The 51,187-nt window shown below is 69.2% G+C and carries 36 protein-coding genes (1 of these 36 running past the window's edge); 11 read left to right on the top strand and 25 right to left on the bottom strand.

Annotation, left to right across the window (positions count from 1 at the left end; all coding sequences use genetic code 11):
• On the top strand, positions 1–1,798 hold a 1,798-nt coding region (locus E8A74_RS33440), incomplete at its 5' end, for a PEGA domain-containing protein (RefSeq protein WP_170229565.1).
• Between the two features lie 372 nt (positions 1,799–2,170).
• Here the strand turns inward: E8A74_RS33440 and E8A74_RS33435 are convergent.
• From E8A74_RS33435 to E8A74_RS33370, 14 genes are all read right to left on the bottom strand, one after another.
• A complete protein-coding gene (locus E8A74_RS33435) occupies positions 2,171–3,097 on the bottom strand; it encodes a hypothetical protein (protein ID WP_136933174.1) in 927 nt (308 codons plus the stop codon).
• Positions 3,097–3,591: a hypothetical protein gene (locus E8A74_RS33430; RefSeq protein ID WP_136933173.1), complete on the bottom strand. Its 495-nt coding sequence runs from the start codon at positions 3,589–3,591 to the stop codon at positions 3,097–3,099. Before E8A74_RS33430 ends, E8A74_RS33435 begins: the two co-directional genes overlap by 1 nt.
• Before the next feature lie 180 nt (positions 3,592–3,771).
• The gene (locus E8A74_RS55660; protein ID WP_136933172.1) at positions 3,772–4,401 is read right to left on the bottom strand and encodes a type IV pilin protein; all 630 of its coding nucleotides are present in this window, start codon (positions 4,399–4,401) and stop codon (positions 3,772–3,774) included.
• A gap of 150 nt (positions 4,402–4,551) precedes the next feature.
• The gene (locus E8A74_RS55655; protein WP_269749909.1) at positions 4,552–5,136 is read right to left on the bottom strand and encodes a type IV pilin protein; all 585 of its coding nucleotides are present in this window, start codon (positions 5,134–5,136) and stop codon (positions 4,552–4,554) included.
• Positions 5,137–5,301: 165 nt separating this feature from the next.
• Positions 5,302–6,810, bottom strand: a complete 1,509-nt coding sequence (locus E8A74_RS33415; RefSeq protein ID WP_136933170.1) for a sigma-54-dependent transcriptional regulator — start codon at positions 6,808–6,810, stop codon at positions 5,302–5,304.
• 133 nt (positions 6,811–6,943) lie between these two features.
• Positions 6,944–7,324: a hypothetical protein gene (locus E8A74_RS33410; RefSeq protein ID WP_136933169.1), complete on the bottom strand. Its 381-nt coding sequence runs from the start codon at positions 7,322–7,324 to the stop codon at positions 6,944–6,946.
• Between the two features lie 99 nt (positions 7,325–7,423).
• Positions 7,424–8,857, bottom strand: a complete 1,434-nt coding sequence (gene rimO / locus E8A74_RS33405) for a 30S ribosomal protein S12 methylthiotransferase RimO (RefSeq protein WP_136933168.1) — start codon at positions 8,855–8,857, stop codon at positions 7,424–7,426.
• Between the two features lie 248 nt (positions 8,858–9,105).
• Entirely contained in the window at positions 9,106–10,233 is a 1,128-nt protein-coding gene (carA, locus tag E8A74_RS33400) for a glutamine-hydrolyzing carbamoyl-phosphate synthase small subunit (RefSeq protein ID WP_136933167.1), read from the bottom strand.
• The gene (locus tag E8A74_RS33395; RefSeq protein WP_136933182.1) at positions 10,230–11,546 is read right to left on the bottom strand and encodes a dihydroorotase; all 1,317 of its coding nucleotides are present in this window, start codon (positions 11,544–11,546) and stop codon (positions 10,230–10,232) included. Before E8A74_RS33395 ends, carA begins: the two co-directional genes overlap by 4 nt.
• 189 nt (positions 11,547–11,735) lie before the next feature.
• Positions 11,736–12,614 carry a S8 family serine peptidase gene (locus tag E8A74_RS33390; protein WP_136933166.1) on the bottom strand — a complete coding sequence of 293 codons (879 nt, stop codon included), beginning with the start codon at positions 12,612–12,614 and terminating at the stop codon, positions 11,736–11,738.
• 367 nt (positions 12,615–12,981) lie between these two features.
• A complete protein-coding gene (locus E8A74_RS33385; protein ID WP_136933165.1) occupies positions 12,982–15,249 on the bottom strand; it encodes a DUF4340 domain-containing protein in 2,268 nt (755 codons plus the stop codon).
• A complete protein-coding gene (locus tag E8A74_RS33380) occupies positions 15,246–16,919 on the bottom strand; it encodes a GldG family protein (protein ID WP_136933164.1) in 1,674 nt (557 codons plus the stop codon). The genes E8A74_RS33385 and E8A74_RS33380 overlap by 4 nt, the downstream gene beginning before the upstream one ends.
• Positions 16,916–17,665 carry an ABC transporter permease gene (locus tag E8A74_RS33375; RefSeq protein WP_136933163.1) on the bottom strand — a complete coding sequence of 250 codons (750 nt, stop codon included), beginning with the start codon at positions 17,663–17,665 and terminating at the stop codon, positions 16,916–16,918. Before E8A74_RS33375 ends, E8A74_RS33380 begins: the two co-directional genes overlap by 4 nt.
• Positions 17,662–18,633, bottom strand: a complete 972-nt coding sequence (locus tag E8A74_RS33370; protein WP_136933162.1) for an ABC transporter ATP-binding protein — start codon at positions 18,631–18,633, stop codon at positions 17,662–17,664. Before E8A74_RS33370 ends, E8A74_RS33375 begins: the two co-directional genes overlap by 4 nt.
• Before the next feature lie 142 nt (positions 18,634–18,775).
• Here E8A74_RS33370 and E8A74_RS33365 point away from each other — a divergent pair, with 142 nt between their 5' ends.
• Positions 18,776–19,246, top strand: coding sequence for a DUF3293 domain-containing protein (locus E8A74_RS33365; protein ID WP_136933161.1), 471 nt, complete (start codon positions 18,776–18,778; stop codon positions 19,244–19,246).
• A 71-nt stretch (positions 19,247–19,317) separates the two neighbouring features.
• The gene (locus E8A74_RS33360) at positions 19,318–19,758 is read left to right on the top strand and encodes a hypothetical protein (RefSeq protein ID WP_136933160.1); all 441 of its coding nucleotides are present in this window, start codon (positions 19,318–19,320) and stop codon (positions 19,756–19,758) included.
• Between the two features lie 468 nt (positions 19,759–20,226).
• On the opposite strand, the gene E8A74_RS33355 is transcribed toward E8A74_RS33360, so the two are convergent.
• Positions 20,227–20,937: a response regulator transcription factor gene (locus E8A74_RS33355; RefSeq protein ID WP_136933159.1), complete on the bottom strand. Its 711-nt coding sequence runs from the start codon at positions 20,935–20,937 to the stop codon at positions 20,227–20,229.
• A gap of 47 nt (positions 20,938–20,984) precedes the next feature.
• Entirely contained in the window at positions 20,985–21,944 is a 960-nt protein-coding gene (locus tag E8A74_RS33350) for a sensor histidine kinase (RefSeq protein ID WP_136933158.1), read from the bottom strand.
• Between the two features lie 90 nt (positions 21,945–22,034).
• Here E8A74_RS33350 and E8A74_RS33345 point away from each other — a divergent pair, with 90 nt between their 5' ends.
• The gene (locus E8A74_RS33345) at positions 22,035–23,342 is read left to right on the top strand and encodes a thymidine phosphorylase (protein WP_136933157.1); all 1,308 of its coding nucleotides are present in this window, start codon (positions 22,035–22,037) and stop codon (positions 23,340–23,342) included.
• On the opposite strand, the gene E8A74_RS33340 is transcribed toward E8A74_RS33345, so the two are convergent.
• Positions 23,310–25,151: a hypothetical protein gene (locus E8A74_RS33340; protein ID WP_136933156.1), complete on the bottom strand. Its 1,842-nt coding sequence runs from the start codon at positions 25,149–25,151 to the stop codon at positions 23,310–23,312. The genes E8A74_RS33345 and E8A74_RS33340 overlap by 33 nt on opposite strands.
• Positions 25,152–25,300: 149 nt before the next feature.
• Between E8A74_RS33340 and E8A74_RS55075 the strand changes: the two genes are divergently transcribed.
• Positions 25,301–25,909, top strand: coding sequence for a hypothetical protein (locus tag E8A74_RS55075; RefSeq protein ID WP_232379870.1), 609 nt, complete (start codon positions 25,301–25,303; stop codon positions 25,907–25,909).
• A 94-nt stretch (positions 25,910–26,003) separates the two neighbouring features.
• On the opposite strand, the gene E8A74_RS33325 is transcribed toward E8A74_RS55075, so the two are convergent.
• The 3 genes from E8A74_RS33325 to E8A74_RS33315 all read right to left on the bottom strand — a co-directional run bounded on the left by E8A74_RS33325 (position 26,004) and on the right by E8A74_RS33315 (position 37,280).
• Positions 26,004–28,781: a MopE-related protein gene (locus E8A74_RS33325; RefSeq protein WP_170229564.1), complete on the bottom strand. Its 2,778-nt coding sequence runs from the start codon at positions 28,779–28,781 to the stop codon at positions 26,004–26,006.
• Positions 28,781–32,782: a MopE-related protein gene (locus tag E8A74_RS33320; RefSeq protein ID WP_136933152.1), complete on the bottom strand. Its 4,002-nt coding sequence runs from the start codon at positions 32,780–32,782 to the stop codon at positions 28,781–28,783. The genes E8A74_RS33325 and E8A74_RS33320 overlap by 1 nt, the downstream gene beginning before the upstream one ends.
• A gap of 556 nt (positions 32,783–33,338) precedes the next feature.
• Positions 33,339–37,280: a MopE-related protein gene (locus E8A74_RS33315; protein WP_136933151.1), complete on the bottom strand. Its 3,942-nt coding sequence runs from the start codon at positions 37,278–37,280 to the stop codon at positions 33,339–33,341.
• Positions 37,281–37,624: 344 nt separating this feature from the next.
• Between E8A74_RS33315 and E8A74_RS33310 the strand changes: the two genes are divergently transcribed.
• Positions 37,625–38,842: a helix-turn-helix transcriptional regulator gene (locus tag E8A74_RS33310; protein WP_170229563.1), complete on the top strand. Its 1,218-nt coding sequence runs from the start codon at positions 37,625–37,627 to the stop codon at positions 38,840–38,842.
• A gap of 61 nt (positions 38,843–38,903) precedes the next feature.
• Here E8A74_RS33310 and E8A74_RS33305 read toward each other — a convergent pair whose 3' ends face one another.
• The 4 genes from E8A74_RS33305 to gltX form a co-directional block, all read right to left on the bottom strand.
• A complete protein-coding gene (locus tag E8A74_RS33305; RefSeq protein ID WP_136933149.1) occupies positions 38,904–40,286 on the bottom strand; it encodes a KamA family radical SAM protein in 1,383 nt (460 codons plus the stop codon).
• Positions 40,287–40,487: 201 nt separating this feature from the next.
• Complete coding sequence (locus E8A74_RS33300) at positions 40,488–41,174, bottom strand: transglycosylase SLT domain-containing protein (protein ID WP_232379869.1); 687 nt, start codon at positions 41,172–41,174, stop codon at positions 40,488–40,490.
• A gap of 81 nt (positions 41,175–41,255) precedes the next feature.
• Complete coding sequence (locus tag E8A74_RS33295) at positions 41,256–42,209, bottom strand: CPBP family glutamic-type intramembrane protease (RefSeq protein ID WP_136933147.1); 954 nt, start codon at positions 42,207–42,209, stop codon at positions 41,256–41,258.
• Positions 42,210–42,215: 6 nt separating this feature from the next.
• Positions 42,216–43,676 carry a glutamate--tRNA ligase gene (gene gltX, locus E8A74_RS33290; RefSeq protein ID WP_136933146.1) on the bottom strand — a complete coding sequence of 487 codons (1,461 nt, stop codon included), beginning with the start codon at positions 43,674–43,676 and terminating at the stop codon, positions 42,216–42,218.
• 103 nt (positions 43,677–43,779) lie between these two features.
• Between gltX and E8A74_RS33285 the strand changes: the two genes are divergently transcribed.
• Positions 43,780–44,460, top strand: coding sequence for a heme exporter protein CcmB (locus E8A74_RS33285; RefSeq protein WP_232379867.1), 681 nt, complete (start codon positions 43,780–43,782; stop codon positions 44,458–44,460).
• A 42-nt stretch (positions 44,461–44,502) separates the two neighbouring features.
• Here E8A74_RS33285 and E8A74_RS33280 read toward each other — a convergent pair whose 3' ends face one another.
• A complete protein-coding gene (locus E8A74_RS33280) occupies positions 44,503–45,741 on the bottom strand; it encodes a 2Fe-2S iron-sulfur cluster-binding protein (protein WP_136933145.1) in 1,239 nt (412 codons plus the stop codon).
• A gap of 91 nt (positions 45,742–45,832) precedes the next feature.
• Here E8A74_RS33280 and E8A74_RS33275 point away from each other — a divergent pair, with 91 nt between their 5' ends.
• The 4 genes from E8A74_RS33275 to E8A74_RS55070 all read left to right on the top strand — a co-directional run.
• Positions 45,833–46,471, top strand: coding sequence for a hypothetical protein (locus tag E8A74_RS33275; protein ID WP_136933144.1), 639 nt, complete (start codon positions 45,833–45,835; stop codon positions 46,469–46,471).
• Entirely contained in the window at positions 46,452–47,054 is a 603-nt protein-coding gene (gene nadD / locus E8A74_RS33270; RefSeq protein WP_136933143.1) for a nicotinate (nicotinamide) nucleotide adenylyltransferase, read from the top strand. The genes E8A74_RS33275 and nadD overlap by 20 nt, the downstream gene beginning before the upstream one ends.
• Positions 47,054–47,893, top strand: coding sequence for a DUF2520 domain-containing protein (locus tag E8A74_RS33265; RefSeq protein WP_136933142.1), 840 nt, complete (start codon positions 47,054–47,056; stop codon positions 47,891–47,893). Before nadD ends, E8A74_RS33265 begins: the two co-directional genes overlap by 1 nt.
• Before the next feature lie 162 nt (positions 47,894–48,055).
• Positions 48,056–51,187, top strand: partial view of a sigma-54-dependent transcriptional regulator gene (locus E8A74_RS55070; RefSeq protein ID WP_136933141.1) — the 5' portion only. It continues 465 nt past the right edge of the window; only the first 3,132 of its 3,597 coding nucleotides appear in the window; its start codon is at positions 48,056–48,058; its stop codon lies off the right edge, out of view.

Below are 51,187 nucleotides of genomic sequence, written 5' to 3'. Positions count from 1 at the left end.
GTCGGTGCCACTGCCGCCGCCGCCCGGAGCCGCCGCTACGTCGGTGCCGCTTCCGCCGCCGCCCGGAGCCGCCGCCACGGCCGTGCCGCTTCCGCCGCCGCCCGGAGCTGCCGCCACGGCCGTGCCGCTTCCGCCGCCGCCCGGCGCGCCGCCCGGTGAAGCCCCCGCGAAGGTGGGCCCCGGCGGCAAGGCCGTCAATATGGACTGGGACGACGAAGAAGAGTCGACCCACGTCTTCGACGCGAGCAAAGGCGCCCCCGAGGTCCCGACGGGCCCGCGTCCCGCAGCAGGCATGGCTCCCATGAGCAGCGCGGCCGCGGCCCTGGTCTCCGGCTCCGGTGGCGCCGCGCGCCCCGCGCCGCTGCCCCCGCCCATGTCGGTTCAGCCGCTCGGCACCTTGCCGCCCGGCGCCGCGATGCCGCCGCCGCAGGCGCCCGGCGTGTCCACGACGCTCGCCTCCGCAGGCGTGGTGCCGCTGCCCTCGATGCCGCCCTCGCAGATGCCGATGACGGCGCGCTCCGAAGCGACGGCGATCCGCCCGCGTCCCGATCTGCCGCCCGGGATCGTGACCGCGCAGCCCGCGTCCTCGTCCGGCGGCAGCAAGATCGGCATCATCTTCGGCGCGGTCGCGCTCATCGCGGTCATCGGACTCGGGGTCTTCATGCTCCTGCCCAAGAAGGGCTCGCTGAAGATCGACATCCAGGCAAAGGGCGGATCGATCAGCAAGGCCGAGATCTTCGTCGACGGCCAGAAGAAGTGCGACACGACGCCCTGCGTGGTCGCCGAGCTCGGGCCCGGCGAAAAGACGGTGCGCGTGATCGTCTCGGACCTGGGCAAGGACGAGAAGGTGACGGCGACCGTCGAGGCCGGCAAAGAGACGCCGGTGATGGTCACACTCGATACCAGCGGCGCAGCGCCTGCGTCGTCGTCATCGGCCACAGCCAACGCGAACGTGACGGGCCTGAAGATCCTCGCCGCGACGCCGAACACGAAGGTGTGGGTCGACGGGACGGAGAAGGGCGTGCTCCCGGTCGAGCTGAAGGACATCACGGCCGGCTCGCACAAGCTCAAGTTCGAGGCCGGCGACCGCTACGACCGGATGGAGCAGACGGTCGACATCGAGGCCGGCAAGCTGAAGGAGATCGGCCCGATCAAGCTGAAGGTGCTGCGCGGCCAGATCGTCCTGGAGCTCGCGACCGAAGGCGCAGCCGTCAAGCTCGTCAACGCGAAGAAGGAAGAGAAGAAGATCCCCGAGAAGGAGTGGAAGAACCAGCCCGTCAAGATCGAGCTGGATCCCACGGCCGGCTGGAAGCTCGTCGCGACGAAGAAGGGTCTCGACGACTTCACGAAGGATCTCGCCTTCGACGATGGCCTCGCCGAGAAGCCGATCCGCATCGAGCTGTTCGAGCCGGGCAAGGCGCCGACGAACGACGCCGTGGCGAGCGGTTCGGTGAGCGGCTCGGCGAGCGGCTCCGCGTCGGAGACGGGCTCCGCGACGACAGGCTCGGCCTCGACCGGCTCGACGTCGAGCGGCACGTCCTCGACCGCGTCGACGTCGACGGGCGGCGACAAAGCACCGCCGCCGGCCACGGGCAACGGCACGCTCAACATCAACTCGATCCCCGTCTCGAAGGTCGTGCTCGACGGTCGTCCGCTCGGCAGCACGCCGAAGGTCGGCGTCAGCGTGCCCGCCGGTACGCACACCGTGACGTTCATCCACCCCGACAAGGGCAAGCAGACGGTGAGCGTGACCGTGAAGGCCGGCGAGACGAAGACGGCCGCCGTCAAGTTCAAGTGAACCCGCTCTACGGCTGAGGCGTCGCGCTGGGGCTTTGCCCCAGGCCCCACCCGGGGCTGTCCGCCCCGGGACCCGGACCAGCGAGGCGCTGGACCCAGGTCGAGGAACTGCGCGGTGCGCAGTTCCTCGAACAGCCAGGGTCAAGACCCACGACGATCCTGCCCACCAAGACCACCGCGCTGCTGGTTCAGCCGGCAGCGCGCCCGTCGCCCGCTTGGAACCCACCTCCATGGTCTTGCCACGGGCCCGTTGGAAGAACTGCGCATCGCGCAGTTCTTCCACCCCCGGTCCAGGCCGTGCCTGGTCCGGGGTCGAGGGGGCGGACAGCCCCCCGCGGGGTCCGGGGCAGCGCCCCGGCGCCCCGGCTCCCCCTCAGCGCGGCTCGTCCGAACCTGTTGCTGCCCACGCTTTCCACGTGAGTGCGCAACGCCGATCGTCTGCGTGTGCGCCGCCGGCGCAGTAGGCGGGGTCGAATGGCGGGCCGAGCACGAAGAGCGTCGACTTGCTGACGAATGGCAAGTCTCGCCGCGCCAGGTCGAGCATCTCTGTTTGGCGTCGTCGATAGGCGTCGAGTTTTGCCTCGCCGATGTGCTTTGCGAGCTCTCGCTGGAGCCGCTCGCGTAGCTCCTCGTCGTCTGTCACGGCGAGTGTGCGCTGGATCAAACGGATGGCTGCGTCGCGCTCTCCTTGCCGTGAGAGGATTCCTGCGCCTGCGACGGCGGCCCACCCCATCTGCCCTGCGTCGCCGCCGAGCTCCGCTGCGCGTGCGAGCATGCGCGCGCCGTCGGCCTTCCATGCTGCGCGCTCTTCGGCATCCGTCAGGTACGTGCCGGGCGCGATGAACGCGATGAACTGACCTGCGGTCCTCCAGATTTCGGGATCGAGCGGCCGGTTGCGTGTCCCGCGCTCCAGGATCGCGCGTGTTCGAACGACGTCTGCGCGTTGCGATTCTCCGAACTGGATCGTGATCAGCGCGTCCGACATCAGGTACGGATCGCGAAACTCTGGATCGAGCTCGTTGATCGTGTCGATGAGATCCGCGACGTTCTCGAAGCGCCGGCGCTCGAACGTGTGCAGCCCCTGCGAGACGAGCACGTGGGCCCACAGCACGTCTGCGAGTGCTGCGCGATAGCCGAACGAGAGGGTAACGACCTCCTTCGGCGGCGGCAGGAGATGCACGTCGCTCGTCTCCTTCACGCGTGCGTGTTGCTCTGCGACGCGCCCTTGCACCGCGCCGATGCACAGCGCCGAGATGCCCACCACGATCGCGGTCCGGACCAGGTCGCTGCGGGCTGGCATCACTCCACCTCGCGATCCACGAACATGCCGGGCAGGACGCGCGGGGGTTGTCCCGGCGCGCGCTCGCCGCGCACCTGGAACGTCGAGAGCTTGCCGTCTCCGTCGAGATCTCCGTGTGCTGTTGCCACGAATCGCATCACGCGCGTGACGGGATCGAGCTCGCTTTCGAACTGGAACGAGAACGCGTGGGGCTCCTCGATGCGGAAATCGAGCGAGCGCCACGTGAGGTGCTCCCAGATCTCGGGAGGATCGGTCACGCGCACGCCGCGCGGGACGTCGGCTGGCGTGAGCGGCGCGGCCGGCGGGAAGCTGATCTCTTGCGGCTTGTTCTCTGCGTAGGCGACGGCGTGTGTGACGAGCCGATCGAGGTTGTCGAGGGGCTCGCTCAGCTTGGAGGCGTGCAGGTTGCGGATGAACGCGGGCACCGCCACCGCGAGGACGCTGCCTCCGATCGCAAAGGCCACGCTGAGCTCGAGCGCGCTCCATCGCGACATGCCCCCCTTCTAGCGCGCCGCCGCGGCGTTTTCCACCCGAGATGCGCGAGGCGCTGCGGCCGGGAAAACCTGCCGTCTGCGCGAGGATGCTCGATAAAAAGCGAAACCCGGACCGATGGGCGGCCCGGGTTTCGGAGGCGAGGTCCGTTCCGCGCGCCCGAGGCGCGCTTCAGGTTGGGATCACTCGTACTCGTTCGAGATGAAGACCTGCGTCGCGCGGACGAGCTGCTTCGTGGTGTTGTCGACCTGGCCGGTCAGCGTGAAGATGCCGAACTCGCTGCCGTCGCCGTCGAGATCACCCTTCGCTGCGGCCTCGAAGCTCTCGGTGCCGTTGACGGCGGGGCCGGCGGGCGTCGCGGTCGCGCCGACGGGCGCGCTGCCCTTGGTGTACGAGTACTGGTAGTAGATCGGGTCGCTGATCTCGAAGCGCAGGCACTTCCAGCCGTTCGTCGAGTCGCCACCGGCGAAATCGGTCGTGCCGCTGTTGTTCGGCTGGTACTTCTTGGCGGCCGGGGGGCTCGCGCCGAGGGGCACGGGCGACGTGGACGAGCCGCAGAGCGAGTGCGTCGGGACGGTCGACTCCGTGCCGACGGCCAGGATCTGCGACGTCGTGTTTTCGCGCTCGTACGACTCGGCGGCGGCGCGGGCGATGCGGCCGACCGAGTTCTTCGCTTCGCTCGTCTTGGCGCTCTTCAGGTACCGGTTCACGCCGAAGATCGCGAGCGCCGCGAGGACGCCGATGATGGCGACGACGATCATGAGCTCGACGAGGGTAAAACCACGCTTGTCGTAACGCTTGAATGCACGCATGACGGACCTCCTCCTCTGACAGACGAAATGTTCTCGGACGGAAAACCCCGCCCCGAATCTATCGATCCCATCTCGACGAGTCAAAACATGCTCGTCGGATCCTGGGATGTGTACACGAAATCGAATCGCCGACGTTCTATCGATGCTTCGTCACTCGTCGTCGCCGTTCGCCGGATCGATGCAGAGCTCGCCCGTGAGCGAGGATGACGCGAAGAGCGAGAAGTCGTTGTCGTTATCCTGGTTTCCCGCAGCTTGCACGACGAACCACGGACCATTCACGGTCGCGTGCGCCGTCTCCCAGCCTTGGCAATACGCCACATTGGTGACTCCGGTCTGAGGCGCGATCCCCGCGACCACCGCATACCCGAAGCGCACGGGGCCGTCGGTCGTCACGTTGAGCTGCATGAAGCAGTCGTGGACGGGGTTTCCCACTTTCCCATTGTCCCAGTTGCGCTTCTTGTCATTCGGCTTGTCCGGATACCACTCCGTGAAGCCCTCAGTACACCCGAGGTACTGAAACGTCTCGGCCTTGTAGGCCTCCTCCGCGATACGAATCCCGGAGACGACCGCCTTGACCTCCGACGCCGCAGCGCCTCGAATGTATCGGCGATACCCGACCATCGCGAGCGCCGCGAGCACGCCGATCATCGCCACCACGATCATCAGCTCGGCGAGCGTGAACCCACGGCGCTTTGCGTAGCTCCTGGGTCGTTCACCGAACTGCATCGTGACCATCGTTAAAGCATGGCCCGTGCCACCCGCGATCCGCGCCCCCCGGCCCTCCCGGAGAACCGAACGATCCACCTCGAATCTGCGGCTTTCTCCGGTGTTTTCGTTCATGGCGGCGGATCCTTGGCGCTCGGGCAGTCTACCTTTCGCGTCGCGCGGTGACCAAAATTGTCACCGGCGGGCCTCGCGGGGTGACGATTCTCGTCGCCCCCCCGCCGTCGGCTGGGCAGGCACAATCGAGCCGTCCGCGTCGTCGTCGTCGTCGGCCGTGTCCGTGTCGAGCCCATGCTTCGCGAGGCGGTAACGCAGCGAGCGAAACGTGACGCCGAGCAATTTGGCCGCAGCCTTGCGCACGCCGCCGCTCCGCTCGAGGGCCTGAAGAATGAGGCGCCGCTCGACCTCGCCGAGCACGTCTTCGAGGACACACCCCTCCGGCGGGAGCTCCGAAAGAAAAGGCGCAGGGCTCGCCGAGAGGCCGCTCACCTGCGCAGGCAAATCACCGAGCCCGATCGCAGGCCCCGACGCGAGCGCCACCGCGCGCTCCATCATGTTTTCGAGCTCGCGCACGTTGCCCGGGAACTTGTACGCGTCGAGCGCGCGTAATGCGTCGGTCGTCAGTCCCCGGACGTCCTTGCCGAGCTCGTTCGCGAAACGACGCACGAACCGCTCGGCGAGCCGCGCCACGTCACCCGGGCGATCCCGCAAAGGCGGCAGCTCGATTCGAATGACGTTGAGTCGATAATAAAGGTCCTGCCGGAACTTGTTCTCGCGGACGTCGGACTCGACGTCGCGGTTCGTCGCGGCGAGGACGCGCACGTCGACCGGGATCTCGGCCGCCGCGCCGACGGGCCGCACCTTGCGCTCCTGGAGGACGCGGAGGAGCTTGACCTGGAGCGAGGCCGGCAGCTCGCCGACCTCGTCGAGCAGGACCGTGCCGCCGTCCGCCTCGCGGAAGAGGCCGAGCGCGCGCGTCCCCGCGCCCGTGAACGCGCCCTTCTCGTGGCCGAAGAGCTCGCTCTCCATGAGCGCCTCGGGCAAGGCGCCACAATTGACCACGAGGAAAGGTTTCCCCGCACGATCGCTGCGATCGTGCAGCGCCCGCGCGACACGCTCTTTGCCCGTGCCGCTCTCGCCCGTGATGAGCACCGTGGTGCGCGTGGGCGCGATCTTGCCGACGATCTCGGCGACGCGCCCCATCGCGGGGCTCGCGAAGATGTCGTTCTCCGCGGGTTCGAGGCGCGAGATCTGCGCGCGGAGGCGCTGGTTTTCGAGGAGGATGCTGCTCTTCTCGAGGGCCTTCTGCGCGAGCGCGATGACCTCGGCCGGCGAGAAGGGCTTGCCCACGAAGTCGTACGCGCCCTTCTTCATCGCATCGAGCGCGTTCTCCACGCTCGAATGCGCGGTCATCACGATGACCTCCGTCGCCGCCGACCGCTGCTTCGCCGCCGTGAGGACCTCGATGCCCGATCCATCCGGCATCACGAGGTCCGTGATCACGAGCGGGAAGGGCTGCGGGTTCTGCTGCAAGGCCTCCATCGCGGCGCGCACGCCCGGCGCAGCCACGACCTCGATCCCCTGCCGCCGAAAGGCGATCTCGAGGACCTGCCGGAGCGCAGGCTCGTCATCGATGACGAGGATCTTCGTCGGGGTCGGCGGAACACTGAGCGGCATGGAGGCCATCCTGCTGAAATTATCACGCAGCTCGCGCGGACGCGCAGCTTCTCGCAGGTGGGCTCCGCCAAGAACCCGCGTGGCCCAGCCTCCGGCCTCCGCGCGTCGTGATCAGACGCGCCGCGCCACGGTCAGGGCGCCGTCACTTGCAGGCGGACGGATCGACCAGGCCGGACGGCGTGCGGTCCTGCACGACGAAGGTCGTGCGCGCGCTCTCGTCCTCGCCGAGATCCTGCGCGACCCAGGCGAGGTCGCAGAGCTCGGCCTCGATCTGGACCTCGTAGCGGCCGTCACGGTCGCGATCCTCGACGACGGCGCCCGCGCCGGTGCGCTCGTTGAAGACGATGACGATCGCGCCTTCGAGGCACGCGCCGGAGACGGTCCAGAGGCCAGGCGTCGCGGCCTGGGGCGAGATCGAATCGGGCGGCTCGGGCGGAGGGAGGGGGAGGGTCGGGCTCAGGCAACCCGGGAGCGCCGCGAGGAGGGCGGCTGCGAGGAACCGGAGCAAGGAGCGGCGACCCATCACGCGGGCGCCCCGTGCACGACACGTGCCCCGTCGATCCTCGAGGGATCTCCCGGAAAAACGGGTCGAGGCGCACCGTCTCGTGGAGGGCCGCGACAACTACGTTGCCATCGTGCGCCCGTCGGTTTGCAGCACGCGCAGGCTGATGCGTTTCTTCGGCAGATCGACGGTGAGGGTGGGCGCGTGGTCCTCGGCGCCTTCGTCGAGCAGCTCGCCGACGAGGTCGTAATCGCTCGCCTGCGTGATGCGCACGCGGCGGATCTCGCCGGGACGCGCCTCGCCGCCCGAGAGGTAGACCTGGCCGTCGATGTCGGGCGCCTGGCCACGATGGCGGCCCATCTGGACGAACTCGTGCTCGTCGCTCGTGCCCTCGACGAGGACCTCGAGCTCGCGGCCGATGAGCGCGCTGTTCTTCTTGTGGGCGATGCGCCGCTGGAGCGACATGAGCTTGCGGTAGCGGTTCGATGCGACGCGCGCCGTCACCTTGTCGGGCATGTCGGCGCTGCGCGAGGACTCTTCGTCGGAGTAACGGAAGACGCCGACCCGATCGAACTCGGCCCAGGTGACGAAGTCGACGAGGTCCTTGAACTCCTCGTCGGTCTCGCCGGGGTGGCCGACGATGAAGGCCGTGCGGAAGGTGAGGTCGGGGATGTCGCTGCGCAGGCGCGTGACGAGCTTGCGGAGGCGCTCGCCGCCGTGGCCGCGGCGCATGCGGCGGAGCATGCCGTCGGCCGCGTGCTGGAGCGGCATGTCGATGTAGGGGACGACGCGCGGGTGCTGCGCGATGAGCTCGACGAGCTCGTCGGTGATCGTCTCGGGGTAGAGGTAGAAGAGGCGCGCCCAGTGCAGGCCCGGGACGTCCGCGACGCGGCGCACGAGCTCGGCGAGCGTGGAGCGCGCGTCGGCAGGCAGATCGCGGCCGTAGGCGATGGTGTCTTGCGAGACGAGGTTCACCTCGCGCACGCCCGCGGCGACGAGCTGCTCGACCTCGGCGACGACGTCCGCGACGGGGCGTGATCGCTGGCCGCCGCGGAGCTGCGGGATGACGCAGAAGGAGCAGGTGCGGTTGCAGCCCTCGGCGATCTTCACGTAGGCGCTGCCGCCGGGCGTGGAGATCGTGCGCGGATCCGAGGCGCGGATGACCCAATCGGCGGGGTTGCCGACGAGCATACGCTCGGCCTTGCCCGTGAGGACCTGCTCGAGCTTGAGCATGTCGCTCGATCCGAGGATGTGATCGACCTCGGGCATCTCGTCGGCGATCTCGGTGGGGTGGCGCTGCGAGAGGCAGCCGGCGACGACGAGCTTCTGCAGGTGCCCCTCGTCCTTGAGCTTCGCCATCTCGAAGATCGCGTCGATCGACTCCTTCTTGGCCTCGCCGATGAAGCCGCAGGTGTTCACGACGATCACCTCGGCGTCCTCGGGGGCGGGGACGTGGTCGTAGCCGGCGCGCCGCGCGACGCCGAGCATGACCTCGGAGTCGACGCGGTTCTTGGGGCAGCCGAGGGAGACGAAATGAATCTTCTTGCCGGACATGGGGAACAATCCTGAGGGGTCGGAGCTTGACACGACAGAGCCGCAGAGAGCGTCGGGGGCCCGATGTTTTTCCAACGGGCCCGGGGTGCCAGTGCCCTCCCTCCTCCCGCCCCGAACCCCAACGCTCTCTGCGGCTCGGAGCAGCTTGCTGCACGCCTCGAATCGTCGGTCGGGCTCCTCGGAATACGGCCTGTATTCCTGCGTCGCCCTCCCTACCTTCGAGGCGTTCGCGGCGCTGCTGGGAAGAGTTATGGCGTGGCTTCCTCCATGCGGCTGACGAAGCGCTGGAAGAGGTAGAGGGCGTCGTGGGGGCCGGCGGCGGCCTCGGGGTGGTACTGGACCGAGAAGGCGGAGAGGCCGGGGAGGTCGAGGCCCTCGCTCGTGCCGTCGTTGAGGTGCACGTGCGTCGTGCGCGCCTTGCCTTCGAGGGACGCGAGGTCGACGGCGAAGCCGTGGTTCTGGGTGGTGATCTCGATGCGGCCGGTGTCGAGGTCCTTGACCGGCTGGTTGATGCCGCGGTGGCCGAACTTGAGCTTGTACGTGCGACCACCCATGGCGAGCGCGAGGATCTGGTGGCCGAGGCAGATGCCGAAGAGCGGCTTTTTCCCGACGAGCCCGCGCACGGTGTCGATCGCGTAGGAGACGGCCGCCGGATCCCCGGGGCCGTTCGAGACGAAGATGCCGTCGGGCGCAAGGTCGAGGATCTCGGCGGCGCTCGTCTTCGCAGGCACGACGGTGACGCGGCAACCGACGTCGACGAGCGAGCGCAGGATGTTGCGCTTGATGCCGAGGTCCATGCAGACGACGTGTTTGTTCGCGCCGTGCGCGCCGGGGACCTTGGTGCCGAAGGCGCCCGAGCCCTCGGCCCAGACGTAGGGCTCCTTGGGCGTGACGCGTTGCGCGAGGTCGAGGCCTTCCATCGAGGGGGCTTCGCGGGCGCGGCGGATGAGCTCGTCGGGGGAGGCCTTGCCGATCGCGCCGTTTTGCGAGCCACGATCGCGGATCGTGCGCGTGAGCAGGCGCGTGTCGATGCCCGCGAGGGCTACGATGCCGTGCCGCGCGAGGTAGGCGTCGAGTGTCTCGTTCGCGCGGAAGTTCGCGGCGACGGGGGAGAGGTCCCGCACGAGGAAGCCCGCGACGTGCGGCGCGCCGGTGGTGCTCTCGTCGTCCTCGCGGTTGATGCCCGTGTTGCCGATCTGCGGGGCCGTCATCGTGACGATTTGCCCGCAATACGAGGGATCCGTGAGGACCTCCTGGTAGCCGGTCATGCCCGTCGTGAAGACGACCTCACCGGTGGCGATGCCGGGCGCGCCCCAGGCGACGCCCTCGAACGTGGTGCCATCCGCGAGGCAGAGATACGCGCGCTCGCCGCTCATCGTGCTTCTCCCTGGGCCAGGACGTCGTGCACGACGCGGCCCGCAGCCATGGTGAGCTCGACCGAGCCCGTGACGGCTTTGCCGAGGAAAGGAGTGTTCTTGCTCTTCGACCGGAGGCGCGCCGGATCCACGGTCCAGCGCTTGTCGGCGTTCACGAGGCAAAGCTCGGCGAGGGCCCCCGCGCGGAGCGTCGGCGCGGCGAGGCCCACGATGCGGGCCGGCGCAGCGGTGAGCGCGTCGATCAAACGCGCGAGCGGGAGCGCGCCCTCGCGCACGCGGGCGAGCAGCAGCGGCACCACGAGCTCGAGGCCGATCATGCCGGGCGAGGCCTCGGCGAACTCGCAGTCCTTCTCCAAGGAGGAGTGCGGCGCGTGGTCGGTGGCCACGCAGTCGATCGTGCCGTCGGCGAGGGCCTCGCAGAGCGCGGCGACGTCCTCGGGCTCGCGCAGCGGCGGGTTCACCTTGCAGGCCGTGTCGTAGCCGATCACCGAGGCGTCCGTGAGCGTGAGGTGGTGCGGCGTGACCTCGGCGGTGACGCGGATGCCGCGGGCCTTGGCCTCGCGGAGGATACGGACGGCGCCGCGGGAGGAGACGTGGGCGACGTGGTACTTGGCGCCCGTCACCTCGGCGAGGAGCACGTCCCGCGCGACGATGATGTCCTCGGCGACACGAGGCCAGCCGCGCAGGCCGAGCCGCGTGGAGACGGCGCCCTCGTGCATGAGCGAGCCCTCGGTGAGGGCGTGATCCTCGGCGTGCTGGATGACGGGGAGGTCGAAGTTCGCGGCGTATTCGAGGGCGCGGCGCATGACGGCGCTCGACGTGACGCAGCGGCCGTCGTCGGAGACGGCGACGGCGCCCGCGTCCTTGAGGTCGGCCATCTCGACGAGCTCGGCGCCCTTCTGGCCGAGGGTGATCGCGCCGATCGGGTGCAGCGCGGGGCCCTCGATCATGCGCGCCTTCGCGATCATGGCCTCCGTGATGCTGCGCGTGTCGTTGACGGGTCGCGTGTTCGGCATGACGCAGACGTGCGCGAAGCCGCCCGCGGCCGCAGCGGCGAGGCCGGACGCGATGTCTTCCTTGTACTCCTGGCCCGGCTCGCGCAGGTGGGCGTGCAGATCCACGAAGGCCGGGACGAGCAAGAGCCCTTCGCCGCGGAGCACGCGCGCTCGCTCGGAGGTCAGGATGTCCGAAGTCGCGGCGCCCGCGCCGATACGCGTGATGGTTCCTCCCTCGATGACGACGTCCACGATCGCGTCGAGGTTCGCGCTCGGATCGACCGCGCGTACGGAGGCGATGACGAGCAGGCCGTCCATTCTCTGGGGACCGAGCATCGCCCGCCCTCTAGCATTTTTGCGCGGAGGGGGCTCGCAAAGCGGCGGGCTTGCCCACGGGGCTTGCGCGATCGCATCGATCGCGGGCAAAGGCGGCGTCGGCTCGTCCGGCGATGAAATCGGAGAGCGCGGCGAGGGACGAACCTCGCCGGCGCGCCGATTCCTTGGAGGTCAAATGAGCTTGAGGGCGGCGGCGACGTCGAGGCGGCCGCGGAGGACGCCCTTGCCGCGCTCGCTCTGCGACATCGTGAGGGGCATCGCGCTCTGGAGCAGGGCGGAGCGGACGGCGCGCGCATCGGGCTGCTTTCCGCGCGTGATCTGGACGCTGAGGAGGAGCGCCGCGAGGCCCGCGACCATGGCCGCGGCGAAGGTCGCGCCGCTCTGCGCGACGGTTCCCCCGCCGGGCGCCGCGCCAATGAGGCCTTCGCCCGGCGCGACGATGCCGCTGTCGCGGTAGGTCGGTCCCCACATGCCGAAGTCGAGCAGCTTGCCCTCGGCGTCCTCGGCCGCGACGGCGAGCACCGTGGAGGCGGCCGTGGGCACGTGGAAGTGCTCGTTGCCGTCGCCCTCGGCGGCCACGACGACGAGCACGTTGCGCTCGGCGGCGCGGGCGAGCGCCTTCGCGAGCGCGTCGAGCATGCCCGCGTCCGGCGAGAGCGCGCCGCCGTGCATCGTGATGACGTGGGCGCCGGCGGCGATCGCGTCGCGGATGCCCTTCGCGAGATCCGGCGGGTTGCCGGCGGGCGCGTTGGTCTCGGGGCGGAAGTTGTGCACGGGCACGACGATGCCCTTCGCCTTCGGCGCGATCCCCGGCGCGGGGCCGCTCGGCTGGCCGAACACGAGGCTCGTGACGTGGGTGCCGTGTGTGCGGTCGGCCGCCTCGTCACTGGACACCGGCATCTCGAGGGCCGTGACGTTCGCGCCGCGGAAGGCGGGGTGCGCGAGATCGACCGGGCCATCGAGGACGGCGACGCAGACGTCGGGGCTTCCGAGGGTTTCAGCCTGAAGCGCAGCGAGGCCGGCCAGGGTGGATCGCGGGTCGGTGGACATGGGCTGACGGAGTCTACCTTCTTTTCTCCGCAGGGGTCCACCCTTGCGCTTTCTTGTTCGCGGGGATCCAGGCCCGCGCGGGAAGGCCGCGTTTTCTCGCGAGGCGCGGCGGGCCGGGCGTCCGAACAGTGCTCCGGACTATCTCCATCGGCTGCGACGCACCTCGAAGTTTCCGTCTTCTTCGGAAGATCGCGCTGTCGCGGGAGTCCTAGAGCGCCGACCCGTTCGGCGCTCTGCGAGATCGCGAAGCGAGCTCGCCTCGGGGGGTGAATCGCCCGGGCTTTGCCCGGGCGAGAGGGGGACGCGAGGCGTCCCCCTCGGGACAAAAGAGCTAGGACATCGATCGGTTGTCAAACCGATCGATGTCCTAGCGGGCGGCGTCGAAGAAGACGCGCGTCTTGGCTTGCGCGATGGCGTAGGTCGCGTCGATCCCGTCGCGGCGGGCGTAGGTGACGTTCGTCCCGCGGAACGCGTCGCCGGCGCCGAGGGAGATCCGCAGGGTGCGCTGGGGATCGACGGCGGGCGGCGCGTCGGGATCGAGGCCGCGGCGCTCGATGGTGATCACGACGGCGGGCGGATCGAGGCCCTCTTCTTTGCGAGGTGGCCCGATACGGACGGCGCCTTCGGGGATGATGTCGGCGAGGGCGTCGCGGATCGCGGCGGCCTTCGCGGTCGCGGTCTCGTCGCCCTGGATGCGCAGCGCGTCTCCCACGCGATCGAGGACGAGGGGCGGCTTGCGCCGATCCGAAGGGGTGAGGGTGACCTTCTGGATCTCGGTCACGTCGAGCGTGAAGATCGATCGGTCGAGCAGCCATTTTCCGGCCGCGGCTTCGATCTTCGGATTGATCACGAAGACGGCGTCGTCGCCGTCGAGGCGCGCGAAGGAGCCGCCGGTCGTCGGGGCGCCGAGGAGCAGGCGCACGGTGTGCGCGCCCGCGTCGTTGGCTGCGGCGAGGTCGAGCTCGATGACCAAACGCGGGTTCGCGAGCCCAAAAGAGCCGTCGTCGCGCTCGGCGACGAAGCGCTCGACGCGCAAGGGGAGCAGGGACGCGGCGAGCTCCGCGCCGAAGCCGAGATCGGCCGTGAGGTTTTTGCCGCGAGGTTCTTTGAGCGCAAAGCTTCCCTCGGCCGTGCGTTCGAGCTGCTGCACGCGATCACCTTCGGTGATGCGCATCGCGCGCAGGCTCGTCTGCGGGGCGTCGATCACGGTGGGGCTGCGCAGGGTGATCTTGCTCGGGAAGAGCACGCGCGCTCGATCGGCGGGGATCCCGAGGAGGGCGCTGTCGGAGACGCGCAGGACGGGGACGAGGTCGCCCTGGGGTTTGCCGATCAGCAGCTCTTCGATCCGATCGTCGTCGCCGCCGTCGGGGTTTCGTGAGGGCAAGACCGAGACGAGACGGACCTTGCCTTGGGGCGGATCGAGGCCGAGCGAGGCGCGATCGCCGAGCGCAAGAAAGTCCTTCGCGCGGAGGGCGAGGAGGGATTCGAGGAAGAGGCGGCCGGTGTCGCCCTCGATGTCGCGATCCTCGGGGGCGCGCTCGTGAAAGCCCGTGCCCTTGCGCGCGAGCTCGATGCGGCGATCGCCCGCGGTGAGCGTGACCTCGTGGATCTCGTCGATCGTCGCGAAGAACGCGTTGCGATCCACGAACGTGCCCTCGGGCTTGGAGAGCGCGTCGAGGAAGCTCGCAGGTACGCAGGCTGCGGCGCGTGTGGGGGCCGTCTGCAGCGCGACGACGAGGTCCGGCTTGTCGGGACACGCTCCGCCGAGGACGAGGATTCCCTTGGGCTTCGTCGTGTCCTTGGGGGTCAGCGTGAGCGTCGCGGTCGGTGTGGACGCGCGGCGCGCAGCTTCGTCCGAGAGGAAGGCCTCGGCCCGCATGCGGGAGAACGTGCTTTCGAACTCGTCCGTGGCGGCGCGGGAGGCGCGGCGACCTGCGTCCTTCGCGGGGACGTCGAGCAGGAGCGCGTCGCCCCCGTCCGTGGGGCGCGCGAGCGCGAACATGCCGCTCGGGCCTTCGATCTGAAAGCGCGTGACATCGGGCGTGGGGTAGGGGAGGAGATCCCGGGATCGGAGCGAGCTCGGATCGAGCGCGAGGGCCGTGACGAGCTCCTTCGTGATCACCTGGAACGAGGCGCGATCGCCCTCGTGGACCTCGACGATCGCGGCGCCGGCCGGGGCCTGCGCGGGCCCTCCGATCGCGAGCGTCGTGGTGCGCCCCGGCGTGGTCACGACGAGGCGCGCGCGCGGCGCATCGAGGCCGCTCGCCGCGCGATCCACGCTGTCCGGCGCGATCACCCGCTCGTGCGTGGCGAACTCCAGCGTGCCGAGGAGCTGATCGACGATCTGCGCCTCCGCGGGGAAACGCTCGCCCCCGATCGTGACCTCCCAGAAGTGTTGTCCGAGCGCGTCGGGCGGCGTGCGCGTGAGCTTCGCGGACGACGCGCCCTGCTCGATCACGACCTCGGTGATCTCGTCGGGCCTCCACGCGAGAAGCACGTTTTTCTTTCGTTGTGTGGCCTCCTCGGTCGTGACCGAGCCACGATCCACGACGAACACATAGGCGCCCGCGCCGATCGCGAGGGCGCTGAGGACGAGCGTGGTCGCGTGTTTCTTCGCGATCTTCGCGAAGCTCATTCGGACGCTCGCTCCTTCTCCTTGCGTGTCCCGCGCCGCTCCGTCGCGCGCCTTCGGAGGTGCACGGCGAGCCCGGTGAGCACGGACGCGAGCGGGATGAACACCACGACGTAGCGGAAGACCGAGGCGAGCGAGTCCTCGCTCATGCGCAGGCCCGCGGTGAAGGCGGGCTTGTTCGGGATGTCGAGGGGCGTGGGCGCCGAGGCGAGCCAGGCGATCGCGCTCTCGACGAAGATCGCCGTGCCGCGCAGCTCGTCGCTCTGCCAGTTCTCGCCCATCATCGGGCTCGCGGAGCCGAGGGCCACGAACCGCGCGCCGCGCTCGGCGCCCGGACGTTTGGGCATCTCCGCGGCGAACGAGACCGTGAGCGGGCCCTTGTGATCCGCGTCGTTCGGCGCGGGATCCGAGGGGTTTTTCGCCCACGTGAAGAAGTCGATCATGCCGAAGGCGTCCTCGCTCGTCTCCAGGAGCGGCGACACCGCAGCAGTGCCCTTGCCCGTTTTCTGGAGCGAGCTCGCCACGGTCATGACCGCGCCGAGGCCCTGCTGCTCGGCGCGGATCAGGCCCTCGGTGATCGGATGCGGCTTGGCGATCGGCAGGAACGTCTCGCCGTAGCCGCGCACGGCGCGCAGGCGTGGATCGGTCTCGAACACGAAGTCCCGCGCGAGCGCGATCCCGAAGCGATCGAGCAAGGGATCGAGGCCGAGATCGAGGTACTTCTGGTCCCCCTCGTCCGGCACGGGCCCGACGGCGACGAGGACGTTGCCGCCTTGCTCGACGAACCCTTCGAGTTTCTTCGTGTCCGCCTCGGAGAAACGCTGTCCCGGCCCGGCGACCACGACGACACGACAACCGGCGTACGGCGCGCGCGCCTTGTCCTTGTCGTCGGCCTTCTCGCGGGCATCGACGGTCGCGACCTCGTGGCCGTTCTTTTCGAGCCGCTCGCGGAGCGGCGCGAGGCCACTGCCGCCCGTCTCGATCGACTTCTCGTCGTGCCCCGTCGTGAAGCAGATCTTCGGCCGATCCGTGGACACGACGGCGCGGATCGCCGCGGTGAGCGCTTGCTCCAGGCGAGGCCGCGCGCGCACGTCGTTCTCGTCCTCGACCTCGACGAGATCCCGCGGCGTGATGAACTGCACGCGGTCGCCCCGCGCGATGACGATCGCCGCGTCCGTCACGACCCGACCGTCGACGACGCGCTCGTCGTACTTGCGCTGCACCGCGACGAACTCGGCCGCGTGGCGATCCGGATCGGTGAAGTGCACTTCGAGGCGCGACGTCTCGCTCCGGTACGCTTCGAGCAGGTGCCGGATCGAGAGCGCGAGCGGATCCCCCGACGGCAAGAGCACGTCGATGCGGATCGGCTCGCCGAGCGCGTGGAGCGTCTGCACGGTCGCCGGGCTCAGCGTGTAGAGCCCGCCCTTCGTGAAATCGAAGCGCCGGTAGTGCCGCGCCGCGACCACGTTCACGAGCACCGCGAGCACCATCGCCGCCACGAGCCCGACGAGCGCGCCGAGCTTGGTCCCCGCGCTCGTCCCGGCCGGAGCTTCGGGCGCGGCTTCGCGCGGCGGATCGGGCGCCTTGGGGGCCCGAGGCTTCACGTCCTTCGGCTTCGGAGCTTCGGACCGCGGCGCCTTCTTGCCCTTTTTCGGCTTGCGCTCCTCGCTCATCCCCACCTCCACGCCTCGACGGCGCGCACCGTGACGAAGAGCGGCAGGAGCACGACGGTCGCGTCGAAGAGCAGCCGCCGCGAGTCGAGCAGCCCGCGGGACGCGTCATTCATTTGGGTCCAAACGGAGACGTGGGTCGCGAGATCGTGCGCCGGACCGTCGGGCACGATGAACTCCGCGAAGCCGAAGAAAAACAGCCCCGAGATCGCCAGCGCCGAGAGCACCGCGGCCGTGAGCTGGCTCTGCGTGAGCGCGCTCGTCATGACGCCGAGCGCGAGGTACCCCGCGCCGATCGCGAAGACCGAGAGGTAACTCGTCCCCACGACCCGCCAGTCGACGTCCCCGGTCCGCGCGAGGATCACGATGTAGAGGACCGTCGGCGCCCACATCACCACGTACGTCGCCACCGCGGCCGCGTACTTCGCCAGCACGACCCCCACGGTGCCCACGGGCGCCGTGAGGAGCGTCTCGATCGTGCCGCTTCGCCGCTCCTCGGCGAAGAGCCGCATCGTGAGCAGCGGGCAGACGAGCAGGAGCGGCACGTAGAGCAGCATCGTCTGGCCGAAGAAGGCCTGCACCGGCCCGCTGTCGCCGAGCGACTCCGCCGGCGCCGCCGCGAAGTTCACGACGATCAGGAAGAAGTGCAGGCCCTGGAGCAGCAGGAACGACGTGATCACCACCCAGGCGAGCGGCGTGACGAAGAGCGCGAAGAGCTCCCGCTTGAAGATCGGCCAAAACCCCCTCACGCCTGCACCTCGGCCACTTCCTCGTCGCCGCGCGTGAGCTCGGAGAAGACCTGCTCGAGCGTCGCCGCGCGGGGCACGACCTCGCGCACCCCGAGCCCCGCGCCGACGAGCGCCGCGACGATCCGCTCGGCCGCCTCGGCCCCACCCTCGGCGCGCCGGTACTCGACGAGGAGCGCCGTCGCATCCGCCGCTGGCGCGTGCCCCGCATCCTCCTCGGCCCCCGCGACCTCCGGGAGCGCACGAACGACCCCGAGCGCGCGCTTGGCCTCCCCGCGCACGACGATCCGGAGCCCCGAGGCGCGCCGCATCTCGCGCAGCTCCTCGATGGTCCCCGACGCCACGAGCTTGCCCCGCGCGACCACGAGCGCGCGCGAGCACGTCGCCTCGACCTCCGACAGGATGTGCGTCGAGATCAGGATCGCGTGGTCCTTCCCGCGCCGCTTCACGAGCTCGCGCACCTCGCGGATCTGGTTCGGATCGAGCCCCGCCGTGGGCTCGTCGAGGATCAGCACCGGCGGATCCCCGAGCAGCGCATCCGCGAGCCCGACGCGCTGCCGGTACCCCTTCGACAGGTGCCGCACGAGCACATCCGCGACATCGTCGACCCGCGCCTCCTCCGCGGCCCGCTCGACCGCCTTCCCCCGCGCGCCGCGGGGCACGCGCTTCACCTCGGCACGGAAGGCGAGATACTCGCGCACCCGCATCTCCGGGTAGAGCGGCGATGTCTCGGGCATGTACCCGAGCTTCTCGCGCGCGAGCAGCGGCTCCTCGGCGATGTCGTGCCCCCCGATGCGAATCCGCCCCGCGCTCGGCCCGAGGAAGCCAGCGAGCATGCGCAGCGTCGTGCTCTTGCCGGCGCCATTCGGCCCGAGGAAGCCGACGACCTCGCCGCGCTCGACGTGAAACGACACATCCGACACGGCGCGAAAGGCGCCGTACGACTTGGAGAGGCGCTCCACTTCGATCATCCCGGGGGAGGGGCTTAGCGCAGGCGGCCAGGAAGGGAAAGACGCGCGGGCGGGCTCACGGGGACGTGGCCACGTGCGCCGTCACGCGCCGAGCCTGGTAGCGGGCGGGCCGCCACTCTGGTAGGAGCGGTCTGACCTCTCGATGGACCAAGCGCTCCTCCGTTCGTACCTCGCGACGATCTACGAGTTCCCCGGCCCGCACGGGGCGCCGCTGCGCGCCTCGCTCGACGGCGAGATCGTCCAGGATCACTCGGCGTTGCCCGAGCTCCTGAACCGGCGTTTCGCCGTGCTCACGGCCTACAACCCGCGTTCGATGCTCCTGCCCCGCAAGGTGAACGAGCAGCGTCACCACGTGCTCCGGGATCTGCTCATCCTCGGCTGTTACCGCGTCGAGCCCTGCGTCGGCTCCGAGGCGGAGCCCGAAGGCGTATGGCGCGAGCCTGCGTGGCTCGTCTACGGCATGGAGCGCGACGAGGCCATCGCATTTGGCCGTGTCTACCGGCAAAATACGATCGTCTACGCGGAGAACGGTCGCCCCGAGATCATCGTGACCGACCCGACGGCCGACGACGTGGGACGTACCTTCCACGGCAACTGGCGGATACGCTCGTGACCCCGAAGTTTCTGGCCTCTTCGAAGAAAGCGGCCACCGAACGCCAATCCCTCCACAGGAGACAGTCGAAGATGCGTCATCAATCCCTGTTCTCGGCCGCGATCGTGGGCGCTGCTTTGCTCGTGGGCGCCACGGCCTGCGGCCAGAAGAAAGTCGGCGAGTGCAACCAGCTCATCGAGGTGATCAACAAGGGCGTCGAGAGCCTCAACAAGACCCCGAAGGGCGGCACGGATCCCACGGGGGCGAACGAGCTCAAGAGCATGGCCGACGCGATGGACAAGGTCGCCGCTGACGCCGCCAAGGTGGAGCTCACGATCCCCGACCTGAAGAAGTACTCCACCGAGTACCAGGCGATGGCGAAGGACGTGGCCAAGGCCGCCCGCGACATGGCCGCCGCCGCCGAGGCGAAGGATCTCGCCAAGATCAACTCGGCCCAGGCCGCCCTCGACAAGGCCGTCAAACAAGAAGACCCCCTCGTCGACAGCATCAACAAGTTCTGTCAGGCGCCTTGATCGCGATGGGGGGCGCTGGTCGGCCCTGAGCGGCCCGACCGCGCCGCCCACACTTGAGCCCGTGAACGAGGTTGGGGAACCTCGATCACGGGCTCGCTGCCTTTGATATCGGAGGGAGGCGACTGCGATCACGGGGTCGCCGCCTTCGATGTCGGAGGGAGGCGACATCGATCACGGGGTCGCCGCCTTCGATATCGAAGGGAGGCGACTGCGATCACGGGGTCGCCGCCTTTGATATCGGAGGGAGGCGACATCGATCACGGGGTCGCCGCCTTTGATGTCGGAGGGAGGAGACATCGATCACGGGGTCGCCGCCTTTGATGTCGGAGGGAGGCGACTGCGATCACGGGCTCGCCGCCTTCGATATCGGAGGGGGGAGACATCGATCACGGGCTCGCCGCCTTCGATATCGGAGGGGGGAGACATCGATCACGGGCTCGCCGCCTTCGATGTCAAAGACGCTCCCCGTCAGACCACGAACCGATACCCCACGCCCCGCACCGTCACGAGGTGCCGCGGATTCGCCGTGTCGTCTTCCAGCTTCGTCCGGAGCTGCAGGATGAAGTTGTCCACGGTGCGCGGCGTCCCGTGGTGGCTCGGACCCCACACCTTCGCCTGGAGCTGCTCGCGCGACAGCACGCGCCCACCTGCGCTCACCAGGCAAAACAGGATGTCGAACTCCGTCGCCGTCAGCTCCACGAGCTTCCCGCCGCGCCGCACCTCCCGCGTCGACGGATGGATCTCGAGGTCTGCTGCCCGGATCGTGTTCGCGTCATCCCCTCGCGCGATCGCGTCACGCCGGAGCACCGCCTTCACCCGCGCCAAGAGCTCCGCCAGCCCGAAGGGCTTCGTGATGTAGTCCTCGGCGCCGAGCTCGAGCCCCATCACTTTGTCCATCTCGGCGCCGCGCGCGCTCAGCATGATCACCGGCATCGTGTACCGCTCGGCGCGCAGCATCCGCAGCAGCTCGAAGCCGTTCAGCTTCGGCAGCATCACGTCCAGGATCAAGAGATCGATCCCGCCTCCGCGCGCGAGCGACAGCCCGCTCTCCCCGTCGGTCGCGAGGAGCACGCGGTACCCCTCTGCCGACAGGTTCATCTCGAGCCCCATCGCGATGCTGTCGTCGTCTTCCACGACGAGGACCGTGCGCCGCGCGCCGCCCTGTCCGACCCGGTTCATCGATCCAGGCTCTCTATCACGTTCCGCGCCGCTTGCCGCTCCCACGCTCACGCCGTCCCTCCGGTGCTCGACATCGGCTCCGACACCCGCACCTTCGCCTGGATCGGCAGCACCAGCGTGAACGCGCTGCCTCGACCCGGCTCGCTGTCCACGATCACGCGGCCGCGATGCGCGCGCATCACGTGTTGCACGATCGCAAGACCAAGCCCCGATCCCTCTTGCTGCCGTGCAAGCAGATCATCGACCCGGTAAAATTTTTCGAAGATACGCTTGTGCTCGCGCCGCGCGATCCCCTTGCCGTTGTCGCGCACCGTGATCATCACCTCGCCGAGCTTCCGCGCCACCGACAGCTCGATCTTCCGCGGCTGCCCTCCGTACTTGTAGGCGTTCGACAGCAGGTTCACGATCGAGATCACGATCGCCCCGTGGTCGCACCACACGCGCGGCAGGTCCGGCTCGAACAGCACCGAGAGCTCCACGTGCCGCTGCTCGCGCGTGGGCTCGAAGGCTGCGATCGCCTCCTCCACCACCTTCACCACGTCCTGCTCGGCGAGCTCGTAGACCCGCCGGCCGCTCTGCATCCGGCCCCAATCGAGCAGCCGATCGATGAGCTGCTGGAGCCTCGCGCTCTCCTTGTTGAGCGCCTGGATGCATCGATCCTCGCTCTCCTTGTCCCCGCGCCGAAGCACCAGCGTCTCTGTGAACATCCGGATCGACGTCAGCGGCGTCCGGAGCTCGTGCGACACCTTCGACACGAAATCGGCTTGTAGCTCCGAGAGATCACGCTCCCGCCGCAGGAACACCCAGACCAGGATCACGCCCGTCACGAGCGCGCTCGAGAACGTGAGGACGAGGATCCCGATCAGGATGTTGTACCGCGCCTCGCCCATCACCACGAGGGACCCGCCGATCGCCGACAGCAGGACGGACGGGACGATGACGAGCGAGACCAGCAGCTTGACGATGCGCCGGTAGCCGAGCGTCGTGAAGTCGCGTGCGCTGCTCATGCGGCTGAAAGGTAGCGCGCGCCCTGCACCCTGGGGAGCCGCCGTGCACGCAGGCGCGACGCGAGGCCGCTTTGAGGTATGCTCCGCCCCGTGGAGACCCTGGTTGAGCTCATCGCCAAAAAACGCGACGGCGGCCGCCTCGCAGACGACCAGATCGAGCGCCTCGTCCGTGCCCTCGGGACGGGCGAGCTCGCCGATTACCAGATGAGCGCGCTCTGCATGGCCATCTTCTTCCGCGGCATGGACGACGCGGAGACCGTGGCCCTCACCCGCGCCATGCTCCACTCCGGCGACGTCCTCGACCTCTCCTCCGTCCCCGGCATCAAGGTCGACAAACACTCCACCGGCGGCGTCGGCGACAAGGTCTCCTTGTGCCTCGCGCCCCTCGTCGCGGCCTGCGGCGTCCCCGTGCCCATGGTCAGCGGCCGCGGCCTCGGTCACACGGGCGGCACCCTCGACAAGCTCGAAGCCATCCCCGGCTTCAACGTCTCGCTCGACACCGACGCTTTCGCGCGCATCGTCCGCGACGTCGGCGTTTGCATGATCGGGCAAACCGGCCGCATCGCCCCCGCGGACAAGCGCATCTATGCGCTGCGCGACGTCACGGCCACGGTCGAGTCCATCCCGCTCATCGTCGCCAGCATCCTCTCGAAAAAGCTCGCCGAGGGCATCGACGCGCTCGTGCTCGACGTGAAGGTCGGCCGCGGCGCGTTCATGAAGACCGAGCGTGACGCCCGCGCGCTCGCCGAGGCCCTCGTCCGTGTCGGCAAGGCCGCTGGCAAGCGCGTCGTCGCGCTCCTGACCGACATGAGCACCGTCCTCGGTCGCGCCGTCGGCAACGCCATCGAGACGCGCGAGGCCATCGACGTCTTGAAGGGCGAGGGGCCTGACGATCTCGTCGAGTGCACGCTCGCCCTCGGCGCCGAGATGCTCGTCCTCGGCGACGCCGCGTCCTCCATCGAAGGCGCGCGCGAAAAGCTCCGCGACGCGATCACGAGCGGCCGTGGCGCGCGTGTCTTCGAGCGCATGATCGAGGCCCAGGGCGGTGATCCCGCGGTCGTCGAGGATCCGCTCCTCTTGCCTCGTGCTCCGGAGACCGTCCTCGTTCCTTCCGAGGCCGACGGCTTCGTCGCGGCGATCGATCCCCTCGAGATCGGCCTCGCCGCCGTCGCCATGGGCGCGGGCCGCACCCGCGCCGATCAGAAGGTCGATCACGCCGTCGGCATCGAGATCCTCGCGCCGCGCGGCGCCGGCGTGCGTCGCGGCGAGCCCCTCGCGCGCCTCCACGTGCTCCGCGCGGCTGGGGCCGAGGCCATCGCGGGTCGCGTCCAGAGCGCCTTCCGCGTCAGCTCCGCGCCCGAGGCCTCACCGCCTTTGCTGCTGGGCCGCATCGCTTGACATCCGCCTGAGCAAGGACGCCGGCATCGCCGAGCGCGCGCCGGCCGAGAGGCCTTCGTTCCTCCAGGAAAACTGGTCCACCAGGACCACCGGATCGGAGGGGGACAGAGGATCCACCTTTCCGAGCACCCACGCGTCGGCGCCGCTCCCGTCGCGGCGCACGCGCACGCGCACGAAGTGCTTGTACCCGGGGTGCGCGAGCGCCGCGAACGCCTGGTGTTGCTCGATTCCGAGCACCGTCAGCGCCGTCAGATACGCACCAAAGACCAGCGTCGCGACGTAGACCGAGACCACGAGCACGAGCCACGGCCGCGTGCCGAAGAGGTCCGCCGCGTCGAAGAGGCCACCCGCCGCCGTGAACGTCATGCGCGCGAGCATCGGCATGAACCCGATCATGAGCCCCGCGATCGTCGCGAGCATGTACACCGCGAGCGAGCGATTGCGGAAGCCGCCGATCAGCCTGCACACGAAGCCTGCGAGCGCCGCCGTCGCGAACGACATGACGAGCGGCGGCGCGCCGCCCCATCGCACGGCGGTGAACCCCGGCAGGTAGAGCAACGCGGCCGCGAGGTGCACCAGAAACCCGCTCCGCCCGTGCACGATCTGCCACGGGATCTGCAGCGCGAGGGCGAGCGACGCCTTCGGCCCCGGGAACTCGGCGGCCGGCTGCGGGAGGCCCTGCCGCATGATCCGCGCCGGATGCAAAAACGCGCCGCCGCCGCCGGCGATCACGTGGCACGTCTTGCCGATTTGCTCGCGGCAGTAGTGGTGCGTGTCGCCCGTCAGCACGAGCACGCTGTCGTCTTCGAGCCGCAGATCCAGCGCGTCGATGATGTGTTGCCCCGCGGGGTTTGGCTCCAGGAACGCGTAGGCTGGATCCGCCAGGGTCAAGAGGACCCCACGATTCTCGGTTCGGAGCGACGAGAAGAACGCGCGTTGCTCGAAGTCCACCGCGCGGAGCTGCCGATCCGCGCCCCACAGATCGAGCCCCGGCGCGATCCTGAGCGCGAAGTAACTCGCGTCCTGCACCGGCACATATCCTTCGAGCGGCAAGGTCGATCGTTTGCTCACATAACGACCGACGCGAAACGCCTCCACCCACTGGATGAAGTGGCCGATCTGCGCGAACCGCACGACCTCGTTCGGCGCCGACGTTTCCACCAGATCCACGGTCCCGCGGCGCTCACGGAACATACGCCCGAACCCGTCGAGCCCCGCATACCAGTCGTGATTTCCCGGGACTCCCAGGATCACCCGAGGTTTGCCGTCCCGAACCTCCTCCAGCACGCGCGAGAACGGCACGATCACCCGGTTGTGGATTTCGAGCTCCGTCGCGACCGGATACGCCGTGTCGCCGCCGAACAGGAGGACGTCGCCGCGCGGGAGCACCAGCGTCTCGCCGGGCTTCTGCGGATCTTGGACCTCATACGTCATGAACACGAGTCGCGCGACCTCGTGGCTCACGGAGACGCAATCACCCGTGTCGGCGAGGAAATCGATCCACACGTCGCGGTCGAGCGCCTCGGCGAGGGTCTCGGCCCCTGCGCGGCCGCCCAGCACGGCGGCGGCCTTGCGCGTCAGTGTGTCGGGCGTGCTCGGTCGCATCCATGCGCGACTGTCGATGTCTTCCGTTGCGATGACGCTCGCCGCGAGGTGCCAGAGGTGCCCCCAGAACGAGCGGGCCCCGAACCACGCGATCGCCCGCGGATAATGGCCTCCGCGCGTAAAAAGCAGCTTGGGAACGTCGGCCGGAGCGGCTTCGGGGCGGAGCGGAGCGGGACGGACCGGCGAGGGAGCAGAGATCGGCACTTTTTTTGTCTTGCCATCAGGCCGTGGATACGGATCAAAGTCGAATGACGGGGCAGCTTGCCCCTCGCGGCCGGACCTTGGGCCGGGCGAGTAGGAATGCGAGGATCGCCGAGAAAGGTCGATCTTCGCCACCATGTAAGGAGAGCAGGATGAGACAGGGAGTGCGCTTCGCGGCGATTGTGGCGCTCGCGGGTGCCGTCGGCTGCGGCGGTGGTGAGGCGAAGAACGAAGGTGCCTCGCCCGAGGCGAAGCCCAGCGCGGCCGCGGCGGACACACAGCCTGCAGCCTCCGCGGCCCCGGTCGCGTCAGCGGCCCCCGCGCCGAGCGCCGCAGCCCCGCCGCCCGAGAACAGCGCCGCTGCCGCCCCCGTAGAGCCCACCGCAACGGCCTCCGCGGCGCCCGCCGCCGGCTCCGCGGCGCCCGCCGCCGGCTCTGCGGCGCCCGCGTCGAGCGCGGCGGCCGGCCCGAAGACGTTCGATTGCGGGGCCAAGGGGCAAAAGGCCTGCCCGATGCAGGGCTGGATGAAGTCGGTCATGGCCTCGGCGACGTCGAGCGGCGATCTGACGAAGATCGCCAATGCCCTGGCCTACATCGCGGGCAAGCCGCCGCCCGGCATGGGGAGCTGGGTGTCCATCTCGAACGAAGGCGTGGCCAAGGCGAAGGCCGGCGACCTCGACGGCGCGAAGGCCTCCTGCAAGAAGTGCCACGATCTGTACAAGGAAAAGTACAAGCAGACGATGCGCGATCTCCCCTGGTGATCGCCGCGCGGGGGCCACGTTGTCGTGGCCCCCAAGAAAAAAGCCCACGCGTCCCGGTTCGCGGGAGCGTGGGCTTTTTCGTGGGTGGGGTGGTTCAGCCGGGGTTCGAGGCGAAGCAGCAGCGGAAGCCGGTGTCGAAGAACTGGAAGTTCTGATCGACCGTGTAGAAGGTGAAGTCCGACTGGGCGCCGGACTCGGCCTGCGTGTTGAAGGCGCCGCCGAGCAGCGGGTACGTGTTCGTCGCGGATTTCGTGATCTCGCGAAGGTTACCCGTCATGTCGTAGAGCCGGGCATTGGTTTGTCCGGTCCAATCAACCCAGCAGTTCTGGAGGCTCGGGGACCCGGTGACGAGCAGGCCGTCCTGATCGCCGACATCCGGCGAGAAGTCGTACGAGGGGCCGAGGTTGCAGAACTTGGTGCCCGCCACGAATCCGGTCTTGCACGCGGCAAGCGGCGCGTACCCGTAGAGGCAAGCATCCGGCGTCCAACGCGCGGCAGCCTGCCAATCGGCGGTGGCGCAGACGGTGCCGCCGGCGGCGGCGCAGACCTGCTCGACCTCACGCGGGGTGACGTTGAACCAGGGGATCTTGTTCTGCACGGAGCAAGCCGGGGTCTTGTCGATCGTGGACCCCGTGGGCGCGCTGCTCCAGAAGCCATTGCCGGTGCCGGGGACGACGGCGGTGGCATTGGGGCGGCTGGCCTCGAACTGCATGATCCACTTGTTTTGCGAGCCGATCTTGGTGACGGCAGGCTTGACGTAGAAGGTCGCGTTGCTGCCCTTGTTGCTGTAGGGCTCGTCGGCGATGCCGTCGCAATCGTTGTCGAGGCCGTCGCACTTCTCCTCGCAACCGCCGGGCAAGCTGGAGCAGTTCGCCGGGGTGGCGCTGCACTTGACGGCCATGGTGCCGTCACACTCGTAGGTGCCTGGCATGCGGCAGGCGCCGTGTCCGGGCGGGGGCAGGGCGTCGTCGGAGTTGCAGGGCTTGTTCCAGTTGGCGACGTTCTCGTTCTGGACACCGTCGCAATCGTTGTCGAGGCCGTCGCAGATCTCCGCAGTGCCCGTGCAGTAGTTCGGCGCTTGCCCGGTGCAGACGGTGGCGGGGAAGGTGCATTTCCAGGCGCCCATCAGGCAAGCGACGGTGACGCCGGTGGTGCACTCGGCCTTGGTGGCAGAGGGGCTGACACCGCAGACCTGGCTGGGCGAGGGTGCAATGACGTTCTCGTCGATCAGGCCGTCGCAATCGTCGTCGAGGCCGTTGCAAGTCTCCTGCGCCGAGATGAAGTCGCAGTCGTACTCGCACTTCTGATCGTTGTTGAGGTCGTAATAACCCGGCTCGCAGCCCTTGAACTGGCAAGCTCCCGAGGTGCAGGCCCACGTGGAGTGGACCGCGCCCGTGTAGCAGCTATTGCCGCACGCGCCGCAGTTGTTGACGTCGGTCTGCTTGTCGGGCTGGTTCGTCAGCGCGCCGTCGCAGTTCGCGTCGATGTTGCAGCCGTCCTGCACGCCCGGCGCGGGCGTCACGGAGTTCTGGCAGACAATGGCGCCGCCGACGCAGGCCTTCATGCCGGCTTTGCAGGGCGTGGTGGAGCCTGCGGGCGGGTTCAGCGGCACGTTGCAAGCGCCGACGGAGTCCGCGGGCGGGCTTCCGTTGGTCCTGTCGATCTGGCCGTCGCAATCGTTGTCCTCGCCGTCGCACATCTCCGGCTTGGGATCGATGTTGCCGACGCAGACGAGCGCGCCGTTCTGGCATTGCTGGGTGCCGTAGGCGCAGGGGAAGATGTTGCTGATGCCGCAGGACTTGCCGGCGTCGGTGGGGCTCTCGTCGACGATGCCGTCGCAATCGTCGTCGAGGCTGTTGCAGAGCTCGGGGTTCTGGTTCTCGACGAGGACGTTGGGCCCGGCGCAGACGATCTTGTGGCCTTGGCAAATGGTCTTGCCGAGGTGCGCGGGCGTGGCGCACTCGCCGTTGGGATCGCCGTAACAATCGACGCCGAGCTGGGCGTCGCCCGAGAGGTCGTCCGCGTCGTCGATCTTGCCGTCGCAATCGTTGTCGAGGCTGTCGCCGCAGATCTCGACGCCGCCGTTCGTGATGTTGCACTGGTACTCGCAGCCCGTGGCGTAGGAGCCGTCGAGATCCCAGAACCCAGGCTCACACGACTGGATCTTGCATTGCGTGTTGCTGTCGTTGCACGCCTGCCCGGGCTCGGTGCTGCTCTCGCAGACCGGGGTGCCGTGGAGGACGACGCAGGTGCGCCCGCATTTGCCGCAATCGGTGGTGCTGGTGCAGAGGTCGACGTCCTCGTCCTTGAGGCCGTCGCAGTCGTCGTCCTTGTTGTTGCAGAGCGAGTCGTCCGCGCCGCCGGCGACGCAGTAGTACTCGCAGCCCGGCGATGACGGATCGAGATCGTAATAATCGGGCGCGCACTGGCCAGTGCAGGTGCCCGGGGTCTTGCCGGGATCCGCGCTCGGGGTGCAGCCGATGGTGTCGGGGTCGGTGTTGAGCAGGATCTGGTAGCAATTGTTGGCGCAGGTGCCGCAGGCCTCCGGCGTGCTCCAATCGGACACGTCGTCGACCGTGCCATTGCAGTCGTCGTCCTTGCCGTTGCACTCCTCGACGCCGCTGTCGGACGGCACGCAGGTGCCGCCGCCGCTGCCGCCCTCGCCGGCCGTGCCGCCATTGCCGCCGCAGCCGAAGAGGCATCCACCTTCACCGCCGGCGCCGCCGGTGCCGGAGGAGGTCGAGGTGCCCGTGGCCGAGCCGCTGTCGCAATCGCTGAAGCAAAACGCTTGGGTGGTGCAGCCCGCGGAACCCGCGGCGAGGGTGAGCCCCGCCGCGGCCACGAGCCATCCGAGTTTGGAAGAGAAGGTCATCACGCAACCTCCACGTTGCGCGCCGAACGACGGCGGCGAACGAAAGCCAAGGGCAAACCGAGGAGCGCGAGCCAGCCAGCCGGCGACCGAGAATCGCCTGCCGCAGAGCAAGAGCAACCGCCGCCGCCCGTCGCGAGGCCCCACGCGCCGTTGTCGGGCGTGCCGGCCGATCCACCCGTGCCGGGGCCCGCGCCGGCCATGCCGCCGTCGCCGCCCGAGCCACCCGAGCCGCCCGAACCCGTGGTCGAGCCCGTACCGCCCATCGGCTCGACGCATTCACCGCGGTTGCAAGCGACGCCCGGCGGGCAGTCGTTCTGGCAAACCTGACCCTCGGGGCAAACGACACCCTCGCAGGGGCAATTGCCGCAGGCGCCCGTCACCGGGTTGCAGCAGCCGCCGCTCGCGCAGGCGCCGGCGCACTGGTTCTGGACGCACGTCGGCGGGGTCTGGGCGAGGTCGCAGTATTGATCGGGGCCGCAATTCGGGCTGCAGGCCTCGACGCACGTACCGCCCTGGCAAACCTGGCCCGCCGGGCACTCCACGTTCGCGCAGGTCGCGACGCACGTGAACGTGGTGAAATCGGTGCTCGGTTTGCAGATCTGATCGACCGGGCAGCTATCCGGCTGGCACGGGTTGTTCACGCACGAGCCGAGGTTGCAGACCTTGTTGCAGCCGGTGCAAGGCACGTTGTAGCAGTTGTCCACCACGCACTTGCCGGCGTTCGGCCCTTCGTTCGCGCAGACCTGGCCGGCGCCGCAGCTCACGCCGTCGCACGGATCCTTGCAGCCTGCCTGGCCCTTGCAGACGCACACGGGCGGCTTGTTGCAATTCGCGTCGGCCGGCGTATCGGCGGGCGCGCAGAGCACATTCCCGTTCGCGTCCTTGACCGTCTTCAGCTCGCAATCGGCGCAGGGCTCCGACACGCAGTAGAAGCCGAGGCTCTCACCCGTCGAGCTCTCCGTCACCTGCTGGCATTGCTGGCCGGGCGGGCACGGATACTCCTTGCCGGGATTGCACGCGCTCGCGCACTGGCACACGCCCGCGCTCCCCTTCACGCACTCCTTGCCGGTGCTGCACAGCGGGATGCCGTTGTTGGGGTTGTCGTTCTGGCCGTCGCAGTCGTTGTCGGAGCAATCGCAGACCTCGAGGACCGGCGTGACCTCGCCCGTGCAGACGAACCCGCCGTTCACGCAGCCGTACGCGCCCTGCTTGCACTCGCCCGTCTCCACGCCGCAGGCCTGACCGATGCTGCCGGCCGGCATGGGTTGCGGGTTCATCGAGCCGTCGACGCCGTCGGGCCCAGGGCCGCTCTCGTCGACCTTGCCGTCGCAGTCGTTGTCGATGCCGTCGCAGACTTCGGGCTGCGGCGCATAGCCGCCGAGGCACTCCACGCCGGCCGCGCCATTGCAGAGGAACTCACCCGGCGTGCACGGCGAGGCGCTGCGATCGCCCGGATAAAGCGTCGTGTCGTACGTCGGAACGCACGGTCCGCCGGAGGGGATGCCGTTGTCGTTCACGCCGTCGCAATCGTTGTCCTTGCCGTCGCAGATCTCGGACACCGGACCGACGTCGTTCGTGCAATCGAGCACGCCCCCAGCGCAGACGAGCGTGCCCGTCTTGCACTCGCCCTGACCGGAGCCGCACGTCGTGCCAACCTGCGGGAGGCTGCCGTCATCGAGCATGCCATTGCAGTTGTTGTCGAGCCCGTCGCAGACCTCCGGGCTCGGGGCCTTCGGGTTCGAGCAGACCCACTTCTGCGTGCCCTGACAGACGAGCTTGCCCGTGTTGCACGGCGCCGTGAGCGTGCCCGTGCCCGTGCAGGTCGCGCCGGTCGGCGGGCACCACGTGAGATTGCCGAACGTGCAGCAATTGCCCGGCTCGGTCCAGCAGCCGTTGTTGGCGCCGGTCGGCGCGTCCGCGAGCGGCGTCTCGTCGATCGAGCCGTCGCAATCGTTGTCCTTGCCGTCGCAGACCTCGGGACCCGGCTGCACGCCGCCCTGGCAGACGAGCGCGCCGTTGACGCAGGCCGTGAGGCCGGTGGTGCACGGCGCCTGGTTGTTGCCGCAAGGCGTCCCGACGCCGAAGGGGCTCTCGTCGACCACGCCGTCGCAATCGTTGTCGATGCCGTCGCAGATCTCCGCGCTCGGCCCGACGAAGCCCTGGCACGTGCCATTGCAGGGTTGCAAGCCCCGCTTGCACTGGCTGTTCGCGCCGTAGTTCAGGTTCGACGGCGTGCCGACGGGCACGCACTGCTGGGCCGGCACGCCTTCGTCGACGGTGCCGTCGCAATCGTTGTCCTGGTTGTCGCAGGTCTCGACCTGCGGGTTGTTCGTGCAGGCGTTGAACCCGCCGCCGCTCGCCACGCAAGCGCCGGGGATCGCCACGTTCTGCGCCGCTTTGCACGTCAGCGTGCCGGCGCAGTTCGCCGGGGTGGTCTGGCCGCAGGCCGCGCTCGGCGCGCCGTTGTCCGCAACGCCGTCGCAGTCGTTGTCACAGCCGTCGCAGATCTCGGGCGACGGGACGCACGGCATGACGCACACGCCGCCCTCGTCGGTTTGCCCGTCGCAATCGTCGTCCTGGCTGTTGCAGGTCTCCGGCTTGGGACAATGCGCGGGGTTGCCGCACTTGTTCACGCCCTCGTCGATCGTGTTCGCCGCGTCGCCGTCGAATGCGGGCCCCGGATCGCAGTTGTTGTCGACGTTGTCGCAGCTCTCCTTGGGGTTGTAGCAGAGCCAGGTGGCCGGCTGGGTCGCCTGCGTGGGCGTCGTGCAGGGCAGCTTCGTCAGGTCGCCGCCCGGGTTCGCCGTGGTGATCGTGCTCTGGTACGTCGAGAGGCACGTCGTACGCTGGGCCGGCGTCGACCACGTACAGCAGGTCTGGTCCCGGTTGCAGTAATGGGCGAAGCCCTCGTCCGTGCAGCCGTTGCAGTTGTTATCAGCGTTGTCGCAGGTCTCGGGCTTGATGGCGGAGGCGATGATGTTCGCGAGCGCCGTCGAGAGCTGCGTCTCGTTCGTCGCCGGCGTCGCCGTTCCCGTGCCACCGGCCGCTGCGATCGCGTTGTTGAGTGCAGACGAACTGCCGAAGTCGATCACGTGCGTCTTGACCGACCATTGGATCCCGCCGCGATTGAAGCCTGTGAGAAGAGCTGCGGCCGCGTCGGGCGCGGCACCGGCCTCCGTGTCGCAATTCTCCTGGCCATCGTTGATGAGGATCACGTTGATGGTGCGGCAGGCACGCTCGCCGAACTGCGAGATCGGGGACTCGAACGTCGTTCCGGTGGTCGGTCGCACCCATTGGTCCGAGAGGTATCGGTAGGCGTCGCGCAGGATGCCGTTCAACGGCGTCTCGCCTTCTGCCCATAGCTCGTAGCCGAGCGGCCGCGTCGGGTGCTGCGCGCAGTTGTTGTCGACCCAGTTGAGCAGCTCCGGGATGTTCGAATTCTGCAGCGGCGGCGCGTAGAAGTTGTCGATCTGCATCGGGACGAGGATCTCTGCGGCCTGACGACCCGCAGAGAATGGCAGCACCGTTGGCTCCACCCCGCAGCCGCCCGAGAACCCACTCCAGAAGCAGGTGCCGTTTCCTTCCCCCTCGCCGGTGCCGGCGTCCGCGCAGGAGGCCGTGCAGCCGGTGGCCGTTCCGCGCAGGAACGCGGCGAGCCCGAAGTTCACCTGCCCGCCGAACGCGTGGAACATCTTCCGAAGCGCGCATTTGGCGTGGGTGATGCGGGTCTTCCCGAAGCCGCACGAGTCGGGCACGGGGTTCAAGTTGTTCGGGACGCCGGTCGTCATTGACCCCGAGGTGTCGAAGAGGATCATGAAGTACGGCTTTGCCGACGAAGGCCAGTCCTTCGGATCCGCGCTCAGGCACGCAGCCGGCTCCTGGGCGGAGGCGGGCGGCGCCACGAGCGACGCGGCGGCCACGAAGGCCGCACCAGAAAGGACCGACGCGATACCAAGCTTGCGACGGCCGATGCTACGGAAGGGGAAAAAGGTCCTGTTCATGTTCTCGTAATCCAGTCCTCGGGGGACCTCGTCATGCCGCGACGAGCGCCGGGCCGAAGGAAAGTAGGAACGGGAAGAACGCGGATTTTGCAAAGCAGAGGTTTGTTTCGACGCACGGGTTTCCACACCACGCCTGCCGGCGGTCGCCGGACGAGAGACCGCTCGATCCAAGTCCGCCGAGGAAGATGATGCTCGTCCACCCTACAAGAGTTCGTGCAAGGCGTAAACTCTCTTGATCGGGACGGACGAAGGGGCGTTTTCCGTCATGATTTCAGTGAAGTAGCCCGTTCGGGGCCCTGGGGTGGGCTCCGCTCCGCGCGGGTTGGAGGCGGTGTTCACCGGGGCCGTAAGCTGCGGCCCATCGGCTCGTCTCCGCCCGCGGGTCGATAACACTTGTGGAGCAGGTGCCAGGCGCTCGCCATTGCCTCCTGATTCTCAGGATCGGAAGCCGGCGCGCCATGACGAGCACGAGCAATGGTTGCGCAAGGGATCAAAATGCGTGAGACCCGCGGCGAGGGCGGGCCCCGCCGCGGTCACGAGCCATGGGAGGGTGGAATCAGGCTGCCTTCGTGCTGCGCGTCGAGCGACGCCGGCGAAGGAACGCCAAGGGCAAACCGAGGAGCGCGAGCCAGCCAGTCGACGAGCGAGCATCACCCGCCGCGGAGCAAGAGCAGCCGCCGCCGCCCGTCGCGAGGCCCCAAGCGCCCTTGTCGGGGCCGCCGGCCGTGCCGCCGACGCCGGTCGTACTGCCGCCGCCGCCCGCGCCCGGACCACCGCCGCCCGCGCCGCCCGCGCCCGAGCTCGTGCTCGAGCCCGTGCCGCCCATGGGATCGACGCACTGGCCGCCATTGCAAACCTGACCGCTCGGGCAAAGGACACCCTCGCACGGGCAGTTGCCACAAGCGCCCGTGAGCGGGTCGCAGCAGCCGCCGTTCGCGCAGGCCCCGGTGCACTTGTTTTGCACGCACACGGGCGGGGTCTGGCTCGTGTCGCAGGCCTCACCCCCGTCGCACGCAGGATCGCAGGTCGGGACGCACGCGCCGTCCTTGCAGGCCGTGCCGGCCGCGCAATCGACGCCCGCGCAGGTCGAGACGCACGAGAACGTGGTGAAATCGGCGCTCGGCTTGCAAACCTCGTCGGGCTGGCAAGCGCCGGGCACGCAGGGGTTGTCGACGCAGGAGCCGAGGTTGCACGCCTTGTTGCAGCCGAGGCAAGGCACGTTGTAGCAGGTGTCCACCACGCACTTGCCGAGGCTCGGCCCGGTGTTCGCGCAGACCTGGCCGCTCGGGCAGCTCACGCCGTCGCAAGGATCCTTGCAGCCCTCCTGGCCCTTGCAGACGCACACGGGCGGCTTGTTGCAATTCGCGTCGGCCGGCGTATCGGCAGGCGCGCAGATCACGTGGCCGGCCGCGTCCTTGATCGTCTTCACCGAGCAATCGCCGCAATTGTCGGGGACGCAGTAGAACCCGAGCGTTTCGCCAGTCCCGCTCTTCGTGACGTCCTCGCACTTCTGCCCAGGCGGGCAGGGGAATTCGCCGCCCTTGCAAGGCGAGGCGCACGCGCAGGAGCTGCCGCTCTTCACGCACTCCTTGCCCGCGCTGCAGAGCTTCGTCTTGCCCGGATCCTGCTCGTCCGTCATGCCGTCGCAGTCGTTGTCGACGCAATCGCAGGATTCGTCCGTGGCCTCCATGCCGCCGATGCACGTGAGCTGGCCATTGACGCAGCCGTATTTGCCCTCGGCGCAGACGCCGACGTTCAAGCCACAAGGATCGCCGATGTTCACGGCCGGCGGCGGGGCGGGGTTCGCCGAGCCGTCGATGCCGTCCGGCCCGGGGCCGCTCTCGTCGACCTTGCCGTCGCAATCGTTGTCGAGGCCGTCGCAGACCTCGGGCGAGGGGCCAATGCCGCCCATGCACGCCGAGCCGCCCAGCCCGTCGCATTGATAGACGCCCGGCTGGCACGGCCCCGCGCTGCGATCGCCGGGGTAGAGCGTGGTGTCGTACGCGACGGTGCACGCGCCGCCGGCCTGGATGCCGTTGTCGATCGTGCCGTCGCAGTCGTTGTCCTTGCCGTCGCAGAGCTCCTGCGTGGGGCCGATGTCGCCCACGCAATCGAGCACGCCGGCCGCGCACGCGAGCGCGCCGATCTGGCACTCGCCCGTGTCGCTGCCGCAGGGCTGTCCGACCTGGGCGATGCTCCCGTCGTCGACCATGCCGTTGCAATCGTTGTCGAGGCCGTCGCACGCCTCGGGCTCGGGGGCCTTCGGCGTCGCGCACACCCACTTCTGCAGGCCCTGGCAGACGAGCTTGCCGGTGTTGCAGGGCGCCGTGAGCGTGCCCGTGCCATTGCAGGTCCCGCCGGGCGGCGGGCACCACGTGAGGTTCCCGAACGTGCAGCAATTGCCGGGGTTCGTCCAGCAGCCGTTCGTGCCGGCGGCCGGCGCGTCGGCGAGCGGCGTCTCGTCGATCGAGCCGTCGCAATCGTTGTCCTTGCCGTCGCAGACCTCGGCCTGGGGCTGCGTGCCGCCCTGGCAGACGAGCGCGCCGTTGACGCACGCCGTGAGGCCCGTCGTGCAAGGCGCCTGGTTCACGCCGCAAGGCGTGTTCACGCCGAACGGGCTCTCGTCGACGGTGCCGTCGCAGTCGTTGTCGATGCCGTCGCAGATCTCGGCGCTCGGCCCGACGAAGCCCGAGCAGACGCTCGATCCGCAGGGCTGCGCGCCTTTCTTGCACTGGCTGTTCGGGCCGTAGTTCAGGTTCGACGGCGTGCCCACGGGCACGCACTCGAGCGGCGCGACGCCGTCGTCGATCGTGCCGTCGCAGTCGTTGTCGATGCCGTCGCACGTCTCGGTCAACGGGTTGTTCTGGCAGGTATTGTACCCGCCGCTCGGCACGCAGGTGCCGATGGGCACGTTCTGCGGCGGCTTGCACGAGAGCGTGCCGACGCAGTTCTGCGGGGTCGTGAGGCCGCAGGCGATCGCGGGGATGCCGTTGTCCGCGATGCCGTCGCAGTCGTTGTCGCAGCCGTCGCAGACCTCGGGCGAGGGCTTGCACGTGCAGGAGGCGCCGAGGCCCTCGTCGATGAGGCCGTCGCAGTCGTCGTCCTGGCCGTTGCAGGTCTCGGCGACGGGGCAGTGCAGGGGGTTGCCGCACTTGAAGACGCCCTCGTCGACCGTGTTCGGCGGGTCGCCGTCGATCGTGGCCTCGGGATCGCAGTTGTTGTCGACGCCGTCGCAGGTCTCCTTCGGGTTGAAGCAGAGCCAGCTCGTCGGATCTTGCTGCTGGGCCGCCGTCGTGCACGGCAGCTTCGTGAGATCACCGTCGGGATCGGCCGCGGAGATCGTGCCCTGGTACGTCGAGAGGCAGGTCGCGCGTTGGGCCGGCGTCGCCCACGCGCAGCAGCCTTGACCCTTGTTGCAATAGTGGACGAAGCCCTCGTCGGTGCAGCCGTTGCAGTTGTCGTCGGCGTTGTTGCAGCTCTCGGGCTTGATCGAGCTGGCGATGATGTTCGCGAAGGCCTGGCTGAGCGAAGCCTCGTTCGTCGCGGTTTGCGCCGCGCTCGTACCGCCGGAGGCCGCGATCTGGTTGGCTTGCGAGCCGACCTGGCCGAAGTCGATGACGTACGTCTTGATGCTCCAGGTGATGCCGCCCTTCGTGAAGCCTGTGAGCAAATCCGCCGCGGCGTCTTTCGCGTCGTCGACGGTATCGCAATTCTCGCCGCCGTCGGTCACGAGGATGACGTTGACCGAACGACAGGGCCGCTCTCCCTGCGCGAGGCTCCCGAGCGGCGAGGGGTGCACGAGGCCCGGCGTCACGGGGCTCGCCCAGCCTTCGGAGAAGTACCGGTAAGCGCTGCGCAGCATGCCGTTCAGCGGCGTGTTGCCCTGCGCGAAGAGCTCCTTCTGATCCGAGCAGTCATTGTCGACCCACTTGAGGAGCTCGCCGATGTTCGAAGGATTCGGCGGCGGGTTGTAATAGTTGTCGACGAGCAGCGGGACGACGATGTTCGCGCCGTCGCGGCAGCCGGAGTTCGGCTGGGCCACGGGCGGGTTGCCGCACTCCGCGGGCTCGGTGCCGCACCCCGGGATGGGGGTGTAGTTCGGGTAATCGCTGTGAAGGCAGGCCTCGGGCGTACACGCCGCGTCACAGGCCTTCTGGATCTTCGCGAAGGTCGCGAGCCCGAAATTCGCCTGCCCCGCGAACGCCTGGAAGGTGTTTTTCATGGCGCAACGGCCATGCCCGAGGCGGTCGTTCACGTAGCCGCACGAGTTCGCGGCGCCCGCGACCGCGGACGTCATCGATCCGGACGTGTCGAACATCACCATGAAATAGGGCTTCGACGGCGCCGGCCATGCCGCAGGATCAAACGACAAACACGCCGCCGGCTCCGCGAGCGCTGGGCTCGCGGCTGCGACCGCCGCGACCGCGAGGCCGAGCGCCGCTCCGACCTTCACCTGCACCACGCGTTGCCCAAGAAGTGTACGAACCCTGGTGAACATCGTGTCCTGTCCCCGCTGACCCGCGTCGGGCGTGTCCCGCGCTTCCCCCGGGACCGGGGTGAACCGCAGAGCACGTACGCACGCCAGCGGTCCATGGTCGCACGCAAGCTCGCGATCCAGCAAGGCGCGAGTTTCCCAAGTCCAGAAGACAGCCGTTCGGCATGGTGCCCCACGGACGTCAAGCCCTCGACACGAAAGCTCGCGCCTCGGCCCCAAACCGGGGTCATACACCCGGACGAACCCGGAAAACCCGCCCGAATGAGGCCCGCGCAAGCGAAGCCTGTGGGAGACCCACGAACGCGCTTTCCCGCAGGCGCTCGTTGCGATACACGAAGGTGCGTACCGTGGGATCCGGCACTTCGAGCACTGGACGCGATGCACTCTCCTCCGCGCGCCGCGCCGCGCCCGCCGCGCTCGCCGTCTCGGGCCGCGCCGCGGCCTCCGAAGCGAGGGCGCCCCAAGCGAGCCCGCAAGGCGCGTCCTCGTCCGCTGCGTCCACGCGCCCCCGAGGCCGGCCGAAAGGCCCGTTCACGCAGCACCGGCGCCTCGACACGCTGCGCGCGCTCTTGCAGCGGCACCCGAAGGGCCTGACGATCTACGAGCTCGCCCGGGAGCTCGACGTGACGCCGCGATCGATGCGCCGCTACCTCGCGGAGGTGCGGCGGGATCTCGATCTCGTCTCGACCACGAGCAAGCCGGGCGGGACGCGGCTCTGGCGCCTCGCCCCCGGAGAAGCACCCCGGCGCGTCGAGGTCCGCCGCACGCAGGCATATGCGCTGCTCGCCGCGCGGCGCCTGTTCGAGCCGATGCGTGGCTCGACGCTCTACGAAGAGATCGACCTCGCGGCGCAGCAGCTCCTCGGCGTCGCGCGCCGCCCTGGCCGCGGACCGAACGCGGGCGTGGCCGACGCGCGGCTCGAAGAGCGCTTCCTCTACCTGCCGTTCGCGCCGAAGGACTACGCGGCGCACACGGAGGCGCTCGACGATCTCTTCCAGGCGGTCGCGGATCTACGGCCGCTCTCGTGCCGATATCGACGCGCGAAGGACGGGCGCGAGGACAAGGTCGTCATCCATCCCTACGCGATGGTGCTCTACAAGGACGCGATCTACTGCGTCGGCTTGCACGCCGGCCGCGGCGAGATCCGCACGTTCTTGCTCGACCGCATGCGCGACACGGAGTGCGCGACGACGGAGCGCTTCGACTTGCCCGCGGACTTCCGGGTCGAGGACTACTTCCAGGGCACGTTCGGCATCTGGTCGGGCGGCGCGTCGACGCACGTGGTGATCGACTTCAGCGCGAAGGTCGCCGACTTCGTACGGACCCGCAAGGTGCACCCGTCGCAGGTGATCGAGGAGCTACAAGGCGGGGGCGTGCGCTTGTCGCTCGACATCGGCGACATGACGGAGCTGACCTCGTGGGTCCTCGGCTTCGGCGAGACGGCGCGCGTGCTCGAGCCCCCGGATCTCGTGGTGCGCGTGAAGAAGGAGCTCGAGCAGGCGGTGGCGAACTACGAGGCCGATCCGGAGGATCGGCCGAAGGTCAAGAAGAGCCGCTCGTCGTAGCCAAAAGGGCTCTGCCCGGTTCGTCCGAGCAGAGCCCTTCGTGCTCACGCTGCTGCGTCGATCACGAGATCGCGCGCATCGCCTCGTCGATCATCACCTGATGCTCGCGCGGATCGGCCCAGCGGGCGCGCCCCTCGTCCGGCAGCCGATCGATCGGATCGAAGTACAGGTACTTCTGGCCGGGCTTGACGCTCGGGCTCTCGAAGATGCTGATGCCCGTGGTGCGATCGTAGAACTCGTACGAGTGCACGTCGCGCTTGCCGCCGCCGCCGGGGGCGTCGACGACCACGGTCGGCGTGTTGAACCCCGCGGTCGAGCCACGCACGTGCGTCTCGATGTGCTCGCCCGTGGCCACGGTCGTGCGTAGATCCTCGGCGCCCTTCACGAGGTCGTGCACGTACACGTAATAGGGCTGCACGTTGAGGTGGCCGAGGCGCTTGACGAGGAGCTTCATCGTCTCCGGCTCGTCGTTCACGCCGCGGATGAGCACGCTCTGGTTGCGCACGCGGATCCCACGCTCGAAGAGCTTCTGCATGGCGTCGCGCGTGATGCCCGTGATCTCGTTCGGGTTGTTGAAGTGCGTGTGGACCGCGACCTCCTTGTGCAGCTTGCGGCCGAGGTCGGAGATGTACGTGACGGCGTCGATCCACTCGTTGTCCGTCAGGATCTTCTGCGGCATCACGGCCGGGCCCTTCGTGGCCAGGCGGATGCGGCGGATGTTCGTCATGCCGAGCAGCGTCTCGCCAATCGAGCGAATCTGCTCGGGCCGCAGGTTGTACGCGTCGCCGCCCGAGACCACGATGTCCTCGAGCTCGGGCCGCGAGGAGATGTACGTGTACGCGGCCCGCCAGCGATCCTCGTCGACCTTGAAGTGGGTCTTCTCGACCTCCTCGGTGTCGATGCCGACGGCATAACTCCGCGTGCAGAAGCGGCAGTAGACCGGGCAGGTATCGAGCGGGAGGAAGAGGGCCTTGTCGATGTAGCGGTGCGTGAGCCCCGGGACGGGCGCGTCCGCGCGCTCGTGCAGCGAGTCGAGCCCGAGCTTCGGGTGATCCGGCAAGAAGCGCGATTTCAGCGGGATGAACTGGGTGCGCAGCGGATCCCGATAGGGGTCGTTCCAGTCGATGAGCGAAAGGAGGTACGGCGAGACGCGCACGCTCATCGGCGCGCGGGCGAAGCCCTCGGTCGCGTCCTTGATGAACTCCTCGGAGACGAGATCACGCAGGGCTTCGAGCAGTTTGTCGGGCCGGGTGATCGATTTCTTCGACTGCCAGCGATGATCGAGGAATTGCTCCTCGGTGACGTCGGCATAGGCGGGAATCCTCCGCCAGTCCGGCGCTTCCTTGAAGTTCTTGTACTCGAGCCGCGCCGGCTCGACCGGGGGCTTGAGCGGTACGATTTCGTAGGTGCGTTTGCTGAGCTCGACGAGGCTTTGGGCAGTCATGGTTCGCCCCCAAGCGGGTTTTTTATGGCGGCGGCCCTCGGGCTCGCCCGGCTGACGAGCGCCATATAGAACAATCGGGCGTCCGTGCAACCCGCAGGAAGGGGCGATCTTAGCACAGGGGCGGCCGCGGGGTCTCCAGCGAGTGGCGGTGCCTCCCGATTGCTGCGCTGCGTTGCGCGAGCGGTCGATGGGGGGAGCGGGTCAGGGGTCTTCGGGCGTCTGCGGCGCGCGCGCGGCTTTGAAGCTGCGATAATGCCCCACCACGCAGCCCACGTACCCTTGCGTTTCCTCGTAGGGTGGGATGCCCTGGTACTTCATCACCGCGTTTTCGCCCGCGTTGTAGCCAGCGACCGTGAGCTCGAGATCGCCGTTGAACATGTTCGCGAGCACCCGCAGATAACGCGAGCCGCCGAGGATGTTTTCGCGAGGATCAAAGGCGTCACGCACCTGCATTCGCAGCGCCGTCGCCGGCATGAGCTGCATCAGGCCCTGCGCGCCCGTGGGCGAGACCGCGCGCGGATCGAAGTCGCTCTCGCACTTGATGATCGCGCGAATCAGCTCCTCCGGAAGCCGATAAAGACGCGCGCCTTCCCGGATCCACGAGTCGTACCGTCCAAAACGCTCGGGCGATCGATCACTCGGCATCGACACCGTGAAAAGCTGCGCGGCCTTCTTGCGCGATTTGGTTCCGTCTCCGCTCGTGATTCGATCCATCTTCCCGCCCGATTTTCCGGCTTGGACGGGTTGGCTCGTGACGTGCACGTTTCCCTGCGCGTCCGTGTAGGTATAGATGTCGGCGCGCGCGTGACCAGGGACGAGGAGCAACGCCACCCCGAGGCCGAGGAGGCCGACGGCAGCGCGCGCAGAGGGGAGCGAAGTGGCGGCCAAGCGAGGCCAGGATAGCACACGATCGGGCGGCGGCATCCGGGGCCGAACCGACGAGGGGGACCGAAGCTTCCCGTGGAGCGTTCAGGGCCCCCAGAGCGACGTGGGCAGCGCGTTTCGATGCGAGAGCGCGAGCAGATCCATGAGCAGGGCCACCGTCACGTGCACGAGGAAGCCCGAGTAGATGCTCTTCGTGCGCATCGCGAGCGAGCCGAGCGCGATGCCCGCGACCACGGCGCCGGCCGCTTCGAGGTACGGCTTGCCATAATGAATCATGCAATAAGGCACGCACATCGCGAAGATCGCGCCGGAGCCGAGCGTCGTGCGCAACCCCGAGAGCCAGAAGCCCCGGAAGAAGACCTCGAGCGCGAAGAACTGCGCGAAATACATCATCTCCCACATCGCGAGGTCGAACCACGAGCGGGAGCATTGCTTGTAAAACGGGTAATACGTGCCGAAATCGGGGGCCCGCGAGACGATCACGACCGCCGGGACCACGACCGCGAGGCAAAGCCCGTAGATCCACGCGTGCTTCAAGAAGCCGCGGACCCGTAGGCCCATGTCGAGCAGGCTGTCCTTCCGGAAGCAGATCTTCCAGATGATCATGGGCACCGCGACGTACCCGAACACGCGCGTGAATGCCCACCAGCCGTAGCCGTAGAGCTCGTTCCACTTGCGGAGATCGATCCCGAATCCGCCCTGCTTTTCGAGCTCGCGCAAGAATGGCTTCAGGTGATTTTCATAAAAATCACGGCCGCCATAGTATTCCTGGAGCGTGAGCACGAGCGCGGTGATCACGAAGAGCACCGCGGGGCGGTAATCGTAGGAGCCCGCGGCGAGGGTTTTTCGCTGGTGCTCGTGCGCCGCGACGTCGAGCTCGCGCCACGTGCCGCGGAAGAAGAACCAGAGGACGGGCGCGAGCGCGATGTACGCGGCGACGGGGAAGAGGGCCTTGGTCGCCGTCTCGAAGAGCGTCGGCGCGGCGCGCGCGCCCGGGCCCGCCGCCGCGGCGAGGAGCGTCGAGGCGAGGTCGAACATGACGGCTCAGCCGGCCCCGGACGAAGCGGCAATCAGGCCGAGCGCATGATCGAGGCGCGCAAGGACACGCGGCTTGCCGACGAGCGCGAGGACGTCGAAGAGCCCAGGCGTCGCCGTCCGGCCGCTGACCGCGACGCGGACGGGCTGCGCCACGTCCTTGATCTCGAGCTTCTTCTCGGTGAGGAGCTCGCCGAACCGAGCCTCCAGGTTCTTCGCGGAGAAGTCGTCGATCGACGCGAAGAGATCCCGCACGGCCCGAAGGTGCGGGGCCTTGTCCGCGACGAGGAATTTCTTCACGGCCTTCTCGTCGTAGACGGGCAGATCGCGGAAGAAGTAGTCGAGCGCGTCGGCCGCGTCGGCGTACGTCTGCGCGCGCTCGCGGATGAGCGGCAGGATCGCGCGGACCGTCTCGCGATCGACGCCCGAGAAGCCTCGTTTTTCGAGGAACGGGAGCGTGCCGTCGAGGTACACCTCGTCGGGCGTGAGCGCGGGGGACTTGAGCTGCTCGAACGCGATCGCCGCGAGCTTCTTCGTGTCGAACTTGCCGTCGGCCTTGCTGCAATTCTCCCAACTGAACTTCTGGACGAGGTCCTGCATCGAGAAGATCTCCTCGTCGCCGAAGGACCAGCCGAAGCGGACGAGGTAGTTCAGGAGGCCCACCGCGGAGATGCCGCGCTCGCGGTACTCGCCGACGGAGACCGCGCCGTACCGCTTCGAGAGCTTCTCGCCGCTCGGCGCGAGCATCATCGGCAGGTGCGCGAACTGCGGCACCTGCGCGCCGAGCGCCTGGTAGAGCAGGATCTGCGGCGGCGTGTTGATCATGTGATCACGGCCGCGCGCCACGAGCGTGATGCCCATGGTGATGTCGTCGATGACGGCGCCGAGGTTGTAGAGCGGGACGCCGTCCGCACGCATGAGCACGGCGTCCTGTTGCGTGTTGTTCGGCGTGACGACCTCGCCGAACACGAGATCACGGTAGGTGACGGCGCCCGAGTTCGGTGCGCGGAAGCGAATGACGAACGGGCGATCCGGAGCCGGGCCCGTACGGTCGCGGCAGGTGCCGGGGTAACGGAACTGGGCCTTCGGATCGCGGGCCTTCAGGGCCTCGCGCTGGGCGTCGAGCTCTTCCTTCGTGCAATAACAACGATAGGCCGCGCCCGCCGCGATGAGCTTCGCCACGTACTCCTGGTAGAGCGGGAGCCGCTCCATCTGGCGGTACGGGCCGTGCTCGCCGCCGACCTCGGGGCCTTCGTCCCAGCCGAGGCCGAGCCAGCGCAGCTCGCGCAGGATGATCGCCTCGTTCTCCGGCGTGCTCCGCTCCTGGTCGGTGTCCTCGATACGAAGGACGAAGGTGCCGCCGGTCTTGCGCGCCCAGAGCCAGTTGAAGAGCGCAGTCCGGACGCCGCCGATGTGGAGGTAGCCCGTGGGAGAGGGGGCGAATCGAACGCGAGGCTTGCCTTGTGCCATGGCGCCCGCGCTGTAGCATTTTTCGTAGCGATTGTCGGCCTCGGCGTGCTCGCCCGCCGCATGCTCGGCCAACGCGTGTATACCCTCGGCTCCGAGCTCGCACGTGAAACGATTCCTGAAGCAAGCAGCGCTCATCGCTGGGAAGGACCTCGCCATCGAGCTGTCCACGGGCGAGATCGTGACCACGAGCGGGTTCTTCGCCGTGCTCGTCGCTGTCATCGCGTCCCTCGCGTTCTTCGCAGGACAAGAAGCAACGGAAGGCGTGGCGCCCGGGGTGATATGGGTCTCCGTCGCGTTCGCTTCGGTGCTCGCCGTCGGACGAACATGGCAACGCGAGCGCGAGGAGAACGCGCTCGCGGGGCTGCTCGTCCTGCCCGTGTCGCGCGGCGCGATCTTCGTGGGGAAGGCCGTGAGCGTGGCGATCTTCGTGGGGCTCGTGGAGGCGATCGTGGTCCCCGTGAGCGCGCTGCTCTTCTCCGTCGATCTGATCCGGATGGGACCCGGACTCCTCTTGATCGCGCTGTTCGCGACGCCGGGGATCGCCGCGGTGGGGACGCTCTTCGGCGCGATGACGGTGCGCACGCGGGCGAGGGATCTCGTGCTCGCGAGCGTGTTCTTTCCGCTGCTCGCGCCGACCTTGCTCGCCGCGGTGGCCGGCACGCGCGAGCTCTTCGGAGGCGCCGAGACGAGCGAGCTCTTCGATTACCTCGCGCTGATGGGCGTGTTCGGGACGGTGTTCACCGCCGGCGGCGTGGGGCTGTTCGATACGCTCATCGACGGTTGATGGGGGGTTGGGGGCGTAGCTCCGCTTGTCGAAGCGGAGCCCTCAAGCGTTGATCGCGGCGGCGCAGCGCTCGGCCGCGGCCGTGATCACGTCGGGATCGAAGTCCATGCCGGTGCATTCGCCGACGGCCCAGATGCCTTCGCCTGCCGCGCCGTTCGCGTCACAAGCGACCGCGTAGCCGCGCGTAGGATCGAACCGCACCTCGGCCCCGGCCTGCGCCGCGAGTTCGAACGCAGGCGCGCCGGGGAGCGCGAGAGCGAGGATCTCCGTATCGATGCGGCGTTCGTCGTCTGCGCCTTCGCGCAGGAGAACACGCTTCACCTGGCCCGTGCCTTCGACGCCCGCGAGGGCGGACGCCTCGCAGCGCACCACGCGATCGCCGAGCCGTCGTGCGAGCTCGTCAGCCCAAAACCCTTCACCCGCGACGACGACGGGGCCGTCGGGCTCCACGCCGTACGTATGAAGGAGGCAGACCGCGCGCGCCGAAAAGACGCCGGGAAGATCGTTGCCCGGGAAGGCCGAGATGCCGTCGTGCGCGCCCGTCGCGAAGACCTTTGCAGGCGCGCGCACCACGACGGCTCCTTCTTCCGCAGCGACGAGCAGATCCCCGAGGTAGATGCCGGCCGCCGTGGCGCGAGAAAAGACGAGGTCACCGCTCGGCCGGATCGATGCGAGGTGCGGCGCTTGGTCGGGGAGCGCGCGGAGCGAGCCGCCGAGCGAGAGGCCGTCGTCGACGACGACGACACGCGCGCCCGCCGCGCCGAGCTTTTGCGCGACGACGAGGCCCGCGAGGCCGGCGCCCACGACCACGACGTCGGCTTCGAGCAAGCGCGCGGGCCGAGGCGCCTCGATCTCCGAGGGCATGCGACCGAGCCCCGCGATCTTGCGCGCGAAGCTCTGCATGATGGAGCCGAGCGCAGGGACGCCCGCCATGAAGTGGTGGTGATCGATGCCCTTCGGGAAGAACCAGTCCGTCACCCGCAAGAGGTCGGCCTGGCGCGAACCGACGACGTTCTGGGCCTCGACCTCTTCGTCGCCCCGGGTCGCGTGGAGGCAGGTCATCACGTTCGGCGTGCCGTCGACGCGCATGAGGCAGCCGTCACACCCGCCGCGGAAGCAGCTCGCGCTGCGCGGGCGGTGGAGCTTGGGGCTCCGCGCCAGGATGATCTTGTCCTCGGCGAGGAGGGAGGCGGCGAGCGGTTCGCCCCGCTCGGCCCGCACCGGCGAGCCGTCGAGGTGGATCGTGACCGGATCTCGGAAGGCCCGCGTACGCCGGAACATGGGCCACGGCCCTATAGCACGGCGAACTCGGGGGTGACCCCCGCAAACAAAGGTCCACGAGGACTCGCGCCTGATCTACCCTCTCGAATCGATGCGCCTAGGCATCCTCGGACCGGCCAACAGAGATCTGCCCGCGCTTGCACGGGCGGCGCAGCTCCTGCTGGACGAGGTCCAGGTCGACCAAATCATCTACCTGTCGGACGACGGCGCGCTCGATCTCGTGGCGAAGGCCTGGGCGTACCGGCTCGTCGACGCGAACCCGAGCGAGGATCTCCTCTATGCACGCGCGGCGGTGCGCTGCGCGCGCGCGACGCCGGAGGCGATCGACGCCTACGTGGCCGCCGAGCGCGCGCGGTCGCGGCTGCGCGCGCTGACGAGCATCCCGAGCCGCCAGCTCCGATCGATCGAGCTCGTCGACGGGCGCGTCGCGGTCTTCGTCTACGACAAAGGCATCCTCGATCAGGACGACATCGCGGCCGCGAGCTTGCTCGTGTTCGGGCGGAGCCAGGAGCCGACGATGAAGCGCATCGGTTCGCGGATGTTCGTCTCCCCGGGGCCGATCGGGGCGCCGGGCGGCGGCATGGCCGTGCTCGAAGAGGCGCCGTCGGGCGGGGTGCGCGTGGAGATCCGGAACGCGAGCGGGGCCGTCACCGCAGAGGACATGCTGGGCGGAGGGCCGAGCCTGCCGGGCGTCAAAATGCGGGTGCAGGATGGCAAGAGCAACGGATGAGCGCAGCGCGCCCGCGGCCGCGTCGGGGCATCGGGTCGCCGTGTTCGGAGGGAGCTTCAACCCGCCGCACGTCGCGCACGTGCTCGCGGCGGTGTACGTGCTGTCGACGGAGCCCGTGGACGAGGTGCTCGTGGTGCCCGTCTACAGGCATCCGTTCGCCAAGGAGCTCGCGCCGTTCGAGGATCGGCTCGTGATGTGCAGGCTCGCGTTCGCCTGGATCCCGCGCGTCCGCGTCTCCTCCGTGGAGCGCGAGCTCGGCGGCGAGAGCCTCACGTTGCGGACGCTCGAGCACCTCGCCGCGCAGCACCCGGACTGGTCGATGCGCCTCTTGCTCGGCGCCGACGTGATCGCGGACCTGTCGAAGTGGCACCGCTTCGATCGGATCGAGGCGATCGCTCCGCCGCTCTTCGTGGGCCGCGCGGGCGTGATGGCCGAGGGCGCGCCGGAGCCGATGCTGCCGAAGATCTCGAGCACCGAGGTGCGAGACGCGATCGGCAGCGGCGAGATCGAGCGCGTCGAGAAGCTCGTGCCGCGCGAGGTGCTCGCGTACGCGGCCGAGCGGGGTCTCTACCGGAGGAGCTGATGGCCGCGCAGAAGAGCGTGTTCATCCTGGGCGCAGGGAAGGTCGGCGCAGGGCTCGCGCGGGCGCTGCGCCGCGCGGGGTACGTGGTGACGTTGCGCCCGCAACGAAGCGGGTTGCCGGCGCGGCGCATCGACGCGCCGTTCGTGATCCTGGCCGTGCGGGATCGTGATCTCCAGCCGCTCGCCGAGCGGATCCGGGACGCGGGATTGTTGGGGCACAAAAGGGCGGTCGTCGTGCATTGCGCGGGCGCGCTCGGCCCGGAGCCGCTCGCGCCGCTCCGGAGCGAGAACGTCGCGGTCGCGCAAATGCACCCGATGATCTCGTTCGCGTCGCCGGAGGTCACGCCGTCGCTCGCGCGCGGGCAGCTCCACGTGGACGGAGATCCGCGCGCCGTGCGGGCGGCGGCGGCGATCGGGCGAAAGCTCGGGATGACGCCGCGGACGATCTCCGGGCTCGATCGCGTGCTGTACCACGCGGCGGCCGGGCTCGTGGCGAACGGGGCCGCGGCGCTCGCCGCGGGCGGGGTGGATCTGCTCGGACGCGCGGGTGTGCCGGCGGAGACGGCGGCGGCGATGCTGGGCCCGCTTCTTCGAAGCGTCGCGGACAACGTCGAAGCGATGGGTTTGCCGGCGGCGCTCACGGGGCCGGTGCGTCGCGGGGACGCCGCGGGCGTGGGCCGGCACCTCGAGATGCTCTCGCGCGCGGCGCCGCACCTCGTGCCTCTTTATGTGGCGGCTTCGAGGTTGCAGGTGCCGCTCGCGCGCGCCCTGGGCGATGCGCCGGCGGAAAGCTTCGACGCCATCGTTACGGTGCTCGAAAAGGCGCCGGGCGGCGCCTGAAAAACGTTGCGGTGAGCGAGCCACGGACCGTACGCTGAAGAAGCCGTGGCGGACCCCGGACCTCGCACTTCTCCGCTTGATCGGTCTTCACCCCAGGAGCCTTTGGGTGTTCGCACCGAAGGTGTCTTCGGCGGGGAGGCGAGCGCGCTGCCGTCTGGCGCGGTGATCGCCGCCCCTTTGCGCGCTTCGCTCCGCGGGCTCGCGGCGGTCGACGATCTGCTCTGCGCGAAAGGCGCGAGCGGGCTCGTGGTGCTGCACGGGCCGCGCGCGACGCTGGAGGCCGTGGGCGCGCACGCGGCGCGGCGCGCGCAGGTGATCGGACGCGCGTGCGTGCGAGTCGCCGAGGTCGCGTGGGACGAACCCTGGCGCGAGATCGCCGCGCAGATGGGGATCGGCGACGTGGTGGAGCCGCGCCTCGTGGCTGCAAGGATCCTCGGCGCGGCGAACGGCGCGATGATCGTCGTGTCCGAAGGCACGCCGACGCACTGGGGACAGGCGGTCGTGGAGGAGATGGCGCGCCTCGTGGTCGCGCCGCGTGGAGGCGCCGCGCCGCTCGTGCTCGTGTTGAGAGAGGTGGCCTCGGCGCCGGCAGGCGCGCGCCTCGTGCAGATCGATCCGATCGCGTCGCCGGAGGATCTGCGGCGCTACTGGGAGGCGATCGCGCAGGCGGCCGAGCTTCGTCTCGGTGCGGAGGAGGGCCGTCTCGAAGCGCTGGAGCGCTGGTGGTCGGCGGCGCGCCGGGCGCCGCTCGACGGGCGCGCCGAGCCGATCGTGCTGGAACCGGCGCAGAGGCGGCTTTGCGCGCGGCTCGCGCTCGCGCAACGGAGTTTGCCCGCGGCGGAGGCGAGCCGACTCGGCGCGAGCGTGGACGTGGAGGCGCTCGTCGCGCGGGGCGTGGCGACGATCGACACGGCGGGCTCGATGAAGCTCACGGGCGCCGCACCGATCGAGCTTGAAGCTGATCGCGAGGATGCGGTCGCCGTGGCGAGCGCGCTCGAAGCGGTGTTCCCCGTGGATCCCTGGGCGATGCTCCGCGCGGCCGAGTTGTGGGCGCGCGCGGGCGACGCGGAGCGGGCGGAACTGCTCGCGACGCGCGCGCTCGCGGGTGTGGCAGAGCCTTCCGCGCGGGTGGATTTCTGGCGACGGTGGGAAGCGGCGCTCGCGCTCTTCTCGGACGCGTCGACGACGCAGGCGCTCCTGCGTTCGGCCGAGCTCGCGCTTCGCGTCGGCGATGCGGAGCGGGCGACAGGGTTCGCGCGGGCCGCGGCGGCGCGGGATGGAAACGCGCCCGAGGTGATGATCACGCTGGGCAAGGCGCTCAGCGCCGAGGGCGATCTCACGACGGCGACGATCGTGCTCGAACGCGCCATGGGCCGCGCGGATGCGTTCGGCGCGCGCGCGCGTGCGGCCGTGGAGCTCGCCGAAGTCCGGTACACGGCCGGTGATCTCGAAGCGGCGCGAAGGTTTGCCCAGGAAGCACAGGGCGGCGCGTCGGATCTCGCGACGCGGCTCGGGGCGCGGAACGTGCTCGGCAAGCTCCTGCTTGCGGCGGCGTCGTGGAGCGAGGCGGAGGCGCATTTCGCGGCCGACGCGTGGGAAGCGGCGTGCGGCGGTGAGGGGATCGCGGAGCTTCGGGCGCGGCTCAACCGCGCGATCGCCGTGCTCTCGGCCGGCCGGATCGACGAGGCGCGTCCGATGCTCGCCTCCGTGCTCGACGACGGCACGGCGCGCGGCGAGCATCGCGCCGTCGGGTTCGCGCTGACGAACCTCGCGACCATTGCCATCCTGAAGCGCGATTATCCGGAGGCGTTCCACCTCTCGGAGCGCGCGATCGAGGTCTTCCGCCGCATCCGCGAGCGGCTCTTCCTCGCCACCGTGATCCCGAACCTCGCGGAGCTCCGGCTCGATCTCGGGCTTGTGGCCGAGGCAGAGCAGACGCTCGCGTTCGGACGACAGGCGTGCGGCCCGGCGATCCCGGGGACACGCGCGCCGCACTTCGCGCTCGTCGCGGCGCGGATCCACCTCGCGCGCGGCAGGACGCTCGAAGCGCGGGCGGAGCTCGCGTCGGCCATCGCAGGCGCGAGCGGATCGAGCAACGGCGCGAAGCTCTGCGAGTGCCACTGCCTCGCGGCGCGCATCGCGCTCGACGACGGCAACGTGGCGCGCGCCGCACAGGCGATCGAGCGCGCGCGAGCGCATGCGAGCTCGACGCGCGCGCGTGCGGAGGTCGCGCTCCTCGAAGCGACGCGGGCACGCGCCGCCGGGGACGCGTGGGACGGCGCCGCCGAGGAGGCGCTCGATCTCGCGCGGGAAGCGGACGCTCCCGAGCTCGAACGCGAGGCGCGCGTGTTGCTTTGCCACGCGGAGGTCGCGCGGGGCGATGTGCGTGAGGCCGAGGCGCACCTGCACGCGGCGCTCGCGTCCCGCGATCGCATGGCGTCGTCCTTGCCCGAGGGGATCCGCGAGCGATTCCTCGCGCGGCCGGAGCTTCGTGGCCTCACGGCCCTCGAAGTGCGCGCGCCGCGTTCGAGCGAGCCGGGGCTCCGGCCTTGTGAGCGGTGCGGCGATGCGTCGTGCGCGGGCTGCTCCTCGCCGTCGTTGAGCTCGTCGCCGCCGTCGTTGCGCGCCTCGTCGTCGCCGTCGCGCTCGTCGGTGACGGCGATCGAGCGGATCGTGGGGCGCGACGCGACCATGCTCGCGCTGCTCTCGGCCATCAAGAAGGTCGCGAAGGCCGACACGACCGTGCTGATCCACGGCGAGAGCGGCTCCGGCAAGGAGCTCGTCGCCGACGCGATCCACGAGATGAGCCCGCGCCGCGCGGGCCCGCTCGTCAAGGTGAACTGCTCGGCGCTCGTCGAGACGCTCCTGCTCTCTGAGCTCTTCGGCCACGAGAAGGGCGCGTTTACCGGCGCGCAGGCGCGGCGCCGCGGCCGCTTCGAACTCGCCGAGGGCGGCACGATCTTCCTCGACGAGATCGGCGACATCTCGCAGCGAACGCAGGTCGCGCTCCTCCGCGTGCTCGAGGACAAGAGCTTCGAGCGCGTCGGCGGCGCCCAGCCGATCCGCGCGAACGTGCGGATCCTTTGCGCCACGCACCGTGATCTCCGCGGAATGGTCGCGCGCGGCGAGTTCCGCGAGGATCTCTACTACCGGCTGCGGCAGGTTGTGCTCGAGGTCCCGGCGCTCCGCCAGCGCATCGCGGACATGCCGCTCATCACGTCGGCCTTGCTCGCCCGCATCGCGCAGGAGCGGGGCGAGCCGCAGAAGCGGCTCTCGGATCGGGCGATCGAAGCG

The sequence above is a fragment of the Polyangium fumosum genome, from assembly GCF_005144585.1.
In the GTDB taxonomy this organism is placed as follows: Bacteria; Myxococcota_A; Polyangia; order Polyangiales; family Polyangiaceae; genus Polyangium; species Polyangium fumosum.
The sequence above is the reverse complement of the archived record's forward strand: the minus strand, read 5'-3'. Positions and strand labels throughout refer to the sequence as shown.

Excerpts from the sequence above, each read along its gene's own strand:
- E8A74_RS33435 (WP_136933174.1), bottom strand. The coding sequence starts at position 3,097 with ATGCCAGCCCGCAGCGACCTGGTCCGGACCGCGATCGTGGTGGGCATC.
- E8A74_RS33430 (WP_136933173.1), bottom strand. The coding sequence starts at position 3,591 with ATGTCGCGATGGAGCGCGCTCGAGCTCAGCGTGGCCTTTGCGATCGGA.
- E8A74_RS55660 (WP_136933172.1), bottom strand. The coding sequence starts at position 4,401 with ATGCGTGCATTCAAGCGTTACGACAAGCGTGGTTTTACCCTCGTCGAG.
- E8A74_RS55655 (WP_269749909.1), bottom strand. The coding sequence starts at position 5,136 with ATGGTCACGATGCAGTTCGGTGAACGACCCAGGAGCTACGCAAAGCGC.
- E8A74_RS33415 (WP_136933170.1), bottom strand. The coding sequence starts at position 6,810 with ATGGCCTCCATGCCGCTCAGTGTTCCGCCGACCCCGACGAAGATCCTC.
- E8A74_RS33410 (WP_136933169.1), bottom strand. The coding sequence starts at position 7,324 with ATGGGTCGCCGCTCCTTGCTCCGGTTCCTCGCAGCCGCCCTCCTCGCG.
- rimO (WP_136933168.1), bottom strand. The coding sequence starts at position 8,857 with ATGTCCGGCAAGAAGATTCATTTCGTCTCCCTCGGCTGCCCCAAGAAC.
- carA (WP_136933167.1), bottom strand. The coding sequence starts at position 10,233 with ATGAGCGGCGAGCGCGCGTATCTCTGCCTCGCGGATGGCACCACGTTC.
- E8A74_RS33395 (WP_136933182.1), bottom strand. The coding sequence starts at position 11,546 with ATGGACGGCCTGCTCGTCATCGCCTCCGTACGCGCGGTCGATCCGAGC.
- E8A74_RS33390 (WP_136933166.1), bottom strand. The coding sequence starts at position 12,614 with ATGTCCACCGACCCGCGATCCACCCTGGCCGGCCTCGCTGCGCTTCAG.
- E8A74_RS33385 (WP_136933165.1), bottom strand. The coding sequence starts at position 15,249 with ATGAGCTTCGCGAAGATCGCGAAGAAACACGCGACCACGCTCGTCCTC.
- E8A74_RS33380 (WP_136933164.1), bottom strand. The coding sequence starts at position 16,919 with ATGAGCGAGGAGCGCAAGCCGAAAAAGGGCAAGAAGGCGCCGCGGTCC.
- E8A74_RS33370 (WP_136933162.1), bottom strand. The coding sequence starts at position 18,633 with ATGATCGAAGTGGAGCGCCTCTCCAAGTCGTACGGCGCCTTTCGCGCC.
- E8A74_RS33365 (WP_136933161.1), top strand. The coding sequence starts at position 18,776 with ATGGACCAAGCGCTCCTCCGTTCGTACCTCGCGACGATCTACGAGTTC.
- E8A74_RS33360 (WP_136933160.1), top strand. The coding sequence starts at position 19,318 with ATGCGTCATCAATCCCTGTTCTCGGCCGCGATCGTGGGCGCTGCTTTG.
- E8A74_RS33355 (WP_136933159.1), bottom strand. The coding sequence starts at position 20,937 with ATGAACCGGGTCGGACAGGGCGGCGCGCGGCGCACGGTCCTCGTCGTG.
- E8A74_RS33350 (WP_136933158.1), bottom strand. The coding sequence starts at position 21,944 with ATGAGCAGCGCACGCGACTTCACGACGCTCGGCTACCGGCGCATCGTC.
- E8A74_RS55075 (WP_232379870.1), top strand. The coding sequence starts at position 25,301 with ATGAGACAGGGAGTGCGCTTCGCGGCGATTGTGGCGCTCGCGGGTGCC.
- E8A74_RS33325 (WP_170229564.1), bottom strand. The coding sequence starts at position 28,781 with ATGACCTTCTCTTCCAAACTCGGATGGCTCGTGGCCGCGGCGGGGCTC.
- E8A74_RS33320 (WP_136933152.1), bottom strand. The coding sequence starts at position 32,782 with ATGAACAGGACCTTTTTCCCCTTCCGTAGCATCGGCCGTCGCAAGCTT.
- E8A74_RS33315 (WP_136933151.1), bottom strand. The coding sequence starts at position 37,280 with ATGTTCACCAGGGTTCGTACACTTCTTGGGCAACGCGTGGTGCAGGTG.
- E8A74_RS33305 (WP_136933149.1), bottom strand. The coding sequence starts at position 40,286 with ATGACTGCCCAAAGCCTCGTCGAGCTCAGCAAACGCACCTACGAAATC.
- E8A74_RS33295 (WP_136933147.1), bottom strand. The coding sequence starts at position 42,209 with ATGTTCGACCTCGCCTCGACGCTCCTCGCCGCGGCGGCGGGCCCGGGC.
- gltX (WP_136933146.1), bottom strand. The coding sequence starts at position 43,676 with ATGGCACAAGGCAAGCCTCGCGTTCGATTCGCCCCCTCTCCCACGGGC.
- E8A74_RS33280 (WP_136933145.1), bottom strand. The coding sequence starts at position 45,741 with ATGTTCCGGCGTACGCGGGCCTTCCGAGATCCGGTCACGATCCACCTC.
- E8A74_RS33275 (WP_136933144.1), top strand. The coding sequence starts at position 45,833 with ATGCGCCTAGGCATCCTCGGACCGGCCAACAGAGATCTGCCCGCGCTT.
- nadD (WP_136933143.1), top strand. The coding sequence starts at position 46,452 with ATGGCAAGAGCAACGGATGAGCGCAGCGCGCCCGCGGCCGCGTCGGGG.
- E8A74_RS33265 (WP_136933142.1), top strand. The coding sequence starts at position 47,054 with ATGGCCGCGCAGAAGAGCGTGTTCATCCTGGGCGCAGGGAAGGTCGGC.